53 protein-coding genes and 2 riboswitches (1 of these 55 running past the window's edge) are annotated in these 55,709 nt (G+C 69.2%); of the genes, 25 read left to right on the top strand and 28 right to left on the bottom strand.

What is annotated here, in order from left to right; genetic code table 11:
* Positions 1-52, bottom strand: partial view of a helix-turn-helix domain-containing protein gene (locus tag DK459_RS31135; protein WP_006386832.1) — the 5' end (the start) only. It extends 200 nt beyond the left edge of the window; only the first 52 of its 252 coding nucleotides appear in the window; its start codon is at positions 50-52; the stop codon falls past the left edge of the window.
* A 118-nt stretch (positions 53-170) separates the two neighbouring features.
* Here DK459_RS31135 and DK459_RS15510 point away from each other — a divergent pair, with 118 nt between their 5' ends.
* Positions 171-1,070, top strand: coding sequence for an AEC family transporter (locus DK459_RS15510; protein WP_006386833.1), 900 nt, complete (start codon positions 171-173; stop codon positions 1,068-1,070).
* 21 nt (positions 1,071-1,091) lie between these two features.
* Here DK459_RS15510 and DK459_RS15505 read toward each other — a convergent pair whose 3' ends face one another.
* From DK459_RS15505 to DK459_RS15480, 6 genes are all read right to left on the bottom strand, one after another.
* Positions 1,092-1,700: an SUKH-4 family immunity protein gene (locus DK459_RS15505; protein ID WP_054499536.1), complete on the bottom strand. Its 609-nt coding sequence runs from the start codon at positions 1,698-1,700 to the stop codon at positions 1,092-1,094.
* Between the two features lie 75 nt (positions 1,701-1,775).
* Entirely contained in the window at positions 1,776-2,783 is a 1,008-nt protein-coding gene (locus DK459_RS15500; RefSeq protein ID WP_006386835.1) for an Ldh family oxidoreductase, read from the bottom strand.
* Positions 2,784-2,813: 30 nt separating this feature from the next.
* On the bottom strand, positions 2,814-3,749 hold the full coding sequence (locus DK459_RS15495) for a hydroxyacid dehydrogenase (protein WP_054499537.1): 936 nt from the start codon (positions 3,747-3,749) through the stop codon (positions 2,814-2,816).
* A gap of 13 nt (positions 3,750-3,762) precedes the next feature.
* A complete protein-coding gene (locus DK459_RS15490) occupies positions 3,763-4,776 on the bottom strand; it encodes a tripartite tricarboxylate transporter substrate binding protein (protein WP_024067585.1) in 1,014 nt (337 codons plus the stop codon).
* Between the two features lie 249 nt (positions 4,777-5,025).
* Entirely contained in the window at positions 5,026-6,201 is a 1,176-nt protein-coding gene (locus DK459_RS15485) for a UxaA family hydrolase (protein WP_006386837.1), read from the bottom strand.
* Positions 6,202-6,231: 30 nt separating this feature from the next.
* Positions 6,232-6,513 (bottom strand): UxaA family hydrolase, encoded by a 282-nt coding sequence (locus DK459_RS15480; protein WP_006386838.1) that lies wholly within the window; start codon positions 6,511-6,513, stop codon positions 6,232-6,234.
* 182 nt (positions 6,514-6,695) lie between these two features.
* Here DK459_RS15480 and DK459_RS15475 point away from each other — a divergent pair, with 182 nt between their 5' ends.
* The 4 genes from DK459_RS15475 to DK459_RS15460 all read left to right on the top strand — a co-directional run bounded on the left by DK459_RS15475 (position 6,696) and on the right by DK459_RS15460 (position 10,912).
* Positions 6,696-7,451, top strand: a complete 756-nt coding sequence (locus tag DK459_RS15475; protein WP_024067586.1) for a GntR family transcriptional regulator — start codon at positions 6,696-6,698, stop codon at positions 7,449-7,451.
* A 157-nt stretch (positions 7,452-7,608) separates the two neighbouring features.
* Positions 7,609-7,690: riboswitch (SAM riboswitch) on the top strand.
* Complete coding sequence (locus DK459_RS15470; RefSeq protein WP_020925391.1) at positions 7,680-8,951, top strand: homoserine O-acetyltransferase; 1,272 nt, start codon at positions 7,680-7,682, stop codon at positions 8,949-8,951. It overlaps the preceding riboswitch by 11 nt.
* Positions 8,948-9,562 (top strand): methionine biosynthesis protein MetW, encoded by a 615-nt coding sequence (gene metW, locus DK459_RS15465; protein WP_006386841.1) that lies wholly within the window; start codon positions 8,948-8,950, stop codon positions 9,560-9,562. The genes DK459_RS15470 and metW overlap by 4 nt, the downstream gene beginning before the upstream one ends.
* A 102-nt stretch (positions 9,563-9,664) precedes the next feature.
* A complete protein-coding gene (locus tag DK459_RS15460) occupies positions 9,665-10,912 on the top strand; it encodes a muropeptide transporter (RefSeq protein ID WP_047993099.1) in 1,248 nt (415 codons plus the stop codon).
* Positions 10,913-10,949: 37 nt separating this feature from the next.
* Here the strand turns inward: DK459_RS15460 and DK459_RS15455 are convergent, their stop codons facing one another.
* On the bottom strand, positions 10,950-11,819 hold the full coding sequence (locus DK459_RS15455; protein ID WP_006386843.1) for a universal stress protein: 870 nt from the start codon (positions 11,817-11,819) through the stop codon (positions 10,950-10,952).
* Between the two features lie 259 nt (positions 11,820-12,078).
* On the opposite strand from DK459_RS15455, the gene DK459_RS15450 reads away from it, so the two are divergent.
* Together DK459_RS15450 and DK459_RS15445 are read left to right on the top strand one after the other, a co-directional pair.
* Entirely contained in the window at positions 12,079-12,717 is a 639-nt protein-coding gene (locus DK459_RS15450; protein WP_054448547.1) for a trimeric intracellular cation channel family protein, read from the top strand.
* A 110-nt stretch (positions 12,718-12,827) separates the two neighbouring features.
* A complete protein-coding gene (locus tag DK459_RS15445; RefSeq protein WP_024067588.1) occupies positions 12,828-13,529 on the top strand; it encodes a GntR family transcriptional regulator in 702 nt (233 codons plus the stop codon).
* An 88-nt stretch (positions 13,530-13,617) separates the two neighbouring features.
* Here the strand turns inward: DK459_RS15445 and DK459_RS15440 are convergent, their stop codons facing one another.
* The 4 genes from DK459_RS15440 to DK459_RS15425 are packed head-to-tail and all read right to left on the bottom strand — an operon-like array spanning position 13,618 to position 16,632.
* Complete coding sequence (locus tag DK459_RS15440) at positions 13,618-14,388, bottom strand: LamB/YcsF family protein (protein WP_110134853.1); 771 nt, start codon at positions 14,386-14,388, stop codon at positions 13,618-13,620.
* Positions 14,389-14,443: 55 nt separating this feature from the next.
* Positions 14,444-15,445 carry a biotin-dependent carboxyltransferase family protein gene (locus tag DK459_RS15435; RefSeq protein WP_110134852.1) on the bottom strand — a complete coding sequence of 334 codons (1,002 nt, stop codon included), beginning with the start codon at positions 15,443-15,445 and terminating at the stop codon, positions 14,444-14,446.
* A complete protein-coding gene (gene pxpB / locus DK459_RS15430; protein WP_070541060.1) occupies positions 15,442-16,176 on the bottom strand; it encodes a 5-oxoprolinase subunit PxpB in 735 nt (244 codons plus the stop codon). Before pxpB ends, DK459_RS15435 begins: the two co-directional genes overlap by 4 nt.
* Positions 16,177-16,200: 24 nt before the next feature.
* A complete protein-coding gene (locus DK459_RS15425) occupies positions 16,201-16,632 on the bottom strand; it encodes a VOC family protein (RefSeq protein WP_006386852.1) in 432 nt (143 codons plus the stop codon).
* Positions 16,633-16,773: 141 nt separating this feature from the next.
* Between DK459_RS15425 and DK459_RS15420 the strand changes: the two genes are divergently transcribed.
* A complete protein-coding gene (locus DK459_RS15420; RefSeq protein WP_006386853.1) occupies positions 16,774-17,649 on the top strand; it encodes a LysR substrate-binding domain-containing protein in 876 nt (291 codons plus the stop codon).
* Positions 17,650-17,721: 72 nt separating this feature from the next.
* A complete protein-coding gene (locus DK459_RS15415; RefSeq protein WP_049053062.1) occupies positions 17,722-18,306 on the top strand; it encodes an HD family hydrolase in 585 nt (194 codons plus the stop codon).
* Between the two features lie 123 nt (positions 18,307-18,429).
* Here DK459_RS15415 and serA read toward each other — a convergent pair whose 3' ends face one another.
* The 9 genes from serA to phoB form a co-directional block, all read right to left on the bottom strand.
* Entirely contained in the window at positions 18,430-19,629 is a 1,200-nt protein-coding gene (gene serA, locus DK459_RS15410) for a phosphoglycerate dehydrogenase (protein ID WP_006386855.1), read from the bottom strand.
* Positions 19,630-19,775: 146 nt separating this feature from the next.
* Positions 19,776-20,252: a DUF411 domain-containing protein gene (locus DK459_RS15405; protein ID WP_006386856.1), complete on the bottom strand. Its 477-nt coding sequence runs from the start codon at positions 20,250-20,252 to the stop codon at positions 19,776-19,778.
* A gap of 18 nt (positions 20,253-20,270) precedes the next feature.
* Complete coding sequence (locus tag DK459_RS15400) at positions 20,271-21,284, bottom strand: copper resistance protein B (RefSeq protein WP_082370889.1); 1,014 nt, start codon at positions 21,282-21,284, stop codon at positions 20,271-20,273.
* A gap of 18 nt (positions 21,285-21,302) precedes the next feature.
* Entirely contained in the window at positions 21,303-23,096 is a 1,794-nt protein-coding gene (locus tag DK459_RS15395; RefSeq protein ID WP_038502731.1) for a copper resistance system multicopper oxidase, read from the bottom strand.
* Between the two features lie 18 nt (positions 23,097-23,114).
* Positions 23,115-23,609, bottom strand: a complete 495-nt coding sequence (locus tag DK459_RS15390; protein ID WP_020925380.1) for a plastocyanin/azurin family copper-binding protein — start codon at positions 23,607-23,609, stop codon at positions 23,115-23,117.
* 74 nt (positions 23,610-23,683) lie between these two features.
* A complete protein-coding gene (locus DK459_RS15385; RefSeq protein ID WP_024067597.1) occupies positions 23,684-25,084 on the bottom strand; it encodes a heavy metal sensor histidine kinase in 1,401 nt (466 codons plus the stop codon).
* Entirely contained in the window at positions 25,081-25,767 is a 687-nt protein-coding gene (locus DK459_RS15380) for a heavy metal response regulator transcription factor (protein ID WP_006386860.1), read from the bottom strand. The genes DK459_RS15385 and DK459_RS15380 overlap by 4 nt, the downstream gene beginning before the upstream one ends.
* A gap of 64 nt (positions 25,768-25,831) precedes the next feature.
* Positions 25,832-27,139, bottom strand: coding sequence for a phosphate regulon sensor histidine kinase PhoR (phoR, locus tag DK459_RS15375; RefSeq protein ID WP_006386861.1), 1,308 nt, complete (start codon positions 27,137-27,139; stop codon positions 25,832-25,834).
* 12 nt (positions 27,140-27,151) lie between these two features.
* Positions 27,152-27,850, bottom strand: a complete 699-nt coding sequence (gene phoB, locus DK459_RS15370; protein ID WP_006386862.1) for a phosphate regulon transcriptional regulator PhoB — start codon at positions 27,848-27,850, stop codon at positions 27,152-27,154.
* 161 nt (positions 27,851-28,011) lie between these two features.
* Here phoB and ubiE point away from each other — a divergent pair, with 161 nt between their 5' ends.
* The 6 genes from ubiE to DK459_RS15340 all read left to right on the top strand — a co-directional run bounded on the left by ubiE (position 28,012) and on the right by DK459_RS15340 (position 33,992).
* Positions 28,012-28,788, top strand: a complete 777-nt coding sequence (gene ubiE, locus DK459_RS15365; RefSeq protein ID WP_006386863.1) for a bifunctional demethylmenaquinone methyltransferase/2-methoxy-6-polyprenyl-1,4-benzoquinol methylase UbiE — start codon at positions 28,012-28,014, stop codon at positions 28,786-28,788.
* 177 nt (positions 28,789-28,965) lie between these two features.
* Complete coding sequence (locus tag DK459_RS15360) at positions 28,966-29,964, top strand: Tim44 domain-containing protein (protein WP_110134851.1); 999 nt, start codon at positions 28,966-28,968, stop codon at positions 29,962-29,964.
* 194 nt (positions 29,965-30,158) lie between these two features.
* A complete protein-coding gene (locus tag DK459_RS15355) occupies positions 30,159-30,797 on the top strand; it encodes an SCP2 domain-containing protein (protein ID WP_024067599.1) in 639 nt (212 codons plus the stop codon).
* 3 nt (positions 30,798-30,800) lie between these two features.
* Complete coding sequence (ubiB, locus tag DK459_RS15350) at positions 30,801-32,354, top strand: ubiquinone biosynthesis regulatory protein kinase UbiB (RefSeq protein ID WP_006386866.1); 1,554 nt, start codon at positions 30,801-30,803, stop codon at positions 32,352-32,354.
* A 181-nt stretch (positions 32,355-32,535) separates the two neighbouring features.
* Positions 32,536-33,414, top strand: a complete 879-nt coding sequence (locus DK459_RS15345; protein WP_006386867.1) for a ferritin — start codon at positions 32,536-32,538, stop codon at positions 33,412-33,414.
* A gap of 89 nt (positions 33,415-33,503) precedes the next feature.
* Positions 33,504-33,992 (top strand): adenylyltransferase/cytidyltransferase family protein, encoded by a 489-nt coding sequence (locus DK459_RS15340; protein ID WP_006386868.1) that lies wholly within the window; start codon positions 33,504-33,506, stop codon positions 33,990-33,992.
* A gap of 12 nt (positions 33,993-34,004) precedes the next feature.
* Here the strand turns inward: DK459_RS15340 and DK459_RS15335 are convergent, their stop codons facing one another.
* The 6 genes from DK459_RS15335 to DK459_RS15310 form a co-directional block, all read right to left on the bottom strand.
* Entirely contained in the window at positions 34,005-35,336 is a 1,332-nt protein-coding gene (locus DK459_RS15335; RefSeq protein WP_110134850.1) for a TolC family outer membrane protein, read from the bottom strand.
* Between the two features lie 99 nt (positions 35,337-35,435).
* A complete protein-coding gene (locus DK459_RS15330) occupies positions 35,436-36,116 on the bottom strand; it encodes a protein-L-isoaspartate O-methyltransferase (RefSeq protein ID WP_006386870.1) in 681 nt (226 codons plus the stop codon).
* Positions 36,117-36,257: 141 nt separating this feature from the next.
* On the bottom strand, positions 36,258-37,100 hold the full coding sequence (gene thiD, locus DK459_RS15325) for a bifunctional hydroxymethylpyrimidine kinase/phosphomethylpyrimidine kinase (RefSeq protein WP_020925371.1): 843 nt from the start codon (positions 37,098-37,100) through the stop codon (positions 36,258-36,260).
* Positions 37,097-37,906 (bottom strand): thiazole synthase, encoded by an 810-nt coding sequence (locus tag DK459_RS15320; protein ID WP_006386872.1) that lies wholly within the window; start codon positions 37,904-37,906, stop codon positions 37,097-37,099. The genes thiD and DK459_RS15320 overlap by 4 nt, the downstream gene beginning before the upstream one ends.
* Before the next feature lie 247 nt (positions 37,907-38,153).
* Positions 38,154-39,062, bottom strand: coding sequence for a cobalamin-binding protein (locus tag DK459_RS15315; protein WP_053501223.1), 909 nt, complete (start codon positions 39,060-39,062; stop codon positions 38,154-38,156).
* A 54-nt stretch (positions 39,063-39,116) separates the two neighbouring features.
* Entirely contained in the window at positions 39,117-41,153 is a 2,037-nt protein-coding gene (locus DK459_RS15310; RefSeq protein ID WP_110134849.1) for a TonB-dependent receptor, read from the bottom strand.
* A gap of 99 nt (positions 41,154-41,252) precedes the next feature.
* Positions 41,253-41,431, bottom strand: a riboswitch (cobalamin riboswitch).
* A gap of 171 nt (positions 41,432-41,602) precedes the next feature.
* Between DK459_RS15310 and metH the strand changes: the two genes are divergently transcribed.
* The 10 genes from metH to DK459_RS15260 all read left to right on the top strand — a co-directional run bounded on the left by metH (position 41,603) and on the right by DK459_RS15260 (position 54,258).
* Positions 41,603-45,376 (top strand): methionine synthase, encoded by a 3,774-nt coding sequence (metH, locus tag DK459_RS15305; protein WP_110134898.1) that lies wholly within the window; start codon positions 41,603-41,605, stop codon positions 45,374-45,376.
* A gap of 178 nt (positions 45,377-45,554) precedes the next feature.
* Complete coding sequence (locus DK459_RS15300; protein WP_020925365.1) at positions 45,555-46,283, top strand: FadR/GntR family transcriptional regulator; 729 nt, start codon at positions 45,555-45,557, stop codon at positions 46,281-46,283.
* A gap of 94 nt (positions 46,284-46,377) precedes the next feature.
* On the top strand, positions 46,378-47,244 hold the full coding sequence (locus DK459_RS15295) for an ABC transporter substrate-binding protein (protein ID WP_054439313.1): 867 nt from the start codon (positions 46,378-46,380) through the stop codon (positions 47,242-47,244).
* Positions 47,245-47,374: 130 nt separating this feature from the next.
* Positions 47,375-48,208 (top strand): ABC transporter substrate-binding protein, encoded by an 834-nt coding sequence (locus DK459_RS15290; protein ID WP_024067608.1) that lies wholly within the window; start codon positions 47,375-47,377, stop codon positions 48,206-48,208.
* A gap of 12 nt (positions 48,209-48,220) precedes the next feature.
* The gene (locus DK459_RS15285) at positions 48,221-49,258 is read left to right on the top strand and encodes an L-idonate 5-dehydrogenase (protein WP_006386878.1); all 1,038 of its coding nucleotides are present in this window, start codon (positions 48,221-48,223) and stop codon (positions 49,256-49,258) included.
* Positions 49,259-49,289: 31 nt separating this feature from the next.
* Complete coding sequence (locus tag DK459_RS15280) at positions 49,290-49,955, top strand: amino acid ABC transporter permease (RefSeq protein ID WP_006392647.1); 666 nt, start codon at positions 49,290-49,292, stop codon at positions 49,953-49,955.
* Positions 49,952-50,611 carry an amino acid ABC transporter permease gene (locus tag DK459_RS15275; protein ID WP_006392648.1) on the top strand — a complete coding sequence of 220 codons (660 nt, stop codon included), beginning with the start codon at positions 49,952-49,954 and terminating at the stop codon, positions 50,609-50,611. Before DK459_RS15280 ends, DK459_RS15275 begins: the two co-directional genes overlap by 4 nt.
* 125 nt (positions 50,612-50,736) lie before the next feature.
* Positions 50,737-51,468: an amino acid ABC transporter ATP-binding protein gene (locus DK459_RS15270; protein ID WP_035182674.1), complete on the top strand. Its 732-nt coding sequence runs from the start codon at positions 50,737-50,739 to the stop codon at positions 51,466-51,468.
* Positions 51,469-51,496: 28 nt separating this feature from the next.
* Complete coding sequence (gene manD, locus DK459_RS15265) at positions 51,497-52,708, top strand: D-mannonate dehydratase ManD (protein ID WP_006386881.1); 1,212 nt, start codon at positions 51,497-51,499, stop codon at positions 52,706-52,708.
* On the top strand, positions 52,696-54,258 hold the full coding sequence (locus tag DK459_RS15260) for a mannitol dehydrogenase family protein (protein WP_110134848.1): 1,563 nt from the start codon (positions 52,696-52,698) through the stop codon (positions 54,256-54,258). The genes manD and DK459_RS15260 overlap by 13 nt, the downstream gene beginning before the upstream one ends.
* Positions 54,259-54,289: 31 nt before the next feature.
* Here DK459_RS15260 and iaaH read toward each other — a convergent pair whose 3' ends face one another.
* Positions 54,290-55,699 carry an indoleacetamide hydrolase gene (gene iaaH / locus DK459_RS15255; protein WP_020925359.1) on the bottom strand — a complete coding sequence of 470 codons (1,410 nt, stop codon included), beginning with the start codon at positions 55,697-55,699 and terminating at the stop codon, positions 54,290-54,292.
* Between the last annotated feature and the right edge of the window lie 10 nt (positions 55,700-55,709).

Here is a 55,709-nt window from a genome sequence, read left to right as displayed (position 1 = left end):
GCCGGACGGGGGCGGGCGCCCGCGGGATGGCGGAAGCGGGTTTGGCGGACATGACGGATAGGGCGCTGATAGCCTGGAAAAAGACAACCCATGCTCCGACCCCCGATGGCCACCGGACAAGCGGCGATGCCGCCACGTATCTCACTTTGAATCTCTGACGGAATAAACGCATGCTGGCCATCGCGCAGTTCTATTTGTCGGCCATCGTGCTGATGTTGCCCCTGTTGTCGTGCGTGGGCATCGGCATCTTCTGGGGCAAGCGCGACCTGCCGTTCGGCGGCGCCTTCATCACCACCCTGGTCACCTCGGTGACCACCCCCGCGCTGGTGTTCCACACCTTCGTCACCACCCGCCTGGACGATCGGGCGCTGGCCGACGTGGCCGCCGCCACGCTGCTGGCGCTGCTGCTGTGCGCGCTGGCCTGCGCCTTGCTGCTCAAGCTGGGCCGGCTGCCGGTGCGCACGCTGCTGCCGACCGCCTTCCTGCCCAACGCCGGCAACCTCGGCCTGCCGATTTCGCAGCTGGCCTTCGGCGATGCCGGGCTGTCGGTGGCGGTGGCGTTCTTCGCCGTCAATTCCTTTGTCATGCACACCATCGCGGTGCGGCTGCTGCCGGGCGTCAACACCCGGGGCAGCTGGAAAAGCCCCATCCTGCTGGCTTCGGTGCTGGCCGTCGCGATGCGGCTGCTGAACGTTCCGGTGCCGGCCTGGCTGATCGAGACCACCCGCATGCTGGGCGCCGTGACGGTGCCGCTGATGCTGCTGAGCCTGGGCCACGCGCTGGCGCTGATCCCGGCCAACGGCCTGCGCGATGGCGCCAAGGTGGCGGCGATGCGCCTGGCGACCGGCCTGGCCGCGGGCCTGGCGATCGTCTGGGCGCTCGACCTGGAGCCGGTGCTGGCCGGCGCGCTGACATTGCAGATGGCCATGCCCTGCGCGGTGGTCAGCTACATGTATGCCAAGCGCTATACCGACATGGGCGATACCGCCGCCGGCGCGGTGCTGGTGTCGACCGTGGTGTTCCTGCTGCTGGCGCCGTTGATGCTGTGGTTCAGCCACGCGGGGACGTAGCGGGCGGGCCGGCGTCCGGCGTTACAGCAGCCCGTCGCGCAGTTGTTCGCGGATCCGGCACCACCAGCCGCCGCGCCGCAGCGCCTTGGCATCGTGCTGCTGCCAGGTCAGATCGAGCTGGCGCAGCGCGGCGGGGCGATCGAACGATGGCGGCTCGGATCCCGCCGCAGGCTGATGCCGTCGCACGAATTCACCGCGTCGCAGGGCGTCGAGCCGGGCCTGCATTTCGGACTGGCTGTAGACGCGCGGGCCGGCATGGTGGCGGCTCGCCTCGGCCTGGAACCGTTGCAGGGCCGCGAGGAAATGCAGGAAGTGTTCGACTCGCGTGTTGACGAACAGCGGGGCCGCATCCTCGCCAGCCGTCACCACCCGGCCATCGGCCGCGATTGCAAGCCATAGCGCATCGGCCCAGGGTTCGCGCGCGAACACCAGCATCGCGCCGCCCGGCGAGCGGTGTATGGCCGGCGGCACGAACTCGACCAATGCCGCGGCGGGGTCGGGACGCATCGGCAGACCGGGGTCGAGCAGCCAGGCGCAGGCGTGGGCGTCCAGCCCGGCGCCGGCCAATGTGTCGGGCGCCAGGCGGGTGGCGCCGCCGGCATAGAGGCCGGCCAGCTCGTCGTGGTTCATGTGATCGGGGCGCGCGCCCGTCGTCGGGGCGGGCGCGGTGGGTTTCGGTGGTTGAGCGGGCAAGGCGCGGCGGATTCAGGCCACGCCCGACATGGCGCGCAACTGCGCCATCAGCGCCTCGGGGATCTCCACGCCGTGCTTGAGCGCTTCGTCGCGCAGTTTGCGGCGGCGGTCGCCGGGCAGGCGCACGCCGTCGTCTTCCAGCATGGCCTCCACCAGCGTTTCGACGCGCTCCAGGTAGGCCTCGTTGCCCGCCAGCGCGCCCGGGTCTATCGCCATGAAGGCCTGGCCCAGGCGCGCCGGGCCGCCCTCGTCGACGAAGAACGATTCGGTCTCGAAGCCGAAGTGCGAGCCGGTCAGGGCGCAGGCCAGCAGTTCGATGATCAGCGCCAGCATCGCGCCCTTGACGCCGCCTGCCGGCAGCATGCTGCCGGCCAGGCCGGCCTTGGGATCGGTAGTGGGCTGGCCGTCGGCATCCAGCGCCCAGCCCAGCGGGATCGGCTGGTTGTCGCGCGCGGCGATCATGAGCTTGCCGCGCGCCACCTGCGACAAGGACAGGTCGATGACGATGCGGCCGCCGCCGCGGCGCGGGAACACGGCGGCGATGGGGTTGGTGCCGAACAAGGGGCGCTTGCCGCCCCACGCCGGCATGGCGGCCGGCGAGTTGCTCAGCGCCAGGGCCACCAGGCCGGCGTCGGCCAGGGCTTCCAGGTGATAGCCGGCCTCGCCGAAGTGGTGGCTGTTGGCCACGCCGATGAAGGCTACGCCATGTTCACGGGCGCGGCGGGTGGCTTCCTCGACCGCCAGCGCGCAGGCGGGAAATGCCAGGCCCGAACCGGCATCGATCAGCGCCGCGCCGCCGCGCTCGTGCAGGATGCGCGGCACGGCGGCGCCGAGGGCGCGGCCGGTGCGCAGGTGGCCGGCGTAGAACGGCACGCGCGACAGGCCGTGGGAACTGAGCCCCTGGCTTTCGGCGAAGACCAGCGCGCGGGCGGTGCTGTCGGCCATGGCCGGGTTGGCGCCCGCGGCGGCCAGGCTGGCCGCGGCCAGGTGTTGGAGTTCGTCCAGATAGATGTGAGCCATATCCTTCCTGTCAGGGAGGCGCGCCGCGCTTCATCGGGCACCGCCGGTAAGCGCTATTGTCACACCGGCGGCCACCATGTCGGAAACGCGGGTGTTGGCTTCCCGCGTCAGGCCGGCGATGTGCGGGGTCAGGATCAGGTTAGGCGCGCCGGCCAGCGGGCCGCCGGCGGGCAGCGGTTCCTGTTCGAACACGTCCAGCGCCGCGCCGCCCAGGTGGCCGCCACGCAACGCCACCGCCAACGCGGTTTCGTCGACGATGCCGCCGCGCGACGTGTTGATCAGCACCGCGCCCGGCCGCATGCGGGCGATGCGGGCGGCGTCCAGCAGGTGGCGGGTACCGGAGGTCAGCGGCACATGCAGGGTGACGGCGTCGGCCTGGGCCAGCAGGTCGTCCAGGTCCAGCCGCGTGGCGCCGGTTTCGGCCCAGGCGGGATGATCTGCCGGCAAGGCGGCGTCGCAGGCGACGATGCGCATGCCCAGCCCGGCCGCGAGCCGCGCGGTCAACTGGCCGATGCCGCCGAACCCCACCACGCCCAGGGTGCGGCCGTGCGCCTCCAGGCCTTGCGACAAGGCCGCGCGCGGCCACTGTCCGCCCGCCACCTCGGCGCTGGCGGCATAGGCGCCGCGCAGCAGCGCCAGCAGCGTGCCGATGACGTATTCGGCCACCGCGCGCGCATTGGCACCGGTGGCCGGCACCACCTGGATGCCGCGCGCCGCGCAGCCGGGCAGGTCGATGTTGTCCAGCCCTACGCCCAGCCGGCCGACCGCCCGCAGCCGCGGCGCGGCCGCCAGCAGCGCCGCATCCACCTGGCTGCGGTTGCGCACGATGAGGGCGTCGGCCTGGCCGGCCGCCTGCAGCAGGGCGTCGCGCTGCTCCACCAGGTCGGGGGCGTAGCGCACGTCGAAGCGCTGGCGCAGCGCGTCGACCGCGGGCGCGTCCATGAATTCCGAGATAAGCACGTGCATGGCGGCTCCGGCGTCAGGCGATCTGGATGTTGGCGTCGCGGATGATCCTGGCCCAGCGGTCGACCTCGGATCGCAGATAGCTGCCGAATTCCGCCGGCCCGCGCGGCTGCGGCACGAAGCCCAGTTGTTGCAGGGCCTGCTGCATGGCGGGCTGCGAAATCTGCTTGACGATGGCATCGCCGATGCGCTGCACCAGCGCCGGCGGCGTGTTGGCGGGCGCCATGACGCCGGTGAAATTCTCCACGATCAGGTCCGGCAGGCCGGCCTGCGCCACGGTGGGCACGTCGGGCAGGTCCCGGCTGCGATCCCGGGTCGTGATGGCCAGCGCCCGCAGCGAGCCGTTCTTCACGTGCGACAGCGACTCGGGATAGTTCGAGAACACCACGTCCAGGTGGCCGCCGATGAGGTCGGTCAGCGACGGCGCGCCGCCCTTGTAGGGCACGTGCATCAGCGGCGTGCCGGTCAGCTTCTGGTACAGCGCCAGCGTCAGGTGCGGCGGTGTGCCGTTGCCGCTGGAGCCGGCCGCCAGCGGCTTGGCGGCGGCCGCGCGGGCCAGGTCGGCCATGCTCTTGATGGGGCTCTTGGCATTGACCACCACCATGATGGGCGAGGACGCCAGGCCGGCCACTGGCGCCAGGTCGCGGGTCAGGTCGTAGCCGGCCTTGCCGGCGAACAAGGTGGCGTTGGCGGCATGCGACAGGGTGATGGCCAGCCACGTGTAGCCATCCGGCGCGGCGTGCGAAACATGCGCCGCGCCGATGTTGGCGCTGCCGCCGGGCTTGTTTTCCACGACCACGTTCCAGCGTTCGGCGTCGCCAAGCGCCTTGCCCACCTGGCGGGCGGCCACGTCGGTCAGGCCGCCGGGCGGGAAGGGCACGACGTAGTTGATGGGGCGATCGGGCCAGTTGCCCTTCTGCGCCAGCGCCTGCTGCCACGGCGCCAGCGCACAGAGGCCTGCGGCGCCCAGCGCGCCGAGCACGCGCCGGCGTTGCGCGTCGTCGATGGGGGGGTGTTGCTCGCGGTTCATCGGTCTTCCTCCTTGGGGGTTGGCGCCCGGGTAGGAATGCTTGCGCCTGTGCTGCCGTGGCGGCTTGCGCCCGGGTCTGCATGCATTTTTTGCGTGTGCTGCGAGGGACTGCGGGTGCTGCGCGAGAGCGAGGTGTTGCAAGGACTGCGGTTTGCGGTGGGGCGGCGACGCGGCGGCGACAGGGCCGCCGCCGCGTCGCTCCCGCCCGCGCGATGGCGCGGACGGCCGGCGCGCCGCATCGGGGCGCCGTCAGGCGCTTTCGAAGATACGGGTCAGGACGAACTCGCGGTGGCCCAGGGCCTCGGCCGCGGTCCAGCGGCCGTTGGCGGTGGCCAGCATGCACTCGAGCAGCTTGTCGCCGGCCTGGTTCAGGTCGATCTCGCGCTGCAGCAGGCCGCTGGTGTCGACGTCGATGTGCTCCGACATGGTGCGCACCGTGCGCGGGTTGGCGCAGATCTTGATGACCGGCAGGATCGGGTTGCCGATGACGTTGCCCTGGCCGGTGGGAAAGAAATGCACCGCGTAGCCCGAGGCCGCGCACAGCGTCACCATCTCTGCCGCGGCCGAGGACGAGTCCATGAACCACAGGCCCGGGCCATCGGGAATCTCGGCCTTGTCGATCACGCCGTCGACGCGGCACTGCTTGCCGATCTTCTGGATGTTGCCCAGCGCCTTTTCCTCGATGGTGGTCAGGCCGCCGGCGATGTTGCCCTTGGTGGGTTGCGATTCGGACAGGTCGCTGGTCTTCCAGCGGTCGATCATGGCCTGGTAGCGGTCGAACATGAACATGAAGCGTTCGCGCACGGCGTCGTTGGCGCAGCGCTCGGCCACGATGTGCTCGCCGCCGGTCAGTTCCGAGGTCTCGCCGAACACCAGCGTCGAGCCCAGCGCGTAGAGCTTGTCGAAGGCGTTGCCCACGGTGGGGTTGGCGCCACAGCCCGAGGTGGTGTCGGACTCGCCGCACTTGGTCGAGACCCACAGATCGGAGATGGGACACGTGCTGCGGGTGAGCGCGGTGGCGTAATGCACGAATTCCTTGGCGCAGCGCGAGGCCCGCATGATGGTGTCGTGGTCGCCATGCAGTTCGATGCTGAAGCCCATGACCGGCTTGCCGGTGGCGGCGATGCCGTCGACCACGCGCTTGGTCCAGCCTTCCTCGATGCCGATCACCACCACCGCCGCCACGTTCGGGTTGCAGCCGGTGCCGATGAGGGTGCGGAAGTGCAGTTCCAGGTCTTCGCCGAATTGCAGGCGGCCGTAGGGGTGGGGCAGGGCCAGCGTGCCCTTGATGTTGTTGGCGACGGCCTCGGCCGCCGCATTGGAGATGTCGTCCACGGGCAGCACGATGACGTGGTTGCGCACGCCGACCCGGCCGTTGTCGCGGCGGTAGCCCTGGAAGGTGGTCTGAGCATTGATGACGGACATGATGGTTTCCTGTGTGGGCGAAGGATCGGCTTACCAGCGCTTGGTCTTGATGTTGTGCACGTGGGCGTGCTGGCCGGCCTGGATCGGCGCGACCACGCGGCCGATGTCCACGCCGTACTTGTAGACCGTGTCGCCCACGGCCATGTCCTTCATCGCGACCTTGTGGCCGATGGGAATGTCCTGCGCGGCCCGCACATGGATGATCTTGTCCTCGTCCATGATCCAGGCATTGAGTTCCGTTCCGGCGGTCAGGCCTTCCACCACGGCGACCGCCACCGTGTCCTTGGCATCGTGCAATACGGCGTGAATCATCGTCTTTCCCTCCTGGGTGAGCGCCACGGCGGAGTGCCGCGGGCGCTTCGGATCACAACGTCCGGCAAATCTTATGGCTCGTTTTTCAGCATGTCAACTAAATCATATATATGAATTGTATGACTTGAGGAGAGGCGCCTCGCGCCGCTACACTGGAGCCCCGGATTTATTGCGATGCACCCATGAACACCAGCCTGTCATCGACTGTGCCTTTGGGCAGTCCCTTGTACGAGCAGGTCAAGCAGGCCGTGCTTGCCGCGCTGGCCCAAGGCGAATGGAAGCAGGGCGAGGCGATTCCGCCGGAAAAGAACCTGGCCGAGCGCTTCGGCGTGTCGATCGGCACCTTGCGCAAGGCGATCGACGAACTGGCGGCCGAAAACATCCTGGTGCGCCACCAGGGCCGCGGCACCTACGTCGCGGTGCACACCCGCAACCACCACTTCTTCAAGTTCTTCCGCATCCTGCGCCAGGACGGCCACAAGTCGTATCCGGCCACCGAGCTGCTGCGCTTTCGCCGCGTCAAGGCCTCGGCCGAGGCGCGCGAGAAGCTGGGGCTGGCGGCCGGCGCCTACGTGTTCGAGTTCCTCAACATGCTGTCGCTGAACGGCGACGTGGTCATGGTCGATGACATCTGTCTGCCGGAATCGCGCTTTCCGGGCATGACCGAGGCGCACCTGCGCGAGCGCGCCAGCACGCTGTATGCGCTGTACCAGGACGTGTTCGGCGTCAACGTCATCGCCACCGACGAACGCCTGCGCACCTGCCTGGCGGACCGCGCCCATGCGCGCTGGCTGGGCGTGGCCGAGGGCGCGGCGCTGCTGGAGATCCGGCGCGTGGCCTATTCGTACAACCGCCAGCCGGTGGAATGGCGCATCTCGCGCGTCAATACCGAACGCTACGAATACCTGGGGCACGAGCCCTGGGAGGCGGGGGCCTGAGGCGCCTGCCGCCTCGGAGCGGGAGGATGCGGCCGGCGGGGAAGGGGGCTGGCATTCCGATGCGGGCCTTCCCGCGATCACGGCGCTGACGGCCATGGCCGTTCCCGGCCGCTTGCCGTCCCCGCCACCAGCAGTGCTAGAATTCCTGCCGCACTATCCAATTTTCGGCGCCGATTTGCCTGATCCGCTTGCGGGCGCCTTCCAATAAATCCAGCTAAAGAGGTCCGTATGACCACTCCTGCCCAGAATTTGGCCGGTGATTCGGCCAGTGCCGCGCTCGCGACCCTGCCCGCCGCCACCCTCACGCAGTCCGATGCCGCTGATCCCGGTTCCGTCGGACTGGTTGCTCCCGTTTTCCTGCGTTTCGACGAGCCGCTGCCGTTGCTCAGCGGCCAGTCGCTGGCCAGCTACGAGCTGGCGGTCGAGACCTATGGCACGCTCAACGCCACGCGCAGCAATGCGGTGCTGATCTGCCACGCCCTGAACGCCTCGCACCACGTGGCGGGCCAGGCCGCGGACAGCCCCAGCGACGTCGGCTGGTGGGACAACATGGTGGGCCCCGGCAAGCCGGTCGACACCAACGTGTTCTTCGTCATTGGCGTCAACAACCTGGGCTCGTGCTTCGGTTCGACCGGCCCGGCCAGCATCAACCCCGAGACCGGCAAGCCCTGGGGCGCCGCCTTCCCGGTGCTGACGGTGGAGGACTGGGTGCAGGCGCAGGCGCGGGTCGCGGACCACTTCGGCATCGAGCGCTTCGCCGCCGTGATGGGCGGTTCGCTGGGCGGCATGCAGGCCCTGAGCTGGGCCATCACGCTGCCCGAGCGCGTGGCCCACTGCGTGGTCATCGCCAGCACGCCGCGCCTGTCGGCGCAGAACATCGGCTTCAACGAAGTGGCGCGGCGCGCCATCATCACCGATCCGGATTTCCATGGCGGCGACTACTACGCGCAGGAAACCGTGCCGCGCCGCGGCCTGTCGGTGGCGCGCATGATCGGCCACATCACCTACCTGTCCGACGACGACATGGCCGAGAAATTCGGCCGCGCCCAGCGCGAACCGGCCGCCAACGGCGCCTACCGCTACGGCTACGACGTCGAGTTCGAGGTCGAGTCGTACCTGCGTTACCAGGGCGAGAAGTTCACCCGCTATTTCGACGCCAATACCTACCTGCTGATCACGCGCGCGCTGGATTATTTCGATCCGGCGCGCAAGACCGGCGGCGACCTGGCGCGCGCGCTGGCGCCGGCCCAGGCGGATTTCCTGCTGGTGTCGTTCACCACCGACTGGCGCTTCCCGCCGGAACGCTCGCGCGAGATCGTGCGGGCCCTGCTCAAGAATTCCAGCCCCGTCACCTACGCCGAGATCGACGCGCCGCACGGGCACGATGCCTTCCTGCTGGACGACGCGCGCTACCATGCCGTGGTTCGCGGCTATTACGAGCGCATCGCCCGCGAATTGGGACTGACCGACGCCGCTCAGACCGAAGGACGCTCCGCATGAATCCCGTGACTCCCCGTCCCGCCGTCAATACGCTGCGCCCCGACCTGGCGCGCATCGCCAGCTGGATCGAACCCGGCAGCCGGGTGCTGGACCTGGGTTGCGGCGACGGCGCGCTGCTGGCGCACCTGCGCGATCACCGCCAGGTGCGCGGCGCGGGCGTCGAGCTGGACGACACCTGCGTCATCGCCTGCGTGCGGCGCGGGGTCGAGGTGATCCAGCAGAACCTGGAAGACGGCCTGGCCCTGTTCGACGACAAGCAGTTCGACACCGTGGTGCTGTCGCAGACGCTGCAGTCCATGCACCGCACCGAGCACATCCTGCGCGAGATGGCGCGGGTGGCGCGCCACGGCGTGGTGTCGTTTCCCAACTTCGGCTACTGGCCGCACGGCTGGGCCATCCTGCGCGGGCGCATGCCGGTGACGGGCCAGATGCCCTACCAGTGGTACAACACGCCCAACATCCACCTGTGCACGCTGCGCGACTTCGAACAGCTGGCCGGCGAGCTGGGCCTGCGCATCCTGGAGCGCGCCACTTTCAACGAAGGGCGCGAGATCAAGACCTTCCCCAGCTGGCGCAGCACCCTGGCGGTGTACCGCTTCGCCTCGCCCTGACATTCTGAAACGCCGGCTGACGGCCCGGGCGCCAGCGCCTAAAATGCCGCAAGCCCGCCGCGCCCGTCCGTGCGCCCGGCCGGCCCGTTTCAGGAGACCGTCATTACCGCTGTATCCAACGTCTACACCAGTCCCCGCGTCGCGCCCCTGCTGGTCCTGGGGTTCGCCAGCGGATTGCCGCTGGCCCTGACCAGCGGCACCCTGCAGGCGTGGGCCACGGTGGCCGGCGTGCCCTTGCAGCAGATCGGTTTCCTGACCCTGGTGGGCACCGCCTACACGCTCAAGTTCCTGTGGGCGCCACTGGTGGACCGCTATGCGCCGCCGCTGCTGGGCCGGCGCCGCGGCTGGATGCTGGTGACGCAGGTGCTGCTGGGGCTGGCGATCATGGTCATGGGCACGCTGTCGCCGTCGTCGGCCTTGCAGGCGCTGGCCCTGCTGGCGGTGCTGGTGGCCTTCCTGTCGGCCACCCAGGACATCGCCTTCGATGCCTATTGCACCGACGTGCTGCGCAAGGAAGAGCGCGGCGCGGGCGCGGCCATCAAGGTCATGGGCTACCGGGTGGCGATGATCGTCTCGGGCGGGCTGGCGCTGATCCTGGCCGACCAGTGGATCGGCTGGGGCAATACCTATGTGGTGATGGGCGGCCTGATGCTGCTGTGCGCGCTGGCGACACTGTGGGCGCCCGAGCCGGAGCACGTGGCCAAGCCGCCGCGCAGCCTGGGCGAGGCCGTGTCGGCGCCCCTGCAGGAATTCTTCACCCGGCGCGGCGCGTTGGCGGTGCTGTTGCTGATCGTGCTGTACAAGCTGGGCGACGCCTTTGCCGGCGCGCTTTCGACCACGTTCCTGATCCGCGGCGCGGGCTATACCCCTACCGAGGTGGGCGCGGTCAACAAGGTCATGGGCATGGCCGCGACCGTCGTCGGCGCCCTTGCCGGCGGCCTCGTCATGTCGCGCTGGACGCTGTACCGGTCGCTGATGGTGTTCGGGCTGCTGCAGGCGGTGTCCAACCTGGGCTACTGGGTGATCGCGGTCAGCCCCAAGAGCATCTGGCTCATGGGCGCCGCGGTCGGGCTGGAAAACCTGTGCGGCGGCCTGGGCACGGCGGCGTTCGTCGGGCTCTTGATGGCCCTGTGCCGCCAGCGCTTCTCGGCCACGCAGTTCGCGCTGCTGTCCGCGCTGTCGGCGGTGGGTCGCACCTACCTGGCCGGACCCTTGACGCCGCCGCTGGTCGAGCACCTGGGGTGGCCCGGGTTCTTCCTGGTGACGGTGGTGATCGCGCTGCCGGGCCTGGTGCTGCTGCACCTGCTGCGCGGCCGCATCGAAGCCATGATGCAGGACGGCGACGCCTGACGCCGGGGCCCGGGGGCCCCGGCGTCAGCGCGGCGCGTCACTCCTCGCCGGCCAGGCGCACGATCAGCACGTCGCTGGGCAGCGCTTCGAGCAGCCGTTCGGCAACGCTGCCGATGGCCGTGCGCAACAGGCCGGTGCGGCCATGGGTGCCGGTGACGACCAGGTCGGAACGATGGTTGAAGGAATATTCCGACAGCACCGTTTCCGGCTGGCCGCATTCCATCACGACCTTGGGCGGCGCCACGTTGGCCAGTTCCGGCGTTTCGGCGATGAACTCGCGCGAACTCTGCTCGGCCGCGTGGTAGAAGCTGCGGGTCACGGCGTCGTCCGGCACGTTCTTGCCCTGGAACGGCACGTCATAGGCATGGAACAGCGTCAGGTCGGCGTTGGGCACCAGTTGCAGCGCGGCGCGCAGCGCCTGGCGCGAACCGGCCGAGAAGTCGGTGGCGACCAGCACGTCGCGGTACGGCTTGCGCGGACGGTTCTTGACCACCAGCACCGGCTGGCGCGCCTGGCGCACCAGTTTTTCCACCGTGGTGCCCAGCAGCAGGCGGCCCAGCGTCTCGTCGCGCGCGATGCCGGCGATGATCAGCGAGCAGCCGAAGCTGTCGGCGGTTTCCATGATGCGGACCAGGGGATCGCCCGTGACCACTACCACTTCGGTGGCCACGCCGGCGTTGGCCAGGTCCTCGGCCAGTTCGCGCTCGGCCACCGCCTTGTGGTCGGCGGCCAGCCGGCGCCAGACCGGCGTGGTCAGGCGCGCCGACACGCCGTGGTTTTCCATGACGTGCAGCACGACCAGCTTGGTATCGAGTTCCTTGGCCAGTTGCAGCGCGCGATCCAGGGCGCGATCACCCCGCGCGCTGAGATCCGTGGCCAGTAGGATGGGGCCAGGTTGTTGCGACATACGTTTCTCCCGAGATGGGGCCGGGCCGGTGGCTCCCGCTAGCCCGCCGGCCGGCCGATATCGCCCTTGCGGGCACACCTCCATTGTCCCGCCAGGGCGCGGACAGGGGCTTGACCGATATCAACGCACTTCCAGCGTAAGGGAGGATGGGGGGCGGCGGCAATGGCGGGGGGCGATGCCGTGTCAATACAATGGGGCCTGTCGCCCGTGCCGGGAAGCCGTCGCGCCCGCGGGTTTCGTCCCCATCCCTTGCCGTTCCATGTTCTACGACCTTTCGCCCGCCCTGCTGCACACGCTCTACCTGGTCGCCATCGTGGCCGAAGCCATGACCGCGGCGCTGTCGGCCGGCCGGCGCGACATGGACTGGATGGGCGTCTGCATCATCGCCTGCGTCACCGCGCTGGGCGGCGGCTCGCTGCGCGACGTGCTGCTGGGGCACTATCCGCTGACCTGGGTGGTCCATCCCGAATACCTGTGGATGACGGCGGGCGCGGCGCTGCTGACCGCCCTGATCGCGCCGGTCATGCGGCGCCTGCGCAGCGTCTTCCTGCTGGCGGACGCGCTCGGCCTGGTGGCGTTCACGGTCATCGGCTGCCAGGTCGCGCAACTGATGCAACTGCCGATCACGGTGGTGCTGATCAGCGGCATGATCACCGGCTGCGCCGGCGGGGTGCTGCGCGACGTGCTCTGCAACGAGGTGCCGCTGCTGTTCCGCAAGGAGCTGTACGCCAGCGTGTCGGTGGTGACCGGGGCGCTGTACCTGGGCGCGCAGGCCCTGGGCCTGCCGGCCAACGCTGCCGTGCCCATCGCGCTGGCGGTCGGCTTGACGCTGCGCCTGCTGGCCCTGCGCTTCAATTGGCAGATGCCGAAGTTCGTGTACCGCGACGACTGGCATTGAGGTTCGCGCCGGACCTCATTCCTGCAACAATTTTCCTATTTGTGTTTCAATAAATTTCTAGTATCTTGTCGCTGTCGCAATACTTGCATCAGCAGTACAAGGGGAGCCGATTGGACGTCAAAGCGCCCGCCACGATTCCGTACTTCCTACAGGAACAGATTCGTGAGTTGATAGTGGATGGCACTATCAGGCCCGGGCAGCCATTGCGGGAACAGGAACTGGAGCAGCGTTTCGGCACCAGCCGCAGTCCCATCCGGGAAGCGCTGCGTCTGCTGGAACTGAGCGGCCTGGTGACGCATGTCCAGCGCAAAGGCTTCCGGGTCACCCTGTATTCCGAAACCCAGATCCGCCACCTGTACAAGCTGCGCGCGGAGCTGGAAGCCTATTGCATCCGCCAGGTCGCCGAGATCGACGACATTTCGCCGCTGGTGGCCGAACTGCGCGCCTATGACGAGGCGATCGCCGCCGCCATGGCCAAGCGCGACGTGCGCGCCTATATCGCGGCGCTGCGCGAGTTCTACCTGGCCGGCGCCCGCTTCACCGGCAACGCCCCGCTGGCCGAGGTGCTGACCAAGCTGTACGAACAGGTCGAGCCGCTGCGCTACCTGCTGGCGCGGCAGACCATGGAATCGAACAGGCTGCAGACCTATACGCAGGGCATCACGCAGGCGCTCGCCAGCCGCGATTTCGACCGCGCCGCGGAACTGACCCGCGGCTACGTGCTGGATGTGCTGCCGGGTATCCTGCGGGCCTACCATGAGGCCTCGCTGCAGGACGCCGAGGAACCCGCGCCGCGCTACGGCCGCGCGTAACCGCGGGACCGCGTCCGGCGCCCGAGGCGCCGGCGCGTCCTTGCTGCGTCATCGAAACAGTGCCGCCCGTCGCCCGCGAATGGCGGCGTCAGGCGCGCGCGGACGGCGTGCGCACGGCGATGCCGGCCCGTTCCAGCGCCTCGCGGATGGCGCGCGCGAACACCAGCGCGTTGGGCTGGTCGCCGTGGATACAGAGCGTGTCGGCCTGCACCGGCACGTCCTTGCCGTCGACCGAGCGCACCTTGCCCTCCCGGACCATGCGCACCACCTGCGCCACGGCCTGGTCGACGTCCTCGATCATGGCGCCGGCGCGGGTGCGTGGCGTGAGCGAGCCGTCGTCCTGGTAGGAGCGGTCGGCGAAGACCTCGTTGGCCGCGGCCAGCCCGATGGCGCGCGCGGCGTCGATCAACTTGCTGCCCGCCAGCCCGTAAAGCAGCAGCGTGGCATCCACATCCTTGACCGCCTGGCAGATGGCGCGCGCCAGGCCTTCGTCCTTGGCGGCCATGTTGTAGAGCGCGCCGTGCGCCTTGACGTGGTGCAGCCGCGCGCCTTGCGAGGCGGCCACGCCGGCCAGCGCGCCGATCTGGTAGACCGTGATGTCGTAGGCTTCGTCCGGCGTGATCGGGATCGCGCGGCGGCCGAAGCCCACCAGGTCCTGCAGGCTGGGATGCGCGCCCAGCGCCACGCCCTGCTTGAGGGCGGCGGCCACGGTCTTGCGCATGATGGCGGGATCGCCGCCGTGGAAACCGCAGGCGATGTTGGCCGAGCTGACGAAAGCCAGCACCGCGGCGTCGTTGCCCATGCTCCAGGCGCCGTAGCTTTCGCCCATGTCGCAGTTCAGGTCGATGCTTGTGCTCATGATGGGGTTCCTGTGGAGGTTCGGGCGGTTATTCGGGGGCGCTTGCGAGCTGGCCTCAAGGGTGGCCAGGCCCCAGCAGCGCGCGCAGCGGCGCCAGCGCGTCCAGCAACTGGGCGAAGGCGCGTTCGCGCTCGCCGTCCAGGCGTTGCGCCTCGTCGAGTTCGATCATGGCGAACCGCAGCGCGCGTCCCGGCGCGTACTGCGCCAGCAAGGGCAGGTCGACGCTGGCGATCTGCGCGATCTTGGGATAGCCGCCGGTGGTCTGCCGGTCGGCCATGAGGATGATGGCCTCGCCGCCCGACGGCACCTGCACGGTGCCGAAGCAGGCCGCCTCGGACAGCATCTGGCGCGGCTGGCTCATGGACAGCGCCGGACCCTGCAGGCGGTAGCCCATGCGGTCGGACTGCGGGCTGATGCGGAATTCCGAGCCGCCGAAGGCGTGGCGGCTGGCTTCGGAGAATTCCTGCCACTGCATGCCGGGCAGGAAGCGGATGGCGTCGCGCTGCTTGTGGCCGAGCGTGCCGGGCAGGTAGATGCGCAGGTCCCACAGGGCCTTTTGCAGCGCGTCCAGGCCGTGGCCATCGAGCGGCTGGCGCAAGCCGACCTGGTCGCCCTTGGCCAGCGCGCGGCCCTCGAAGCCGCCGAAGCCGCTGCGCAGGTAGGTGGTTTCGCTGCCCATCACCGGCGCCAGCGCGAAGCCGCCGTGCACCGCCAGGTAGCCGCGCACGCCGTTGGCGGGCCGCGCGCCGAAGGCCAGCGTGTCGCCGGCGCGGGCCACCAGCGGCCGGTGCTGCGGGATCTCCTGGCCGTTGAGCGTGGCGCCCAGGTCGGCCCCGGCCAGCGCGAAGCAGGCCGGCGCGTCGAAGCGCAGGGTCGGGCCGGTCAGGGTCATTTCGAGCGTGGCGGGGTCGCCGCTGTTGCCGGCGAGCGCGTTGGCCAGGCGGTGGGCGCGTTCGTCCATGGCGCCGGCGGCCGGGATGCCCTGGTGCTGGTAGCCCTCGCGGCCGCGGTCCTGGAAGCTGGACAGCATGCCCGGCTTGATGATGGTGATGCTCACGGCCGGTTCCCCCGCAGGCGCGCGAATTCGTCGGCGCTGATCGGCACGAAGCGCACCGAGTCGCCCGGCTGCAGGTAGGCGGCCGGCTCGCGCGCGGGGTCGAACATGGTCAGCGGCGTGGTGCCGATGATGTGCCAGCCGCCGGGCAGGCGGTTGGGGTAGATCACCGTCTGGCGGTTGGCGATGGCCACCGCGCCGGCCGGCACGGCGGTGCGCGGCGAGGGGCGCCGCGGCAGGTTCAGTTTTTCGTCGTGCACGCCCAGGTAGGCGTGGCCGGGGGCGAAGCCCAGCATGAACACCATGCTGCGCGGTCCGCTGTGCAGGGCGATGACTTCGTCGGGCGTCAGGCCGGCGGCGCGGGCGACCTCGTCGAGGTCGGGCCCGTGCTCGCCGCCGTAGCAGACCGGTACGTCGACCTCGCGGCCGGCGGCATTGTCGGCCGCGATGCCGTCGGCCAGCAGCGCTTCGATGCGCTCGGCCAGGTCGGCGTAGGTGGGGCCCTGGCCCAGCCCGTCGGGTCGGTAATGCACGGCCACCGCCACGAACGACGGCACCACGTCGGTCACCCCCGGCAGGCCGGCGTCGCGCAGCTTGCGCGCCGCCGCCAGACAGGTGCGGCCCACGGCGGCGTCGATCCGGTCGCCGAAAGAAACGATGAGGCAGCGGTCACCCTGGGGCTGGATGCGCCAGGTGGCTTCGGCCGAAGAAGATGGGTCTGGTGTTGCGTTCAACGGCACGAAACCTGTAGAGACGGATTACTTGGCGAACAACGAATCCAGGTTCTTGAACGCCTTGAATTCCAGCGCGTTGCCCGACGGATCCAGGAAGAACATGGTGGCCTGTTCGCCGACTTCGCCCTTGAAGCGGATGTAGGGCTCGATGACGAACTCGGTGCCGGCATCGGTCAGGCGCTTGGCCATGGCTTCCCATTGTTCCATGGAAAGCACCGCGCCGAAATGGCGCACGGGCACATTGTGCGAATCGACCGCGCTGGTGGCCTTGTGGCCGCACTCGCTGGGGGCCAGGTGGGCGACGATCTGGTGGCCGTAGAAGTTGAAGTCGATCCATTCGGGCGAGCTGCGGCCCTCCGGACAGCCCAGCTTTTCGCCGTAGAAGGCGCGGGCTTCGGCCAGGTCGCGGACCGGGAAGGCCAGGTGGAACGGCGGCAGGTTGGTTTGAGCGGTCATGAAAAGCTCCGGATGAGGCGGAAAAGGTAATTCAGAATGCGGACGATCGCTATCGGGTCGTGTCCTGAGCTGCTAGTTTATGAATTGTTTTTTTGATTGAAAAACGATATTTTTTGTGTCTTAGCATCGAAAATATTGATTGTGATCAAAGAATTCAAGACCTTCATCGCCGTGGCGCGCGACGGCACCTTCACCGGGGCGGGCGCCCAGCTGGGCCTGACCCAGTCGGCCGTCAGCGCGCAGATCAAGCGCCTGGAAGACTATCTGGGCGTGGCGCTGTTCGACCGCAGCGCGCGCGCCGCCGTGCTCAACGACCATGGCCGCGAGATGCTGCCGCAGGCCGAGGAACTGGTGGCCATGGCCGAGCGCATGGCGTCCACGGCCGGCGCCGGCCACGTCAGCGGATCGCTGCGCATCGGCGCCATCGCCTCGGTGCAGCAGGACCTGCTGGTGCGGGCGCTGGGCGAGTTCCGCGCCGGCTACCCCGACGTGCGGGTGCGGATCGTGCCGGGGGTGTCGCTGTCGCTGCTGGGGCAGGTGGACGCCGGCGAGGTCGACATGGCGCTGCTGATCCGGCCGCCGTTCGCGCTGCCGCCGGAATTGGGCTGGCAGCCGTTGCTGCGCGAGGAAGTGGTGCTGGCCATGCCGGCCGCGATGGCGTTGGCGCCGTGGCGCGAGGTGCTGGCGGCGCAGCCCTTCATCCGCTACGACCGCGCGTCGTTCGGCGGGCGCGTGGTGGACCTGTTCCTGAAGAAGCAGCGCATCACGGTGCACGAGGCCGTGGAGTTGGACGAGATCGAGGCCATCGCCAACATGGTGCGCCACGGACTGGGCGTGGCGCTGCTGCCGCGCTTGCGCGGCCTGGATACGGACGGCCTGCGGCTGGTGTCGCTGGGCGATGCGGCGTTTCATCGCGAGATCGGCCTCATCGGGCGGTTGCCGTTCGACGCCGGCAGCGTCCGCGGCAAGATGGCCGAGTGCCTGGCGCGGGCGGCGGGGGCCGCGTTGGCGCCCTGAGCCAGCCAGGGCGGTACAGTGTCGGGGATGCGATCGGCATTCGCGCCAAGACCGCCACCCACGCAGGACACCATGGCATCGACCTCACTGGAAAAACAGCTGCAATTCCTCCGCGAAATCGACCGGCTCAAGACCGTCGTCCGGCAATCGCCGCTGCTGGACCGCAGCCGCAAGGAGAATTCCGCCGAGCATTCCTGGCACCTGGCGCTGTACGCGCTGGTGCTGAGCGAATACGCCAGCGGTCCGGTGGATACCCAGCGGGTCATGCGGATGCTGCTGCTGCACGACGTGGTCGAGATCGACGTCGGCGATTTCCCGATCCACGGCGGATCGTCGGCGGCCTGGCAGGCCGAGCACGAGGACAAGGCGGCGCAGCGGCTGTTCGGCTTGCTGCCCTCGCCGCAGGGCGATGAGTTCCTGGCGCTGTGGCGGGAATTCGAGCAGGCCGAGAGCGAGGACGCGCGCTTCGCCAAGGCGCTGGACCGCTTCCAGCCGCTGCTGATCAACGTGTTCACGGGTGGCGGCACCTGGACCGAGAACGGCGTGTCGCGCGAGCAGGTGCTGGCCCGCTACGGGCCGGTGATCCAGCGCGGGGCGCCGAAATTGTGGGACGTCTGTGAGCGCTGGGTGGCGGCGCATTTCGCGGGCCGGGCATGATGTGATCCGCGTCTGGGGGCTCACGTTCCCGTCCAGCCGCGGCCGTCCTGCGTCCGCATCCGCCCGTGCCACGCGCATGGAAAAGGCCCGCTCGCGCGGGCCTTTCTCTTGAGCGCCTTTCCTTTACAGCCGGTCGCAGCGCACCGTGATCGGATGATCGCGCAGCGTCGTCATGACCAAATCATCGACCTCGCCATCGACGTCGGTGATCACGTAGCCGATCTGGCCCTTGGTCTGCAGGGTCTGGCTGACGATGTTCAGGCCGTGCTGCGCCATCAGGTTGTCCAGCGTGCCCAGCGCGCCGGGGGCGTTGCGGTGCACGTGCAGGATGCGGGTGGCGCCGGCCTGTTCCAGGTAGGGCAGTTCGGGGAAGTTGACCGCGCCCTTGGTGGTGCCGGCCTGCAGGAAGCGCACCAGCTTCTCGGCCACTTCGCGGCCGATGTTCTCTTGCGATTCCTGCGTGCTGCCGCCGATGTGCGGGGTGAGGATGACGTTGGGCAGGCCGATCAGCGGGCTGGCCAGCGGTTCGTCGGCGCCCTTGGGTTCGGTGGGGAACACGTCGAGCGCGGCGCCCGCCAGATGGCCGGACTTGAGCGCGGCGTGCAGGGCGTCGATGTCGACCACGGTGCCGCGCGAGGCGTTGATGAGGATGGCGCCGCGGCGCATGCGGGCAATGGTCTCCGCATTCATGATGTTCTCGGTGGACTTGCCGCCGGGCACGTGCAGGGTGACCACGTCGGCCTGCTCCAGCAGGTCGTTGAGCGAGCCGGCCGGGCGGGCGTTGCCCAGCGGCAGCTTGGCTTCGACGTCGTGGTAGATGACGCGCATGCCGAGGCCTTCGGCCAGGGTGCTGATCTGCGAGCCGATGTTGCCGTAGCCGACGATGCCGAGCGTCTTGCCACGGGTCTCGAAGGCGCCGGCGGCGCTCTTGTCCCAGTGGCCGAGATGGACGCGGGCGTTCTTTTCGGGGATGCGGCGCAACAGCAGGATGGCTTCGCCCAGCACCAGCTCGGCGACCGAGCGGGTGTTGGAGAAGGGCGCATTGAACACCGGGATGCCGCGCTGCATGGCGGTGTCGAGGTCGACCTGGTTGGTGCCGATGCAGAAGCAGCCGACCACGCGCAGGTCGGGGTTGCCGGACAGCAGGGCGGCATCCAGGTGGGTACGAGAACGGATGCCCGCGACCTGGGCGCCGCGCAGGGCGTCCTGCAGCTGCGCCGGCGGCAGGGCCGCGGCGTGCGTGACGATGTCGGTGTAGCCGGCGGCTTCGAAGACGGCGCGGGCGCTCGGGTGGATGTTCTCGAACAGGACGATGTGTGCCATGACTGCCAGGGGTCGGGTGAGAAATGCGTTTTATTTATTGTGGCGCATTTTTGCTGCGGTGCAAGAGGTACCCATTGCCCGGGTGGGGATGAATTGTTTCAGAACGGCCGCCCGCCGCCCGGCCGGGAGCATCCCCGGGGCATCTCCTAACGATACGCCTGGAACACCTTGGCGCCGCCGCGCTTGTCCACCAGCAGGACATCATGTGGCGTCTTGCGGCCCCCGTATTCGGGGCCGTCCATGCCGGGCGAACCCAGCGGCATGCCAGGCGCGGCAAGGCCGGCGGCATCGGGCTTTTCGAGCAGCAGGCGGCGCACGTCGCTGGCCGGCACGTGGCCTTCGATGGCATAGCCGTCCACCACGGCCGTATGGCACGAGCCATAGTCGGCCATGCCGGCGTTGCGGCGCACCGGGCCGGTGTCCTGGACGTCGTGGGTGGTGACCTCGAAGCCGTTGTCGCGCATGTGCTTGACCCAGTCCTCGCAGCAGCCGCAGGTGGGCGTCTTCCACACCTGGACCTTGGGGGCGGATTGGGCCTGCGCGAGGATCGGCGCGGCGTACAGGGGCAGGGACAGCGCGGCCGCCAGCAGCAGGCGACGGGCGGGGATGAGAGGTGTTTTCATGGGTCTCCGCGAGAAAGATCAGAACCAGAAGCTCACGCCGGCCAGCACGGCGGCCTGCGAGCGACCTTGGCCGGCGGCGGACGCATAGTCCGCGGTGCGGCCGAACTTACGTTCGAAGGATACCCCGACGTAGGGCGCGAACTGGCGCGTGATCTCGTAGCGCAGGCGCAGCGACAGCGAAGCGTCGGACAGGCCCGAGCCGATGCCGCGCTCCGGGTCGTTGCGGCCGTAGGCGCTGGCCTCGATCTCCGGCGTGAAAATCAGACGCTGGGTAAGCAGCAGATCGTACTCGGCCTTCAGGGCCAGCGCGGTGCGGCCCGATGGGCCGGCGTAGGCGGTGGTCTCGAACTCGATGTTGTAGGGCAGCACGCCCTCGAGGCCGAGCGCGGCCCAGTTGCGCTTGGGACCGGTGCCGAAGTCGCGCCGCGCGCCCAGTTGCAGGTCCCAGAAAGGCGAGATGGCGTGACTCCAGAGGGCCTCGACCTTGGCGCCGGAACCGCCGCCGCTTTCGCGTTCGCCTTCGCTCTTGATCACCAGCCGGTCGGTGGCGGTGCCCCACCAGAAGCGGCCGTCCCATTCCAGCGCGTTCTGGCCGTCGCGGTTGCGCGACCAGCCGAACTTGTCGAACAGCAGCCGCGACGAGGCGTCCCTGTCCATCATGTGCGGGTGCAGGCCGTAGCTGTCATAGCCACGCTCGCCGGCGCCGTCGCTGGACGGCAGGCTGCCGACGGGCGGCGCGGCGGCCGGCGCGCCGTGGTTCATGCCGGGCATGGAGGAATGATCCATGGCGGGCGGCATCGCGGGCTTTGGCTTGGCGCTGCCGTGGTCCATGCCGGGCATGGAGGAATGGTCCATGACGGGCGGCATCGCGGGCTGTGGCTTGGCGGCGCCGTGGTTCATGTCCGGCATCGAACCATGATCCATGCCGGAATGGTCGTTCATGGCCTGGCCGAGGGCCGGCTGGCCGGCCAGGGCCGCCAGCAGGGCGGCGGCCAGCGCGGCGTGGCGGAACGGGGGAAAGGAAGTGCGCATATTCCGGTTTCTCATCGCCTACTCCACCACGACCGCCCTGAACATGCCGGCCTCCATGTGGTACAGCAGGTGGCAGTGGTAGGCCCAGTTGCCGCGGGCATCGGCGCTGACGCGGTAGCTCAGGCGCTGCGCCGGATTGAGCGACAGGGTGTGCTTGCGGACCTGGAAGGCGCCGTCGGGCGATTCCAGGTCGCTCCACAGGCCGTGCAGGTGGATGGGGTGGGTCATCATGGTGTCGTTGACCAGCACGAAGCGCACGCGCTCGCCGTAGCGCAGCACGATGGGCTTGGCGTCGGAGAACTTCACGCCGTTGAACGACCACATGTAGCGTTCCATGTTGCCGGTCAGGTGCAGCTCGATCTCGCGGGTTGGCGCGCGGTTGTCGTCGGGTTCGCGGATCGAGCGCAGGTCGGCGTAGGTCAGCACGCGGCGGCCGTTGTCGCGCAGGCCGATGCCGGGGTCGTCCAGGCGGGTGGAGACCACGTCGGGCAGCATTGAATTGCCCGGGCCGCGTTCCTCGGGATAGGGGTGCCTGACCTCGACGATGCCGCCCTGGTCCGCGCCGCCGCCGTGGGAGCTGCCGTGGTCCATGCCGGGCATGGCGCCATGGTTCATGCCGGCCATCGCGCCGGCGGTCGCCTCGGGCGCGGCGCCATGATCCATGCCGCCCATGTCGTGCTTCATGCCCATGTCCATCATGCCGAGCAGCTGCACCCGGTCGATCGCGGGCACCTCGGCCTGCATGCCGGGGCGCGGCGCCAGGGTGGCGCGGGCGTAGCCGGAACGGTCCATGGCCTGCGAGAAGATGGTGTAGGCGCGGTCTTCGGCGGGCTCGACGATCACGTCGTAGGTCTCGGCCACGGCGATGCGGAATTCCTCCACGTCGACCGGCCGGACGTCCTGGCCGTCGGCCGCCACCACCGTCATCTTCAGGCCGGGGATGCGCACGTCGAAGTACGTCATGGCCGAGCCGTTGATGAAGCGCAGCCGCACGCGTTCGCCCGGCTTGAACAGGCCGGTCCAGTTGCCGGCCGGCGTCGCGCCGTTGGTCAGGAAGGTGTACGTGGCGCCGGAGACGTCCGCCAGGTCGGACGGGTTCATGCGCATCTGTTCCCACATCAGGCGCTCGGACAGCGCCGCCCGCCATCCCTTCTCGCCGGCCTCGCGGATCAGGCTCTCGACGCTGGGCTGGTTGCGGTTGTAGTAGTCGGGCATGGCCTTGAGCTTGTCGAAGACCCGCATCGGGTCTTCGTCCGTCCAGTCCGACAGCAGCACGGTGTAGTCACGGTCCGCGGCGATGGGATCGGGCCGCTTCGGGTCGATGACGATGGCGCCGTACAGGCCGGTCTGCTCCTGGAACCCCGAGTGGCTGTGATACCAGTAGGTGCCGCTCTGGCGCACGTCGAAGCGGTAGGTGAAGGTCTGGCCCGGATCGATGCCCGGGAAACTCAGGCCCGGCACGCCGTCCATTTCCGTGGGCAGCAGGATACCGTGCCAGTGGATCGAGGTCTGTTCGCGCAGGCGGTTGGTCACGTGCAGCGTGACCGTGTCGCCCTCGCGCCAGCGCAGCAGCGGGGCCGGCACCTGGCCATTGACGGTGGTGGCGATGCGGGCGGCGCCGGTGTAGTTGACCGGCGTTTCGCCGATCTCCAGGTGGAATTCGGTGCCGCGCAGTTCGGCGGGCGCGGCCGCGGCCTGCGCCGCGCGCGGGCCCGCGCTGGCGGCGCGCCAGCCGCCCAGCGCCGCCAACGCGCCGCCGGCGGCCAGTCCCTGCACGAAGCGGCGGCGGGTGGGAATAGGGAAGGTTTTCATGAGGGATCCGCGGCGGCGTTATTGCACCGACACCGCGCCCTTCATGCCGGCGGTGTAGTGGCCGGGTTCCAGGCAGCCGAAAGAAACGGTGCCGGCGCGGTCGAACTTCCAGACGATCTGGCCGCTCTTGCCCCCCTCCAGCGAGATCGCGTTGGCCTCTTCGTGGCGCATGCCGGGGTCCTTCATCATCATGGCGTAGTGGGCCTGCAGGTCGGCGTCGGTGCCCAGCACCATTTCATGGCGGATGCGGCCCGAGTTGCGCACGTTGAAGCGCACGGTCTCGCCGGCCTTGACCTGCACCTGCGCCGGCGTGAAGCGCATGGCGTCGGTCATGTCGATGTCGATGCTGCGGGTGACGCGGGCGGCGTCGCCGGGCGTGCCGATGGGGGCGGAGGCCGCCGGCATGGCGTGGCCGGCGTGTTCGCCATGGGCGCCGGCCGCGAAGGCGGTGCCGGTGCCGAGCAGCGCGGCCAGGGCCGTGATCTGGGTGATGCGGAGCAAAGTGCCTTTCATGCTGTTCCCTTGATGGGGGTTGACCATGGGAGGCACTTTAGGAAAACCGGGGTGACCCGGTTCTGTCGCGAAGATTACTTCTTTGTAATGTGGCCGCCGGCGGTGTCCGGGCCCGACCCGCGCAGGGTGATGCCGACCACCGTGCCCTCGGCGCCGGAGGCCGCGTCGACCTCGCCGCCATGCATGCGGGCGATGGCGCGCACGATCGCCAGGCCCAGGCCGTGGCCCTCGCTGCGCGGCGCGCGCGCCTGGCCGGAGCGGAAGAAGCGGTCGAAGATGCGCGGCAGGTCGGCCGCCGGGATCGGCGCGCCGGGGTTGCGCACTTCGACCCGCGCGCCGGCCGGGCGAGGCTGGCAGGCCAGCACGATCTCGCCGCCGCGCGGCGTGGCCTTGATGGCGTTGGAAATCAGGTTCGCCAGCGCGCGGCGCACCAGTCCGGGGTTGGCGGCGACGATGGCGTCGCCGTCGCAGCGCAGCGTGACGCCGCGGTCTTCCAGCGCCGCCTCGTAGAAGTCGGCGACGCGCCGGGCCTCGGCGGCCAGCGACACCGGCGCCAGGTCGGCGGCGCGCTCGCCGCGGTCGGCGCGGGCCAGGAACAGCATGTCGTTGACCAGCGTCTTCAGGTCTTCCAGCGTTTCCAGGTTGGATTCGAGCGCGTCGCGCAACTCGGCCGCGTCGCGGCCGCTGGACAGGGTCACCTGGGTGCCGTTGATCAGCGTGGCCAGCGGCGTGCGCAGTTCGTGCGCCACGTCGGCGTTGAATCCTTCCATCTGCTGGTAGGCGGCCTGCAGCCGTTCCAGCGTGCGGTTGAACGACAGCACCAGCTCATGCAGCTCGCGGTCGGTGTCGCGCAGCGGCAGGCGCACGGCCAGGTTGTCGGGCTGGATGCGGGCCGCCTGTTCCGACAGCCGCCGCGTGGGCGCCATGCTGCGGCGCACGGCCCAGGCCGCCAGCACCACGGTGGCGCCCACCCACAGCGCGCAGATCAGCGCCAGCGCGGTGCCGTAGGCGTAAAGGAACTGCGAACTGGTGCGGGTGCTGACCGCCACCGTCAACTGCGCGCCTGGCAGGATGCGGTCGTCGACCGCGACGCGCAGGCCGCGCAGGCGGCTGCCGTCGGCCTGCTGCAACAGCACCTGCCGGTCCGGCAGGACCTGCAGGGTTTCGGGGATGGCGCCGCCATAGACTGGATGGCCCTGCGCGTCGACGATCCAGATGCCGAGCTGGCTCTGGCCGGCGCGCATGTCGTCGAAGGTGGCGGCCAGGTCGTGCAGGCCGCGCGCGTTGTTCTGCATGTCGATCAGGTGGTTGATCAGTTCCAGCTTGCCGCTGACCTCGGTGATCTCCTGGCGTTCGACTTCGCGCTTGAGGGCCCAGAACAGGGTGGCGCCGGCCAGGCTGGAAACCAGCAGCGCGATCGCGCCCAGCAGCAGGGTCAGGCGCGCCTGCATCGAGCGCACGCGCGGCGGCTTCATCCGCGCGCGGGCTCCGGCCGCGATTCGAGCACGTAGCCCATGCCGCGCACGGTGTGCAGCAGCTTGGCCTCGAACGGGTCGTCCAGCTTGCTGCGCAGGCGCCGCACGGCCACGTCGATGACGTTGGTGTCGCTGTCGAAATTCATGTCCCAGACCTGTTCGGCCAGGGTGGTGCGCGACAGCACCTGGCCCTGGCGCCGCAGCAGCAGGGCCAGCAGGTTGAATTCCTTGGCGGTCAGGTCCAGGCGGCGGCCGCCGCGCGCGACCTTGCGCCGCGCCAGGTCGAGTTCCAGGTCGGCCAGGCGGAACACGGTGGGTTCCTGCGAGCGGCCGCGCCGCAGCAGCGCCTGCACGCGGGCCAGCAGCTCGGAGAAGGCGAAGGGCTTGATCAGGTAATCGTCGGCGCCGCCTTCCAGCCCGCGCACGCGGTCCTCGACGGCGTCGCGCGCGGTCAGCATCAGGATCGGCGTGTCCTTGTTGGCGCGCACCGCGGCCAGGATGCCGAAGCCATCCACGCCGGGCAGCATCACGTCCAGCACGATCAGGTCGTAGGCGCCTTCCAGCGCCAGGTGCAGGCCGTTGACGCCGTCGCGCGCCAGGTCGACCACATGGCTCTGCTCCGACAGGCCTTTCTTGAGGTAGTCGGCCAGCTTGGGTTCGTCTTCGATGACCAGGATGCGCATGGCCGGGAATTTACCATCCGCGCCGCGGTTGCGGCGCGGATCATGCGCGTGGCGCGCCGGCGTGTCAGGCGGATGGGTCGACCGCGATGCGATCCGGCGGGAAGCGCAGCGCGAACAGGCTGCCCTTGCCAGGCTCGCTGCTGATGAGCAGCTCGGCATCGTGGCGCATGGCGATGTGCTTGGTGATGGCCAGGCCCAGGCCGGTGCCGCCGACCGCGCGCGAGCGGCCGCGGTCGACGCGGTAGAAGCGTTCGGTCAGGCGCGGGATGTGGCGCGCGGGGATGCCGATGCCGGTGTCCTGCACGCTGTAGCGCCCGCCGCCGTCGGCCTCGCGTTCCCAGCGCACGGTGATGGTGCCGCCGTCGGGCGTGTAGCGTACGGCGTTGGTCAGCAGGTTCGACAGGGCCGAGGTCAGTTCGGTCTCGGCGCCGAGCACGTCGACGGTTTCGTCGATGTGCCATTCGATCACATGGCGTCCGCCCGACAGCGCCTCGATCTGCTGGCGCGCCTTTTGCAGCAGCGCGCCCATGTTGACCGCGCGCGGGTCGCTGCCCGGCGACGATTCCAGCGTCGACAGCGTCAGCAGGTCCTCGACGATGGCCTGCATGCGCTGGGCCTGCTCGTGCATCATGTCCAGGTACTGCGCCCGCTGCTCGGGGGGCAGGGCGTCGGCGGGCATGTCGCGCAGCGTTTCCAGGAAACCCGCCAGCACCGTCAGCGGCGTGCGCAGCTCGTGCGAGACGTTGGCGACGAAATCGCGGCGCGTGGTTTCCAGGCGCTCGATCTGGGTCACGTCGCGGGTGATGAGCAGGCGCTGGTTGCTGGCGTAGGCCGTCAGCTGCATCATCATCAGCCGCTCCTGGCCGTTCTGGCCCAGGCGCACCAGGATGGGATCGGGCCAGGAGGCGCGGTGCGCGTATTCGACGAATTCCGGCGCGCGCAGCAGGTTCAGCAGGTTGTGGCCGCGGTCGGCCGGCAGGCGCAGGCCCAGGTGCTGGCGCGCCATGCGGTTGCACCAGTCGATCTGGAAGTCTTCATTGAGCGTGACCGCGCCGTCGGGCAGGGCCTGGGCCGCCGCCAGCATGCCCTGCATGGTGTCGCGGGTTTCGGCCAGCTCGCGGGCCCGGGCGCGGGTGTAGCGGTAGAGGGGGGCGAGGATATCGTCCCAGGGGCCGACCGAGGCGGGCGGCGAGGTGTCGGGATGCCTGGCCCAGTGGGAAACCAGGTGCAGGCGCCAGCTGCGCCACAGCAGCATGACGACCAGGGCGGCGCTGAACAGCACCCAGCCGGCGGGATCTCCAATGAGCCATTGCGCCAATAGCGCGATCGCCGCCCACAGGGCGACCAGGATAAGGGTGCGCAGCCAGATCATCGTGCGGGAGTTTTACCGCGCCGGGACCTGTGCCGTAAACCGGTAGCCGCTGCCGCGCACCGTTTCCACGTGCGCATCGTGGCCGCTGGGCTCCAGGGCCTTGCGCAGGCGGCGGATGTGCACGTCGACGGTGCGTTCCTCGACGAAGACGTGATCGCCCCAGACCTGGTCCAGCAGTTGCGAACGCGAGAACACGCGTTCCGGATGGGTCATGAAGAAATGCAGCAGGCGGAATTCGGTGGGGCCGATCTGCAGCGACTGGCTGTTGCCCGACAGGCGGTGCGTCACCGGATCGAGCTTGAGGCCGCCGACGTCGATCACGTCGTCGGTCAGTTGCGGCGCGCGGCGGCGCAGCACGGCCTTGATGCGGGCCATCAGCTCCTTGGGCGAGAAGGGCTTGGTGATGTAGTCGTCGGCCCCGGCTTCGAGGCCATCGACCTTGTCCTGCTCGGAACCCTTGGCGGTCAGCATGATGACCGGGACGGCGCGGGTGCGCTCGTCGTTGCGCAGCTTGCGCGCCATGGCCAGGCCGGAGGTGCCGGGCAGCATCCAGTCCAGCAGGATCAGGTCGGGCAGTTCGGCGCGGATCAGGGTCTGGGCCTGGTCGGCGTCGAAGGCGCGCAGCACCTTGTGGCCGGCGAAGGACAGGTTGACGGCGATCAGTTCCTGGATTGCGGGTTCGTCTTCGACGACGAGGATGGTGCTGGACATGGCGAATAGGGCACGCTTCGGAGCGCCGGCGCGGCGCGAACATTGCGATAGTATGGCCGCAATATTTCAGGTATGTGACCGCACGGCGCCTTCCCGCGCCCGCGGGCGGCATCCGGCGGGCCCCGATAGGCTACCATTGGACGATATATCGGGAATTCACCATGCAAAACCCCTCCGAATCGCAACATTCCGCGGATTCCGCGTCCCAATCGACGCATTTCGGCTTCCAATCGGTGCCGGAAAGCGAAAAAGCCCGCAAGGTCGCCGAAGTCTTCCACTCGGTGGCGCAGCGCTACGACATCATGAACGATTTCATGTCGGCCGGCCTGCACCGCGTCTGGAAGGCCTTCACCATCGGTCGCGCCGCCATCCGCCCCGGCATGAAGGTGCTGGACATCGCGGGCGGCACCGGCGACCTGGCCAAGGCTTTCGCCAAGCGCGCGGGCCCCACCGGCGAGGTCTGGCTGACCGATATCAACGATTCCATGCTGCGCGTCGGCCGCGACCGCCTGGCCGACGCCGGCCAGCTGGTGCCCACCGCCGTCTGTGACGCCGAGCGCCTGCCGTTCCCGACGGGCTATTTCGACCGCGTCAGCGTGGCTTTTGGGCTGCGCAACATGACCCACAAGGATCGCGCCCTGGCCGAGATGACCCGCGTGCTCAAGCCGGGCGGCAAGCTGCTGGTGCTGGAGTTCTCCCGCATCGCCAAGCCGCTGGCGCCGGCCTACGACTGGTATTCCTTCAACGTGCTGCCCTGGCTGGGCAAGACGGTGGCCAAGGACGAGGCCAGCTACCGCTACCTGGCCGAATCCATCCGCATGCATCCCGACCAGGAAACCCTGGCCGACATGCTGCGCACCGCCGGCCTGGAGCGGGTGCAGTACTTCAACCTGACGGCCGGCATCGCGGCCCTGCACGAGGGCGTGCGCCTGGCCTGATTGCGCTGGGTCCGATTCGGCTTGCCGTTGCCCCGGGGGAACTTGTGGGGCGGCGGCTTGTCCGTTATTCTTACGTCATTCAGATTACTGTAAGGAAGTCGCGCTGAAGGACCGCACGATCCGTGCGGCCTTCCGCTGCTCGGGGGCAGCGGGGCGCGGGTACGAGGGAGCACATCCATGACCAAATTCTGTTTCTCGCGGTTTGTCGCCGCGGCGCTCATCGCCATTTCCGGCGCCGCGCTGGTAACGGCGTCGTTCGACGCCGAAGCCCGCCGCGCCGGCGGCGGCAGCAGCGTCGGCCGCCAATCCTCCAATGTGACCCAGCAGCGCCAGGCCACCACGCCGCCGACCGCCGCCAGCAACACCGCGGGCGCCACCGCGGCGCCGGCGGCCGCCGGCGCGGCCACGGCCGGTGCCGCGAGCGCCGCCGCCAAGAGCGGCGCATCGCGCTGGCTGGGCCCCATCGCCGGCATCGCCGCCGGCCTGGGCATCGCCGCCTTGCTGTCGAGCATGGGCCTGTCGGGCGCTTTCGCCGAATTCCTGTCGTCCGCGCTGCTGATCGCCCTGGTCGTGTTTGCCGTGATGTTCATCATCCGCCGCCTGCGCGGCGCCGCGCCGCGTCCGGCCACCCAGGGTGCCTTCGGTGGCGCCAACAACGCGCCCGGCCAGCCGCAGCAACAGCCCATGTGGCGTGAAGCGCTGAAGCCGACCGCCCCGGCCGCGGCGCCGGCCGCTGCCGCCGCGGCGCCGGCCGCCGTGCTGCCCAAGGCAGGCGACGACAACAACTGGTTCGTGCCCGGCGACTTCGATACGCCCAACTTCCTGAAGCAGGCCAAGGAACAGTTCGTGCGCATCCAGGCCGTGTGGGACAGCGGCAGCACCGATCGCCTGCGCGACTACCTGACCGACGACCTGATCACCGAGCTCAAGCCGCAGTTGGCCGAGCGCGGCGCCGCGCCCAACAAGACCGAAGTGGTGCTGCTGAACGCCGAGCTGCTGGGCATCGAAACGGTGTCCGACGGCCACCTGGCCAGCGTGCGCTTCTCGGGCATGCTGCGCGAGACCCCGGGCGCCGAAGCCTTCCGCTTCGAGGAAGTCTGGAACCTGTTCAAGCCCGCCAACGGCGGCTGGCTGCTGGCCGGCATCCAGCAGATCCCGGTCGAATACGCCAGCTGATCGCGGCGGCGTCTCTCTTCCGATAGCGGGGCGGCCAGGCGGCCGTCCGCCACAACCGGCCCTTCAGGGCCGGTTTTTCCATGCGTCGGCGCAAACGGCGCCCGGACTTCCCGTAACAGACCCCCATCCAACCCGGTACACTCCCGATTTACCCATCAACTTCGTCACCCCCGCCCGCGGGGCCGCGGACCGTCATGTCGCCTTTTTCGTTTCTGCCTACTCCTGCACGGCTGGCCGTCGGCGCGCTCAACGCCCTGTTGAAGCGCGAAGACTGGGCGCGCGAACGCCTGGCCCGCCATGCCGGCAAGACGGTGCGTTTCGCGCTGGGCGGATTCACCCTGGGCCTGACCATCGACAGCGAGGGCCTGGCGGCCCAGGCCGACGCGGCGGTGGTGCCCGACGTGACCCTGACGGTGGCGCCCGAGAGGCTGCCGCTGCCGCGCCTGGGCGCGGGGGGCGAAACGCCCGATTTCGCCGAGGCCACGCACATCTCCGGTGACGCGGCCCTGGCGCAGGTGGTGGCGGACCTGTCCAAGCAGTTGCGCTGGGACCCCGAGGACAGCCTGGCCCGCCTGGTCGGCGACATTCCGGCGTTGCGCATCGTCGGCGGCCTGCGCGCGGCGACCGGCGGCGCGCGCCAGGCCGGCCAGCGCCTGGCCGAGAATGTGTCCGAATACCTGGCCGAGGAAAACGGCATGTTGCTGGGCCGGCCGGCGCTGGAGCAATGGCGCCTGGACCTGGCCGAGCTGAACGCCCGCGCCGACGCGCTGGCGCGCTCGGCCGCCGCCCTGCAATCGCGGTTGGCCACGGCCGCCGGCAAGCGGGGCGCCTGACCCATGTTCCCGTTGCTGCGCCTGTTCCGCATCATCCTGGTTTCGCTGCGCTATGGCCTGGACGAGCTGGTGCTCTCCAGCCTGAACCATCCGCTGGCCACCTGCCTGCTGCGCGTCATCCGCCTGGGCACCCGGCCGCGCAAGCCGCGCGGCCTGCGGCTGCGCCTGGCGCTGGAATCGCTGGGGCCGATCTTCGTGAAGTTCGGCCAGGTGCTGTCGACCCGCCGCGACCTGATCCCGGCCGACATCGCCAACGAGCTGGCGCTGCTGCAGGACCGCGTGCCGCCGTTCCCGTCGGCCCAGGCCGCCGCCTGCATCGAGGCCGCGCTGGGCGCGCCGCCCGAAAAGCTGTTCGCGCAGTTCCAGGTCGACCCGGTGGCGTCGGCCTCCATCGCCCAGGTGCACTTCGCGGTGCTGCACGACGGCCGCGAGGTGGCGGTCAAGGTGCTGCGCCCGGGCATGCTCAGCATCATCGAGAAAGACCTGTCGCTGCTCAAGATCGTGGCCCGCATCATCGAGCGCCTGGGCGCCGATGGCCGCCGGCTCAAGCCGCGCGAGGTGGTGGCCGAGTTCGACAAGTACCTGCACGATGAACTCGACCTGGTGCGCGAGGCCTCCAATTGCAGCCAGTTGCGCCGCAATTTCGGCCCGGAATCCGGCCGCGGCGACATGCTGATGGTGCCCGAGGTGATCTGGGAATACACCGCGTCCACCGTGTTCACCATGCAGCGCATGTACGGCGTGCCGGTGGGCCAGGTCGAGCGCATGCGCGCCGCCGGCATCGACATCCCGACCCTGGCGCGCACCGGCGTCGAGATCTTCTTTACCCAGGTGTTCACCGACGGCTTCTTCCACGCCGACATGCACCCGGGCAACATCTACGTGTCCGACCGGCCCGAGACGCTGGGCAGCTACATCGCCCTGGACTTCGGCATCGTCGGCTCGCTGTCGGAATTCGACAAGAACTACCTGGCGCAGAACTTCCTGGCCTTCTTCCACCGCGACTACCGCCGCGTGGCGCAATTGCACATCGAGTCCGGCTGGGTGCCGCCCGATACGCGCGAGGAAGAACTGGAGGGCGCGGTGCGCGCCGTCTGCGAACCCTATTTTGACCGGCCGTTGTCCGAGATTTCGCTGGGCCAGGTGCTGTTGCGCCTGTTCCAGACCTCGCGCCGGTTCAATGTGGAGATCCAGCCGCAGCTGGTGCTGCTGCAGAAGACGTTGCTGAACGTCGAAGGCCTGGGGCGGCAGCTCGACCCCAACCTGGATCTCTGGAAGACCGCCAAGCCCTACCTGGAACGCTGGATGCGCCAGCGTGTCGGAATCAAGGGCTTGCGGCAGAGCCTGGAGAAAGAAGCCGCGCAGTGGTCGCAGATGCTGCCCGCGCTTCCCAGGCTGGTCCACGACCACCTGAACCGCCCGAATCTCTCGCCGGCCCTGCTGGCCGAGATGGCGCAGTTGCGGCGGGCCCAGGAGCAGAGCAACCGGCTGGTCGCGGCGCTGGTTGGCGTGCTGGCCCTGGGGATCGGGGTGGCGTTGTGGGCATTGACCCGATAGGCGGCGCGATGGTGTAAGTGCGATCCCCTGTCATGTTTCATTCATGAAACGGTCATCATAGCTTCGCGGGAGACGGCGAAAAATAGCGCTGGGCAGACTTGTGCAGCGTCACGCCGGCAAGTGCGTGCGCCATTCATCAATTTCTATAGCCCCACTGGCGGGACGAAAACAAGGGCAGAACATGCTTTATCCTGAACTCTTCAAGACCATGGAAGCGGTGCGCTGGAACATGGCGCACGATATTCCCTGGGGCGACTTCGATCGCAGCAAGCTCTCGGACGAGCAGGCGCACACGATCAAGATGAACGCCATCACCGAATGGGCCGCGCTGCCGGCCACCGAGATGTTCCTGCGCGACAATCGCGGCGACAGCGATTTCTGCGCCTTCATGTCGGTGTGGTTCTTCGAAGAGCAGAAGCATTCCCTGGTGCTGATCGAATACCTGCGCCGCTTCCGTCCCGATCTGGTGCCCACGGAAGAAGAACTGCACAACGTGCGCTTCGAATTCGACGTCGCGCCCGAGCTGGAAACGCTGATGCTGCACTTCTGCGGCGAGGTGCGCCTGAACCACTGGTACCGCCGCGCCGCCGAATGGCACACCGAGCCGGTCATCAAGGCCATCTACAAGACCGTGGCGCAGGACGAGGCCCGTCACGCCGGCGCCTACCTGCAGTACATGCGCCGCGCGCTGCACAACCGCGGCGAGGACACCAGCGTCCAGGCGCGCCTGGCGTTCTCCAAGATCGGCGTGCTGATGGCCTCGGCCGGCCGCACCCAGCAGGCGCTGCATCCGACCAACCTGCACGTCAACAAGGACCTGTTCCCCAACGACACGGTGCAGTCGCGCCTGCCCGAGCCGGGCTGGCTGGAGCATTGGCTGGACAGCCAGATCCGCTTCGACGGCATCTGGGAACAGAAGGTCGCCACCCGTATCCTGCACATCCTGTCCAAGCTGATGGACCGCAGCTTCGAGACGGTCAAGGACCTGAACCGCTACCGCAAGGAAATGACGGCGCTGGTGGTGCCCAAGGAAAAGGAAATCGTGCTGGCCGGCGCCTGATCGGGCGCCACGGCGGCGCGCGCCTGCCCCGGCCGGGCGCGTTCGATGACCGATGACGGCGGCCGCGGCCGCCGTCGTACAATCGCGCCATGCCAGCCGCCCGTTTCGAATCCAAAGTCCTGTCCCGCGACGACTGCGTCGCCGCCGTTGCCGCCGGCCGCCTGCCGCGGCCGCTGGTGTTCACCAATGGCGTCTTCGACATCCTGCATCGGGGCCACGCCACCTACCTGGACCAGGCCGCCCAGCTGGGCGCGACGCTGGTCGTGGCGGTCAATACCGATGAGTCGGTGCGCCGCCTGGGCAAGGGCGCCGAGCGCCCGCTGAACCGCATGGAAGACCGCGCCGCGCTGCTGGCGGCGCTGGGCTTCGTCACCGTAGTGACCTCGTTCCACGAGGACACGCCCGAGGCCCTGATCGGCCAGCTCAAGCCGGACCTGATCGTCAAGGGCGGCGACTACGACATGGAAAAGCTGCCCGAGACCGCCCTGGTCAAGTCCTGGGGCGGCCGCGCGGTGGCCATTCCGTTCGAGTTCGAGCGGTCCACCACGGCGCTGGTCAGGAAGATCCAGGGCAGCTGACCGCGCCCGCGCTCAGCGCGGCTCGCGCAGCAGGCGGTTGATGGCGTCCAGGTCGGACTCGGCCAGGATGCCGCTGGTGGCCTTCAGGCGCAGCCCCGACAGCACCGTGCTGTAGCGCGCCAGCGCCAGGTCGCGCTGGGTGGCGTAGAGCTGCTGCTGGGCGTTGAGCACGTCCAGGTTGATGCGCACGCCCACTTCGTAGCCCGTGCGGTTGGCTTCGACCGCGGCGCGGCTGGATTTCTCGCCCGCCTCCAGCGCCTGGATGCGCGCCAGGCCGCTGGTGACGCCGGTGTAGTACTGGCGCGCGGCCTGCACCGCCTGGCGCCGCGCCGCCTCGAAATCGTGGCGCGCCTTCTGTTCCAGCTGCACTTTTTCCGTGACCTGCGAGGACACGCCACCCCCCGAATACAGCGGAATCGACAGCACCACGCCGATGGTGCTGTCGATCGGCTTGCCCGGCGCGGCGTTGCGCATCACCGCATCGCTGGCGCTGCCGCTGGTGGCGCGCAGGTTCAGGGTGGGGTAGTGGCCGCTCCTGGCGATCTGGATTTCGCGTCCGGCGATGCGGGTCATCAGTTGCGCCCGCAGCACCTCCAGACTGGAGGATTCGGCCTGGTTGCTCCAGTCCGCCACGCGAGCCGGCTGCGGCGCGGGCAATTGCACCCCGGGCGGCAGTTCGGCCAGCGCGCCAGGGGCCGTGCCGATGATCTTGGCCAGTTCCTCGCGGCGCACGTCCAGGTCGTTCTGCAGGCGCAGTTCCTGCGCCACCACCAGGTCGTAGCGCGCCTGCGCTTCGTAGGTGTCGGTGATGGTGGCGTTGCCCAGCTCGAAATTGCGCTTGGCCGACTCCAGCTGGCCGGCCACGGCGGCCTTCTCGGCCTCGGTCGCGGTCAGGGCGTCCTGGGCGTACAGCACGTTGAAATAGGCGTCGGCCACGCGCAGCAGCAGGTCCTGGTAGGCCTGCTGCAATTGCACTTCGACGTCGGCGACGATGAGCTTGGACTGCTCGTAGTTCTGCCAGCGGCCCCAGTCGAACAGCGGCTGGGTCAGCGCCAGGTCCCAGACGCCGCGGCCGCCGCTGTAGGCCATGCTCAGGCCGCGGGTGCTGCGGGTTTCCTGGTAGGCGCCGCCGACGCCGGCCGAGACCTCGGGCAGCAGCAGGGCGCGCGCCTGCGGCTCTTTTTCGAGGCCGGCGCGGTAGCTGGCGCGCGCCGCGGCGTAGATCGGGTCATTGCCCAGGGCGGATTGCCATACCTGCAGCAGGTTCTGCGCGCACGCGGCAGACGGGCCGACACTTGCGGCGGAGGTAAAAACCAGTAAAGCCGTAAGCAGTCGGACGCGCATGATCTGTCAGGGGGAGGGGTGCTGCTCCAGGGAATCCAGGGCGGGAGCCCGTGGCCGGGCGGGCCGGCGTGGCGGGGCCGAAGGGCCCCGCCTGGGAACTCAGAACTTGAACTGCGACACCGTGGCGCCGCGCAGGGGCTTGATGACCGTTTCGAACAGATTGACGGTCTCGAAGCTGGCGGCGGTGGTGCGGGTGATGCGACAGGCCGTCATGACGGGGGCCTGGCCGACGACGACGACCAGGCGGCCGCCCACGCGCAGCTGGTACTTGAGCGCGTCCGGCACGACCGGCACGGAACCCGTCACCAGGATCGCGTCGTATTCGGTGGAGCCCCAGCCGTTGCGGCCGTCGCCGGTTTCGACCTTGACGTTGGTGACGTTGTTCATCTGCAGGTTCTGCTGCGCGAACGTGACCAGGCGGCTGTCGATCTCGACCGAGGTGACCTGCTGCGCCAGGTAGCCCAGCAGCGCGGCCTGGTAGCCGGAGCCGGTGCCGATTTCCAGCACGCAGTCGGATTTGCTCAGTTGCAGTTCCTGGGCCAGGCGGGCTTCGACCTTGGGCGCGAGCATGGTCTGGCGGGTGTTGACCGCGTTGATTTCCAGCGGCAGTTCCAGGTCGGAAAACGCCAGGGCGCGCAGGGCCGGCGGAACGAACTGTTCGCGGCGCACATCGAACAGCGCCTGCAGCACGTTGGCGTCCAGGACGTCCCAGGGGCGGATCTGCTGTTCCACCATGTTGAAGCGGGCTTGTTCTACGTCGGGCAGGGTCGAAGCGTTCATGACGGTCAGAAAAAACAGAGGAATCAACTGACCATTGTACCGATTCGTAGCGTCCTGTGACGCCGCCGGGGCCGCGGCCTGGTTACAGACCGGGGAAACCGTCAGCCAGGGCGGCGCTTTCGGACGCAATGACGGCCGGTATCACCACCAGGCGTGGAAGTGGTGCACCGGGCCATGGCCGGAACCGACCGACAGGCGTTCGGCGTGGCGGATGGCTTCGGTCAGGTAGGCCTTGGCGCGGCGCGCGGCCTCGGGCACGTCCTCGACCTGGGGCAGCAGCGCGGCCAGGGCGGCCGACAGGGTGCAGCCGGTGCCATGGGTGTTGGCGGTCTCGATGCGGTGGCCGGGCAGCTCGATCATGCGGTCGCCGTCGTGCAGCAGGTCGATGGTGTCGTTGCCGGGCAGGTGGCCGCCCTTGACCATGACCCAGCGCTGGCCCGAATGCGCCAGCTTGTTGCGCAGGCGTTCGGCCACCCGTCGCATTTCCTTGACCGTTTCCACCGGACGTTCTTCCAGCAGCACGCCGGCCTCGGGCAGGTTGGGGGTGAGCAGCGTGGCCTGCGGCAGCAGCGCTTCGCGCATGGCGCCGACGGCGTCGCGTTCCAGCAGCAGGTCGCCGCTCTTGGCCACCATGACCGGGTCCAGCACCACGTGGGCCGGGGTCCACTTGGCCAGCTTCTCGGCCACCACCTGGATCACCGGCTGCTGGCCCAGCATGCCGATCTTGACCGCGTCGATGCGCACGTCGGCGAACAGGGTGTCGATCTGCTGGCCGACGAAGGCCGGCGGCACCGGCGAGATGCCGCTGACGCCCTGGGTGTTCTGCGCGGTGAGCGCGGCGATGACGGCGCAGCCATAGGCGCCCAGGGCGCTCATGGCCTTGACGTCGGCCAGGATGCCGGCGCCGCCGGACGGGTCGACGCCGGCGATGGTCAGCGCGTTGGGGATCGGGCGGCCGTTGGCGGCCGGCTGGCGGCTGCTCATTTGGCGGCGCCGGGCGCGGCGGTGATCAAGCCCTCGGTGGGCGAGCTGGGCGCGCCGCTGTAGAGCTTTTTCGGCATGCGGCCGGCCAGGAAGGCCTCGCGGCCGGACTCGACGCCCTTCTTCATGGCGCTGGCCATCAGCACCGGGTCGCGCGCGGCGGCGATGGCGGTGTTCATCAGCACGGCGTCGCAACCCAGTTCCATGGCGATGGCGGCGTCCGAGGCGGTGCCCACGCCGGCGTCCACCACCACCGGCACGCGCGCCTGGTCGATGATCAGGCGCAGGTTCCAGGGATTCAGGATGCCCATGCCGGAGCCGATCAGCGAGGCCAGCGGCATCACGGCCACGGCGCCCATGTCTTCGAGCATGCGGCACTGGATGGGATCGTCGGTGCAATAGACCATGACCTGAAAGCCCTCGTCGACCAGGGTCTTGGTGGCCTTCAGGGTCTCGGGCATGTTGGGGAACAGCGTGTGCGGGTCGCCCAGCACTTCCAGCTTGACCAGGGCGTGGCCGTCCAGCAGTTCGCGCGCCAGGCGCAGCGTGCGCACGGCGTCGTCGGCCGAGTAGCAGCCGGCGGTGTTGGGCAGCAGCGTGAACTTGGACATCGGCACGTAGTCGAGCAGGTTGGGCTCGCCCGGGTTCTGGCCGATGTTGGTGCGGCGGATGGCGACCGTGACGATCTCGGTGCCGCTGGCGTCCAGCGCCGCGCGGGTCTGTTCGAAATCCTTGTACTTGCCGGTGCCGACGAGCAGGCGCGACGAATAGGCGCGGCCGGCGATGGTGAGAGTGTCTTGAGTGGTCATGGCGGTGCTTCAAAGAGCGGGCGCGCGCAGCGGGACCCGCGGGGGCTGGCTGATCATCGGGGATCAACGGGTTGATCACGGTTAGGTGAATCATAAAGCACGGCGCGGCGCGGCTGCGACCAAGGCCACGCTGGCGCGTTCCACAAATCGCGCTTGCCGCGCACGACGGACGGGCGCGAATGACCGGGTCGCGGACAGGGGTATGCCGCCGGCCCCGCGCCGGGCGGGGGCTTTCGCGCCGCCGGCCCTAGCGCGCCCGCAGGCCGTCCAGGTCCGCGCACAACTGCTCGGCCGCGTCGATCAGGCGCGGGCCGGGGCGGTACAGCGCGTCGGCGTCGATGCCGTAGACGTGGCCGGCCAGCGCCGCCGGCAGGCCCATGGCGCGCCAGGCCGCCAGGTTGCGGGCGGTGTCCGCGGGCGTGGTGACGCCGGCCAGCACCGCGTCGGGCCGCGCCGCCAACACGCTTTCCAGGCCGACCTGCGGGGCCACGACCGGCGCCTGCTCGAAGACGTTGACGCCACCGCACAGGCGCAGCGCGTCGCTGACGATGCTGGCGTGGTTCAGGGTGTAGATCGGGTCCAGGCCCGCCTGCACGAAGACGCGCACCGGCGCGCGGCCGGCGTAGCGCGCGGCCAGCGCGTCGAGCCGCGCGCGCAGGGCCTGGGCGGCGGGCGCCGCCTGGGCCTCGGTGCCGAACAGCACGCCCAGGCGTTCGACCGCGTCGGGGATGGCCGCCAGCGTCTGCGGGTCGCTGTAGTAGAGCGGCACGCCCAGCTTGTCCATCACGCGCGCCAGCGGCGCGGCGGCCGATGGTTGCCAGGCGATGACCAGGTCGGGACGGGCGGCGGCCACGCGCTCGGGATCGGGCTGGGTGCCGTCGCCGATGACCGGCAGGGCGCGGGCCGCGGGCGGATAGTCGCTGCCCCGGATAGTGGCGACCAGGTAGGCGCCGGCGCCGGCCGCGTAGACCAGCTCGGTGGCGTGCGGCGCGAGGGTCACCGCGCGCCGCGCCGGGGCCGCCAGGGTCAGGTCGCGGCCGCGATCGTCGCGCGCGTGGATCGCCGCAGGGGGGCCGGCAGGGGTGTCGGCCGCCGCCGGACCGGGGCCGGACAGCAGCCCCAGGACGGCGAACGGAAGGGCGCGGACGAAGGTCATGCGAGGCATCGATACGGTCGGCGTGGAACAACGCCGACTATATCGGATCGCCGCTCAGTAGCGCAGCGTGAGGGAAGCGTAGAAGTTGCGGCCGGGCGCGGGGTACAGGTTGTACGGACCCGTTTCGCCCATGCTGCCGCTGCGGATGCCGTAGGTGGCGTACTTGCGGTCCAGGATGTTGTTCACGCCCACCGCGCCTTCGATATTGCGGGTGAATTTGTACGCGACCTTGGTGTTGAACAGCACGTAGGCGTCCAGCTGTTTGTCGAACTCGTTGGCCTGGTCGTTGTCCAGGCGCGACTTGCCGACGTATTGCGCGGCCACGTTCCACAGGAACGCATCGGTGGGACGCCAGGTCACGCCGGCATTGGCCAGCCACTTCGGCGCCATCGGCACGGTCTTGCCGGCCAGGTCGACGCCGTTGTAGGTGCCCGAGCGGAATTGCGCCTCCATCCAGGTCACGTTGGCGTCCAGCGTCACGCCGCGGACGATTTCGTGATGGCCTTCCAGTTCGATGCCCTGGCGCCGGGTCGGGTCCAGGTTGACGTTGGCGCCGAACATGTCGGCCAGCGGGTTGTACTGGATTTCGTTGGTCAGGTCATAGCGGAACCACGACAGGCGGGCGCTGCTGCGCTCCGATTGCCAGGTCACACCCAGTTCCTTGTCGGTGGAGGTCTGCGGCGCCAGCGGGTTCTGCACCCACAGCAATTCGTCGCTGTTGGCCAGGCGGAAGCTGCGGCCGACCTTGCCGTACACGCCGAAGCCGTTGCTCAGATCCTGGCGCACGCCCAACTGCCAGGCAGTCAGGTGGTGGCCGCTGTCCGAGGGGTTGCCGCCCGAGCCGGCCAGGATTTCCAGCTTGTCCGAGGCATACTGGCGCCGCACGCCCATGGTGACGTTGGTGCTCTCGGTGGCGCGGATCTGGCCTTCGGCGAACAGTCCGTACTGATGCTGGCGCGACTGCATCCTGGATTGGATCGGGTCGTAGTACGCGTCCTGCGTGACCGTGGTCCGGGACTCCAGCGCGTCGGCGCCGAAGACGACGCTGTGGCCGCCGCTGATCGGCAGGCGGTAGCGCAGGCTGGCGCTGTTTTCCACCAGCTTCTGGTCGCGCAGCGTGTCGCCGCCGCTGTCGAACATGCTCGGCGAGGCATAGGTCAGGCCGTGCAGCTTTTTGTTGCGGCTGGCCAGGTCGGCGTAGAGCGTGCCGACGCCCAGCGCCTGTTCGAGTTGCAGACCGATGGTGGTGGACGTGGACTTGATGAAGTCGGCGTCGTTCTTGGAGCCGCGGCGGTCGTCCTGGTACTGGTTCAGGCCGGTGAGCGGATTGATCTGGCGCGGGCCGGGCAGTTCCAGGCGCTGCGTGGTGGTGTTGCCGTACAGGCGGATCGAACCGTCGGCATGGCGGAAGGTGATGCCGCCGCCGCCGCCCTCGCGGGTTTCGGCGTTGTTGTCGCGGTAGCCATCGCTGTGCAGCGACTGCATGTAGGCGTCGACGCCGACCTTCTGGTTGTTCAGGGCCACGGCGGCGTCGTACTGGCGCAGGCCGTAGCTGCCGAAGGTGGCGGTGGCGCGGGCCGTGACCGGCTCCTTGGCGAAGTCCTTGCGGGTGATGATGTTGATCACGCCGCCGGTGGTGCCGCCGCCGTATTGCACCGAACCGCTGCCGCGCACGATCTCGACGCGCTCGACCTGGTCCAGCGGCACCACGCCCAGGTTGGGGGCGGACAGGTCGTTGGGGTTCTGCTTGACGCCGTCGATCATGATCAGCGTGTTGCTGGCGCCGGTCACGCCGAAGCCGCGCAGGTCGACCATGGCGCCGTCCGCCGAGCCGGAGCTGTTGATCAGGTGGATGCCGGCCTGCGTCGACAGCAGGTCCTGCATGGTGCGGGCGCTGCTGGCGGCGATGTCTTCGGCGGTGATGACCGAGATCGACACCGGCAAGGTGCGGCCGTCGCTGGGCACGCGCTGGGCGGTGACGGTGACGGTGTCGAGTTCGGGAGCGGGGGTGGCGGCTTGCTGGGCGGCCGACAGGGCCGGGGCGGAGCAGAGCAGGGCGCCGGCGTAGCGCCGGATGGAGCGGGATTTCATCTACAAGACCTCGATGCGACCCGCGACCCCGCAGGTCAATCACGATGGGGAGGATGCCCGGGGCCACGCCGCGTCCCTGGGGAGCGGGCGCCGGACGGGTGTCCTGGCGATCGAACTGGCCGGTATCGGGCTGCCATGGGCGCATCGCGCGCATGGGGACCGTTGCGGGGGCAGCACAGGCTGGATGCCCCGGCCGGCCAGCCTCGTGGGCGGCGCGGTGGGCGTCTTCCTGTTTCCCGTTTACCTTTCGCACGCGGACCGGCAAGTGTTGCGTTCTTGCCTGTCCCGATGCGCCGAAAGCACCGGTTCGGGGCCGAAACTGTATCACCGGAGGGCGAGACAGGGCCCGTTTTGTTACGATCAGGGGTTGATTTTTAGGCCTTTATCGCTTTTTAGCGACATTTGCCCGGCCGCCTTCGTTGCCCAACCTCCTCCTTTCGGACCTGAACGTGTCGTATCCCCGCCTGCCTTACCCGCCCGAGAGCTTCACCCGCGGCGGCGAATTCGCCCGCCAGCTGGGTCAGCGCATCCTGATCCTGGACGGCGCCATGGGCACGATGATCCAGCGCTACAAGCTGGGCGAGGCCGATTTCCGCGGCGAGCGCTTCGCCGGCCATGGCAAGGACCTCAAGGGCGACAACGAGCTGCTGTCGCTGGTGCGGCCGGACGTGATCTCCGAGATCCACCGCCAGTACCTGGAGGCCGGCGCCGACGTCATCGAGACCAACACCTTCGGCGCCACCTCGATCGCGCAGGGCGACTACGACCTGCCGGAACTGGCCTACGAACTGAACCTGGTGTCCGCGCAACTGGCGCGCGAGGCCTGTGACCAGTACAGCACGCCGGACAAACCGCGCTTCGTGGCCGGCGCGCTCGGCCCGCAGCCCAAGACGGCGTCGATCTCGCCCGACGTGAACGACCCGGGCGCGCGCAACGTCACCTTCGACGAGCTGCGCGTGGCCTACGTTGAACAGCTCAACGGCCTGCTGGACGGCGGCATCGACATCGTCCTGATCGAGACCATCTTCGACACGCTCAACGCCAAGGCGGCGATCTTCGCCACCGAGGAAGTGTTCGAGCAGCGCGGCATCCGCCTGCCGGTGATGATCTCGGGCACCGTCACCGACGCCTCCGGCCGCATCCTGTCGGGCCAGACCGTCGAGGCCTTCTGGAACTCGGTGCGCCACGCGCGCCCGGTCACCATCGGCCTGAACTGCGCGCTGGGCGCGGCGCTGATGCGCCCGTACGTGGCCGAGCTGTCCAAGATCTGCGACACCTACGTCTGCGTCTATCCCAACGCCGGCCTGCCCAACCCGATGGCCGAGACCGGCTTCGACGAGACCCCGGCCGACACTTCCGCGCTGCTGGAGGAATTCGCCCGCGCCGGGCTGGTGAACATGTCGGGCGGCTGCTGCGGCACCACGCCCGACCACATCCGCGCCATCGCCGACAAGGTCGCGGCGCTGACGCCGCGGGTGGTGCCGGAGATCCCGGTCAAGACCCGCCTGTCGGGCCTGGAGCCGCTCAACATCGACGAGGACACGCTGTTCGTGAACGTGGGCGAACGCACCAACGTCACCGGCAGCAAGATGTTCGCGCGCCTGATCCGCGAAGAGAAATACGACGAGGCGCTGGCGGTGGCCCGCCAGCAGGTCGAGAACGGCGCGCAGATCATCGACATCAACATGGACGAGGCCATGCTGGATTCGGTGGCGTGCATGCACCGCTTCCTGAACCTGATCGCCTCCGAGCCCGACATCGCGCGCGTGCCGGTGATGATCGACAGCTCCAAGTGGGACGTGATCGAGACCGGCCTGAAGTGCGTGCAGGGTAAGCCGGTGGTCAACTCGATCTCCATGAAGGAAGGCCTGGAGCCGTTCCGCCACCACGCCCGCCTGTGCCGCCGCTACGGCGCGGCGGTGGTGGTGATGGCGTTCGACGAGCAGGGCCAGGCCGACACGCTGGAGCGCCGCAAGGAAATCTGCGGCCGCGCCTACAAGATCCTGGTCGAGGAAGAGGGCTTCCCGCCGGAAGACATCATTTTCGATCCCAACGTGTTCGCGGTCGCCACCGGCATCGACGAGCACAACCACTATGCCGTCGATTTCATCGAAGGCACGCGCTGGATCCGCGAGAACCTGCCGCACGCCCGCATCTCGGGCGGGGTGTCGAACGTGAGCTTCTCGTTCCGCGGCAACGAGCCGATGCGCGAGGCCATCCACACCGTGTTCCTGTATTACGCGGTCAAGGAAGGCATGACGATGGGCATCGTCAACGCCGGCCAGTTGGGCGTGTATGCCGACCTGGATCCCAAGCTGCGCGACCTGGTCGAGGACGTGGTGCTGGATCGCGCCGAGCCGGTCGGCAAGACCGACCCGGCCGACGAACGCACGCCGACCGAGCGCCTGGTGCAGTTCGCCGACAGCGTGAAAGGCTCGGGCGCCAAGAAGGAAGAAGACCTGGCCTGGCGCAATGCCGAAGTCGAGGCGCGCCTGTCGCACGCGCTGGTGCACGGTATCACCGCCTTCATCGTCGAGGACACCGAAGAGGTGCGCCAGAAGATCGCCGCGCGCGGCGGCCGCCCGATCGAGGTGATCGAAGGCCCGCTGATGGACGGCATGAACGTGGTCGGCGACCTGTTCGGCGCCGGCAAGATGTTCCTGCCGCAGGTGGTGAAGTCGGCGCGCGTGATGAAGCAGGCCGTGGCCCACCTGATCCCCTTCATCGAAGAGGAAAAGCGCCAGATCGCGGCCGCCGGCGGCGACGTGCGCGCCAAGGGCAAGATCGTCATCGCCACCGTCAAGGGCGACGTGCACGACATCGGCAAGAACATCGTGTCGGTGGTCCTGCAGTGCAACAACTTCGAAGTGGTGAACATGGGCGTGATGGTGCCCTGCGCCCAGATCCTGGAGAAAGCCAAGGAAGAGAACGCCGACATCGTCGGCCTGTCCGGCCTGATCACGCCCAGCCTGGAAGAGATGGCCTACGTCGCCTCGGAAATGCAGCGCGACGAGTATTTCCGCAGCCGCAAGGTGCCGCTGATGATCGGCGGCGCCACCACCAGCCGCGTGCATACCGCCGTGAAGATCGCGCCCAACTACGAAGGCCCGGTGATCTACGTGCCGGACGCCAGCCGTTCGGTGGGCGTGGCCACCAGCCTGATGTCCGACCAGGCGGACGCCTACCTGGCGGAGCTGGCCGAGGAATACGAGGACGTGCGCCGCCGCCACGCCAACCGCAAGGCCACGCCGATCCTGCCGCTGGCCGAGGCGCGGGCCTCGCGCCCGCGGATCGACTGGGACAGCTACACGCCGCCGCGCCCCAAGTTCATCGGCCGCCGCACCTTCAAGAGCTACGACCTGGCCGAGATCGCGAAGTACGTGGACTGGGGCCCGTTCTTCCAGACCTGGAGCCTGTTCGGCCCGTATCCGGCCATCCTGGAGGACAAGGTGGTGGGCGAACAGGCGCGCAAGGTCTACGCTGACGGCCAGGCCATGATGAAGCGCATCGTCGAGGGCCGCTGGCTGACCGCGAACGGCGTGGTCGGTTTCTACCCGGCCAACAGCGTCAACGACGAGGACATCGAGGTCTACAAGGACGAGAGCCGCAGCGAGGTGCTGTTCACCTACCGCAACCTGCGCCAGCAGGGCGCCAAGCGCGAGGGCGTCAGCAACAAGTCGCTGTCGGACTTCATCGCGCCCAAATCCAGCGGCAAGCTGGACTACATCGGCATGTTCGCGGTGACGGCGGGCCTGGGCATCGAGAAAAAGGAAGCCGAGTTCGAGAAGGCGCTGGACGACTATTCCGGCATCATGCTCAAGTCGCTGGCCGACCGCCTGGCCGAGGCCTTCGCCGAATGCCTGCACGCCCGCGTGCGCCAGGACCTGTGGGGCTACGCGCCGGACGAGGCGCTGTCCAACGACGACATGATCGCCGAGAAGTACGTCGGCATCCGCCCGGCGCCGGGCTATCCGGCCTGCCCGGAACACGTGGTCAAGACCGACATGTTCCGCGTGCTGGACGGCGCCGACATCGGCATGATGCTGACCGACAGCTACGCCATGTTCCCGGCCTCGAGCGTGTCGGGCTTCTACTTCAGCCATCCGCAGTCGCAGTACTTCAACGTCGGCATCATCGGCGAAGACCAGTTGCAGGACTACGCCGCGCGCAGCGGCCGCAGCATCGAGGATCTGAAGCGCACGCTGGCGCCGAACCTGGGCTGAGGCGGTTTCCGCCGCCGCGCCGGGCCCGCCCGGCATCCCAGCGCCACCCTAGCGCCGCCCCGGCTCGTCCGGCGCGGCGCTTTGTTTTATTCGGACGGTTTACCAAATGGATAGTGGTAAACCATGATGTGCCAAATTGGTAAACCACATAATATTTGGTCCAACCACTTTCAATGCCATGACACTACAACTGATCCCCAAGCCCGAGGAACCCGCCAGCAAGCCGGTGGCCGACCGCGCCTACCTGCGGCTGGCCGCGCAGATCCAGGCCCTGGTCGCGCAGGGCGAGTTCGCGGTGGGCAAGCGCCTGCCGGCCGAGCGCGCGCTGGCCGAGCGCTTCGACGTCAGCCGCACTTCGCTGCGCGAGGCCATCATCGCGCTGGAGCTGCAGGGCGTGGTGGAAGTGCGCGGCGGCTCGGGCATCTATGTCTGTGAACCGCGTCCGGGCGTGGCGCGGCTGCCGGCCGCGCAGGAGCCGGGCGCGGGGCCGTTCGAACTGCTGCGCGCGCGCTGCCTGGTCGAATCGGAAATCGCCGCGCTAGCGGCCAGCACCCGCAACGATGCCGACCTGGATCGCATCTTCGAGGCGCTGACCACCATGCGCGAGCAGATGATGCACAAGGAAGAAAACCAGGAGGCCGACCGCCGTTTCCACCTGTACATCGCGCAGTCCACCGGCAACAGCGTGCTGCTGGGCACGGTGACGGCGATGTGGGACCAGGCGCAAGGCCCCATCTGGGAAAAGATCGAGCAGCATTTCCATACGCAGGAATTGCGCCAGGCCTCGCAGGAAGATCACCAGCGCATCTTCAGCGCGCTGGTGGCGCGCGATGCGGATGGGGCGCGGCAGGCGATGCGCAATCACCTCGAACGCGTGATCGGCGAGTTCGCGCAGGGGTGGCGGTGAACAGGCTTTAAGGCAGGACCGGCAGGCGGCCCCCGGCTGAGCGCGGAAGATACCGCGCCCCGGAACCGGGCGACACACATCAGGAGACAACAGGATGCAGCAAAGGAACAAGGGGAGCCGCGCCTGGCACAGGGCGGCGGCGATGCTGTCGGCGTGCGCGCTGGCGGCCTATGCGCTGGCGGCGCCGGCGATGGCGCAGGAAGCGCCCGCGGCGGGCCAGAGCGCGCGTATCGATGCCATCCGCAAGGCCGGCGAGCTGCGCGTCGGCGTGCTGCAGAACGCACCCTGGCTGCTGCAGGACGTATCCGGCAAGGGCGGCGAGGGCTGGAGCGGCCCGGCCTGGCTGCTGGCCAAGGAATACGCCCGCCTGCTGGGGGTGAAGCTGACGCCGGTGCAGGTCTCGCATGAAACCAAGGTGCCGGTGCTGGCGGCCAACCAGGTCGACATGACCATCAGCCCGCTGGCCGAAACGCCGGAACGCTTGAAGGTGGTGGACTTCGTGCTGTATTCCTCCACCAGCGTCTGCATGTTCGGCCTGGCGTCCAATCCCAAACTGGCCGCGGCCAGGTCGGTCGATGACCTGAACCGGCCCGGCGTCACCATCGCATACTTCACTGGCGGCGCCGAGGAAGCCTGGGTCAAGCAGCGCTTTCCCAACGCCACGCTGCGCGCCGTGGCCAACTCGGGCGCCACCGCGCCGATCGAGGAAATCATGGCCAAGCGCGCCGACGCGGCGCCGATCAATCGCGTGCCGTGGGTCGGCCTGAACCGCAAGGTGCGCGGCCTGGCCGTGCTGCCGGCCGAGGCCAACTGCCAGCAGAGCACCGAAAAGGCCTCGCCGGTGGGCCTGGCGATCGACAAGAACCAACCCGAATACCTGGCCTGGCTGCGGCAGGTGGCCGCCGGCATGAAGACGCGCCTGGACGCCGACGAAATGCGCATCATCGAACAGACCCCGTAGGCCGCTCCGGCCTTTCCCCACCCCACTGGATTCACCGACCCGCGCAAGGCGCGCGGCCCGGGCGACTGCCCGCGGCCTCGCGCGCCCGCATCCGGCGTCCGCCGCCGGGCTTGCCTCCAAGGAGACCGCAATGCAACCGTCCTTCCTCACCCGTTTCGCCGCCACCGCTCTGCTGCTGGCCGGCGCCGCCACCGCCCAGGCGCAGACGCCGCCCGCGCCCGGCGAGAGCCCGCGCATCGACGCCATCCGCAAGGCCGGCGTGCTGCGCGTGGGCGTGGTCAACAACCCGCCGTGGCTGGTGCAGAACACCACCGGCTCGGGCGAGCCCTGGATGGGCTCGTCATGGCTGCTGGGCAAGGAATTCGCGCGCCTGCTGGACGTGAAGATCGTGCCGGTGCAGGTCAGCCACGAGACCAAGGTGCCGGCGCTGATCGCCAACCAGATGGACATCATGATCGGGCCGCTGAACCAGAACGCCGAGCGCGCCAAGATCATCGACTTCGTCACGTTCTCGAACACCAGCGTCTGCATGTTCGGCCTGGCGTCCAACCCCAAGTTCACCAGCGCCACCAAGGTCGAGGACTTCAACCAGCCCGGCATCACCATGGCCTACTTCTCGGGCGCCGGCGAAGAGCCGCTGGTGCTGGAGAACTTCCCCAAGGCCAAGCTGCGCGGCGTGACCAACTCGGGTTCGGTGGCGCCGATAGAGGAAGTGCTGGCGGGCCGCTCCGACGTGGCGCCGCTGAACCGCATGCTGTGGCCGAACATCAGCAGGAAGGTCAAGGGCCTGGCCGTGTTCCCCAAGGAAAACGACTGCCAGGACAGCAAGATCTTCGCGATCGACGCGGGCATGGGCGTGGCCAAGAACCAGCCGGTGTACCTGGAGTGGCTGCGCAAGGTGGAAGCGCGCATGCATCCCGAACTGGTGGCCGAAGAGCGCCGCATGACGCAGAACCTGAAGTAAGGCGGACACACCATGCTCAATTGCGCGATTCATGGGGCCGAGGACCTGCGGCTGGTGGAACAGGCGCCCGAGCCGCTGGGCCCGACGCAGGTGCGCGTCGGCGTCAAGGCGGTCGGCATCTGCGGTTCGGACCTGCACTACTACCGCCACGGCCGGGTCGGCGATTTCGTCATCCGCGAACCGCTGACGCCGGGCCACGAGGCCTCGGGCCAGGTGCTGGAGGTCGGTTCGGCCGTCACCGCCGTCAAGCCCGGCGACCGCGTGGCGCTGGATCCGGCGCGCACCTGCGGCGTGTGCCGCTATTGCCGCCAGGGCGATTCCAACCACTGCGAGGCGGTGTTCTTCTTCGGCAGCGCCAGCCGTTATCCGCACATGCAGGGCGCGATGCGCGAGCAGGTGGTGGTGCAGGAAAAGCAGTGCGTGCCTGTGCCGGACAGCCTGTCGTTCGAGCTGGCCGCCTTTGGCGAGCCGCTGGCGGTGGCGCTGCACGCGGTGCGCAGCGCCGGCACGCTGCTGGGCAAGACGGTGATGGTGGTGGGCGCCGGGCCGATCGGCGCGTTGGTGCTGATGGCGGCGCGCCTGGCCGGCGCCAGCCAGGTCATCGTGGTCGACATCGTGGACCAGACCCTGGCGACCTGCGCCAAGGTCGGCGCCACGCGCACCATCAACGCCGCCGCCGAGCCGGGCGCGCTGGACGAGCTGGCGGCGGGCAAGGGCACGGTCGATGTGTGCTTCGAGGCCTCCGGCAACTACGCCGGGCTGGCCAACTGCATCCGCGCCACGCGGCCGCGCGGCACCATCGTCACGGTGGGCACGCTCAATGGCAGCAGCGAGCAGTGCCCGTTCAACCAGATCATGGTCAAGAGCCTGAACGTCATCGGCAGCTTCCGCTTCGTCGATGAATACGCCTGGGCGGTCGACTACCTGGGCCGCGGCCTGGTGGACGTGGCGCCGCTGCTGACGGCCGCCGTGCCGGCGCGCCAGGCGCACGAGGCCTTCGCGCTGGCGGCGGACCGGCGCCAGGCCATGAAAGTGATGGTGACGTTCTGAGCCCGGCGCTCGCGAATCGCACGGAGATTGCATGGACTTCGATTTTTCCCCCATCGTCGATAACTGGCGCTTCTTCGCCAGCGGCCTGGGCATCACGGTGGCGCTGAGCGCCGTCACGGCTGTCTCCAGCATCCTGCTGGGCCTGGTGATCGCGCTGCTGCGCCTGTACGGGCCGCGCTGGCTGCGGGTGCTGCTGGTGTTCTACATCGACAGCATGCGCGCCATCCCGGTGCTGGTGGTGCTGGTGTGGATCTACTTCGCCTTTCCGCTGCTGGCCGGGGTGACCTTCGCGCCGTTCTGGGCGGCGCTGGTGGCGTTGACGCTGCACATCGCGGCCTACTCGGCCGAGGTGATCCGCGCCGGCATCGAGTCGGTGCGCCCGGGGCAGATGCGCGCCGGCCTGGCGCTCGGCATGTCGCGGGCCCAGGCGCTGCGCAAGATCATCCTGCCGCAGGCCACCATCCGCATGCTGCCGGCCTTCGGCTCGGTGCTGACGGTGGCGATCAAGGACACCGCCATCGCCACGGTGATCGCGGTGCCCGAACTGATGCACAAGGCCGAGACCATCGCCGGGCAGAGCTACCGGCCGATCGAGGTGTTCACCGCGGTGATCGTGGCGTATTTCGTGATCCTGTTTCCGGTGACGCGCGGCGTGGACCGGCTGTACCAACGCTACGCACATCTGGGGCGCTCATGAATCTGGACTGGGGAATTATCTGGGACTCGCGCCAGGTGCTGCTGCAGGGCGCGGCCATGACTGTGATGCTGACGGTGGTGACGATGGCGCTGGCGGTGCCGGGCGGCATGGTGCTGGCGCTGATGCGGCTGTCCTCGAACCGCGTGGCCAACGGCGTGGCGGTGGCGATCGTCGAGTTCTTCCGCAACCTGCCGCTGATCCTGGTGATCTATTGGGCGTTCTACGTCATGCCGATGGCGCTGGACGTGCAGTTCTCGGCGGTGACCACGGCGCTGGTGGCGCTGGTGCTGAACGTGTCGGCTTACAACTCCGAGACCTTCCGCGCCGGCATCAATTCGATCCGCAAGGGCCAGATGGAGGCGGCGCTGGCGATGGGCATGTCGCGCCGCCAGGCCATGTTCAAGGTGCTGGTGCCGCAGGCGGCGCGGCGCATCCTGCCGGTGCTGGCCAGCACCTGGATCTCGCTGTTCAAGGACACCTCGCTGGTGTCGGTGATCGCCGTCAGCGAGCTGGCCTATGCCTCGATGCAGGTGCGCGCGCAGAGCTTCCGCGTGCTGGAAATGCTGACCGCGATGGCGGTGATCTATTGGCTGATGGGCTATCCGCAGGCCAAGCTGGTCGACTGGATCCACCGCAAATACGGAGTCAAGGAGTGAACGAGATGATCCTGGAACAAACGGCCGACACGGCCGGCGCGGCGGTGGCCGCCGCAGCAACGCCTGCCGCAGCGACGGCTGCCGCGGCATCGGCCGCCACCCGCAAGGGCGCCGACCAGCCGCCGGTGCTGGTGTACGAGCACGTGCGCAAGGTCTTTGGCGACTTCGTGGCGTTGAACGACGTTTCGCTGCAGGTCAACAAGGGCGAGGTGATGTGCCTGATCGGCCCGTCAGGCTCGGGCAAGTCCACGCTCTTGCGCTGCACCAACGCATTGGAGAAGATCGACGGCGGCCGCGTGCTGCTGGACGGCGTGGCGGTGCCGGAGGCCGAGTCCGAGGTGCGCAAGGTGCGCCAGCGCATGGGCATGGTGTTCCAGAGCTTCGAGCTGTTCCCGCACAAGTCGGCGCTGGACAACGTCGCCATGGGGCCGATCACCGTGCTCGGCATGGCGCCGGAGCAGGCGCGGGCCCGAGCCATGGCGCTGCTGGAGAAGGTGGGCCTGGCCAACAAGGCCGGCAACTTCCCCGCCAACCTGTCCGGCGGCCAGCAGCAGCGCGTGGCGATCGCCCGCGCCCTGGCGATGGAGCCGGAAGTGATGCTGTTCGACGAGCCGACCTCGGCGCTCGACCCCGAGACCGTGGGCGAGGTGCTGAACGTCATGAAGAAGCTGGCGCAGGAAGGCATGACCATGATCGTGGTCACGCATGAAATGAGTTTCGCCCGGCGCGTGGCCAACTGGGTGGTGGTGTTCGAGAACGGCGCCATCCTGGAACAGGGTCCGCCCGCGCAGATTTTCGACAACCCGCAGGTCGCCCGTACCCGCGACTTCCTCAGCCACCTCGGCTGGGAAGGCTGAACACCCTCCCGTTTTCACGGAATCCATGATGAAAATTACGAACGCACGCGTCATTGTTTGTTCGCCGGGCCGCAATTTCGTGACCCTGAAGATCGAGACCGACCAGGGCCTGACCGGCATCGGCGACGCCACCCTGAACGGGCGCGAGCTGGCCGTGGCGGCCTACCTGACCGAACACGTGGTGCCTTGCCTGATCGGCCGCGACGCGCACCAGATCGAGGACATCTGGCAATACCTGTACAAGGGCGCCTACTGGCGCCGGGGCCCGGTCACCATGACCGCCATCGCCGCGGTCGACACCGCGCTGTGGGACCTGAAGGCCAAGGCCGCCGGCCTGCCGCTGTACCAGCTGCTGGGCGGCAAGAGCCGCACCGGGGTGATGGTCTACGGCCACGCCAACGGCAGCGACATCGAGCACACCGTCGACGAGGTGCTGCGCTATGCCGACATGGGCTACCGCGCGATCCGCGCGCAGAGCGGCGTGCCGGGGCTGGACAAGGTCTACGGCGTGGGCCGCGGCAACCTGTTCTACGAACCCGCCGACGCCGATCTGCCCAGCGAGCACGACTGGTCCACCGAGAAGTACCTGCGACATGCGCCCAAGCTGTTCGAGCGCATCCGCGAAAAGCTCGGCTTCGAGCACCACCTGCTGCACGACGTGCACCACCGCCTGACGCCGATCGAGGCCGGCCGCCTGGGCAAGTCGCTGGAGCCGTACAACCTGTTCTGGATGGAGGACGCCACGCCGGCCGAGAACCAGGAGGCCTTCCGCCTGATCCGCCAGCACACCACCACGCCGCTGGCGGTGGGCGAGATCTTCAACTCGATCTGGGACTGCAAGGACCTGGTGCAGAACCAGCTGATCGACTACATCCGGACCACCGTGGTGCACGCCGGCGGCATCACCCACCTGCGCCGCATCGCCGACCTGGCCTCGCTGTACCAGGTGCGCACCGGCTGCCATGGCGCCACCGACCTGTCGCCGGTGTGCATGGGCGCGGCGCTGCATTTCGACCTGTGGGTGCCGAACTTCGGCATCCAGGAATACATGCGCCACACCGAGGAGACGGACGCGGTGTTCCCGCACGCCTACACCTTCTCGCAGGGCATGCTGTATCCGGGCGATGTGCCGGGTCACGGCGTGGACATCGACGAGAAGCTGGCCGCCAAGTATCCGTACAAGCGCGCTTACCTGCCGGTGAACCGGCTGCAGCAGGACGGCACGTTATGGAACTGGTAGCCCCGGCGGCCGTCCGGCTGCATCCGGCGCGCCTGCAGGCGCTGCCGCCCGGCGTGGCGCGGCCGGCCTACGACCGCGGCGCCCTGCGCGCCGGCATCGTGCACCTGGGGCTGGGCGCGTTCGCGCGCGGCCACCTGGCGGCGGTGAATGAAGCGGCTCTGCATGCCAGCGGCGACCCGCGCTGGGGCATCTGCGGCGTGTCGCTGCGGCAGGCCGACACCCGCGACGCGCTGGCGCCGCAGGACGGGCTGTACACGCTGGCGCTGCGCAGCGCCGACGCCGACGGCCGGCCGCGACAGCAGTTGGCGGTGATCGGCTGCCTGCTGGAAACGCTGGTGGCGCCCGAGGATCCGCAGGCGGTGCTGGCGCGCATCGCCAGTCCGTATACGCGCATCGTCAGCCTGACCGTGACCGAAAAAGGCTATTGCCACGATCCGGCCAGCGGCGCGCTGAACCTGGCGCATCCCGACATCGTGCACGACCTGGGGCAGCCGCTGGCGCCGCGCAGCACCATCGGATTCCTGGTGTGGGGGCTGCAGCGCCGGCGCGCGGCGGGCCTGGGACCGGTGACGCTGCTGTCGCTGGACAACCTGCCCGGCAACGGTCACCTGCTGCGCGGCCTGGTGCTGGCCTTCGCCGCGCAGGTGGACGCGAGGCTGGCGGAATGGATCGACCAGGCCTGCGCCTTTCCCTGCTCGATGGTGGACCGCATCGTGCCGCGCACCACCGACGAGGACCGCGCGGCCGTGGTGCAGGCGCTGGGCATGATGGACGCCTGGCCGGTGCAGGCCGAACCGTTCCTGGAATGGGTGGTGGAAGATCGCTTTGCCGCCGGCCGGCCGGATTGGGCCGTGGGCGGCGCGCGCTTTGTCGACGAGGCGGCGCCGTTCGAGACCCTCAAGCTGCGCATGGTGAACGGCGCGCATTCGGCGCTGGCCTACCTGTCGGTGATGGCGGGGTGGGGCACGGTGGACCAGGCGGTGGCGCAGCCGGCGCTGCGGCGCTATCTGGCGGACCTGATGCGCATGGAAATCGCGCCGACCCTGCCGGTGCTGCCGGGCCTGGACCTGGCGGCTTACCAGGAGCGGCTGTTGCAACGCTACGCCAATCCGGCGCTAAGGCACCAGACGCGGCAGATCGCCATGGACGGGTCGCAGAAGATGCCGCAGCGCCTGCTGGGCACGGTGCGGGCGCGGCTGGCGGCGGACCGGCCGATCGCCGGGCTGGCGCTGGCGCTGGCCGGCTGGCTGCATTTCCTGCGCGGGGTGGATCAGGCAGGACGGCGTTATCCCATCGATGACCCGCTGGCCGAGACGCTGGCGCAGCGGTTGGCGCAGGCGGAGCAGGCGGCGCGCGAGGCGCCGCCGGGGCCGGCCGCCGCGCTGGCCTGGGCGCGCGAGATGACAGCCCTGGCCGCCGTGTTCGGCGACCTGGGCCGCGACGAGCGTTTCGTGCGCGAGGTGGCGCAGGCGGCGCAGTCGTTGCGCACGCTGGGCGTGGCCGGCGCGCTGGAGGCGACCCTGGCCGCGATGCTCGCGGGCCAGGACTGATACGCGGCCGCCGTCCGCGCCGAAAGGCGCATCAGGCTGGCGGCGGCGCCAGGCGGCCCAGCAACGGTTCCAGCGCCACGCCGACCGCGAGGATCTTGCGGTCCTCGCCCGGCAGGCCATCCACCTCCAATCCGATCGGCAGGCCGTCGTCCGACAGGCCGGCGGGCAGGCTCAGGCCGGGCAGGCCCGCGTTGCTGCCGGGGTCGACGTTGCGCGCCAGCCGCAGGAACGACTCCAGGCTGCTGGCCTCGGGCGCGGCGAGCGGCGGCGGCACCGGCACCGTGGGGAACAGCAGCCCGTGCAGCGCATGCTGCTCGAACGCGCGGCGGTAGACGTCGATGAGCGCGCCGCGATGGACCGCGATGGCGCTGTCGTACAGTGGCTGCAGCGGCAGCAGTTCGCCCGATGGCGTGGGCAGCACGCCCGGCACGACCAGGTCGTTGAAGATGGCCTTGACGTCGGGGCTGGAGATCCGCGCCACCAATTCCTCGAAGCTGACGCCGACCTCGTGGCGCGCCAGGTAGGCGGTGAGATCTGGCTTCTGTTCGTACAGGCACAGCGGCATGCCGGTCGCGGCGTTACTGGCCTCCAGGCCGGGCATGTCCAACGGCAGCAGCGTCACGCCGGCCGCGCGCAGGCGCTCAAGTGCGGCCTGGGCGACGGCTTGCACCTGCGGGTCCAGGTCCTGCCAGAAATAGCCGGGCAGTCCCAGCCGCAGGCTGGCGGCGTCCAGCGCTGGCAACGGCCTGTCGTCGCCAGTCAGCACGGCATCCAGAAGCGCGATGTCGGCCATGCCGTTGGCGATGGGCCCGGGCGTGTCGCGGGTATGCGAAATCGGCGTAATGCCCGAACCGTCATAGCGGCCCACCGAAGGCCGAAAGCCCACGGCGCCATTGAGCGCGGCAGGCAGGCGAACGGAGGCGCCCGTGTCGGTGCCGAGCGCGGCCGGCACCAGGCGCGCGCCCACCGCCGCGCCGCTGCCCGAGGACGAGCCCCCGGCGATGCGTTCGGGGTCATAGGCGTTGCGCGTACCCGCGCCCCGCGGGCCGGGATAGGCCGTGTTGTAGCCGGAAACGCCGAACGCCAGTTCATGCATGTGGGTCTTGCCGACGATGATGGCGCCGGCTTCGCGCAGGCGCCGCACGATCGGGGCGTCCTCGGCCGGGATGAAGTCACGCAGGGCCGGGGTGCCGGCGGTGTTGGGCAGCCCCGCGACGTGGATGTTGTCCTTGATCGCCACGGGCACGCCTTCCAGCGGCCGGGCGGTGTGTCCGCCGGCGCGCGCGGCATCGGCGGCCCGCGCCTGCGCCAGCGCGCCGTCCGCGTCCACCGTGATGAAGGCATTGAGGTCCTGGCGGGCCGCGATGCGGTCCAGGCAGGCCCGGGTGAGGGCTTCGCTGGTGACCAGGCCATCGCGAAAAAGCGCCGCGGCTTCGGTCACGGTCGGGCAG

It is taken from the genome of Achromobacter sp. RW408 (assembly GCF_003184165.1).
Taxonomy (GTDB): Bacteria; Pseudomonadota; Gammaproteobacteria; order Burkholderiales; family Burkholderiaceae_B; genus Achromobacter; species Achromobacter xylosoxidans.
The sequence above is the reverse complement of the archived record's forward strand: the minus strand, read 5'-3'. Positions and strand labels throughout refer to the sequence as shown.

What these genes read in the sequence shown, in the direction of transcription:
- DK459_RS15380 (WP_006386860.1), bottom strand. Translation starts at nt 25,767, where the DNA reads ATGCGCATCCTGGTCATCGAAGACGAACCCAAGCTGGCCGACTACCTC.
- ubiB (WP_006386866.1), top strand. Translation starts at nt 30,801, where the DNA reads ATGTTCCCGTTGCTGCGCCTGTTCCGCATCATCCTGGTTTCGCTGCGC.
- DK459_RS15385 (WP_024067597.1), bottom strand. Translation starts at nt 25,084, where the DNA reads ATGAAGCCGCCGCGCGTGCGCTCGATGCAGGCGCGCCTGACCCTGCTG.
- DK459_RS15455 (WP_006386843.1), bottom strand. Translation starts at nt 11,819, where the DNA reads ATGTCGCAACAACCTGGCCCCATCCTACTGGCCACGGATCTCAGCGCG.
- DK459_RS15395 (WP_038502731.1), bottom strand. Translation starts at nt 23,096, where the DNA reads ATGAAAACCTTCCCTATTCCCACCCGCCGCCGCTTCGTGCAGGGACTG.
- DK459_RS15260 (WP_110134848.1), top strand. Translation starts at nt 52,696, where the DNA reads ATGGAACTGGTAGCCCCGGCGGCCGTCCGGCTGCATCCGGCGCGCCTG.
- DK459_RS15470 (WP_020925391.1), top strand. Translation starts at nt 7,680, where the DNA reads ATGACCACTCCTGCCCAGAATTTGGCCGGTGATTCGGCCAGTGCCGCG.
- DK459_RS15450 (WP_054448547.1), top strand. Translation starts at nt 12,079, where the DNA reads ATGTTCTACGACCTTTCGCCCGCCCTGCTGCACACGCTCTACCTGGTC.
- DK459_RS15285 (WP_006386878.1), top strand. Translation starts at nt 48,221, where the DNA reads ATGCTCAATTGCGCGATTCATGGGGCCGAGGACCTGCGGCTGGTGGAA.
- DK459_RS15400 (WP_082370889.1), bottom strand. Translation starts at nt 21,284, where the DNA reads ATGCGCACTTCCTTTCCCCCGTTCCGCCACGCCGCGCTGGCCGCCGCC.
- DK459_RS15345 (WP_006386867.1), top strand. Translation starts at nt 32,536, where the DNA reads ATGCTTTATCCTGAACTCTTCAAGACCATGGAAGCGGTGCGCTGGAAC.
- DK459_RS15485 (WP_006386837.1), bottom strand. Translation starts at nt 6,201, where the DNA reads ATGTCCGTCATCAATGCTCAGACCACCTTCCAGGGCTACCGCCGCGAC.
- DK459_RS15390 (WP_020925380.1), bottom strand. Translation starts at nt 23,609, where the DNA reads ATGAAAGGCACTTTGCTCCGCATCACCCAGATCACGGCCCTGGCCGCG.
- metW (WP_006386841.1), top strand. Translation starts at nt 8,948, where the DNA reads ATGAATCCCGTGACTCCCCGTCCCGCCGTCAATACGCTGCGCCCCGAC.
- DK459_RS15330 (WP_006386870.1), bottom strand. Translation starts at nt 36,116, where the DNA reads ATGAACGCTTCGACCCTGCCCGACGTAGAACAAGCCCGCTTCAACATG.
- DK459_RS15480 (WP_006386838.1), bottom strand. Translation starts at nt 6,513, where the DNA reads ATGATTCACGCCGTATTGCACGATGCCAAGGACACGGTGGCGGTCGCC.
- DK459_RS15360 (WP_110134851.1), top strand. Translation starts at nt 28,966, where the DNA reads ATGACCAAATTCTGTTTCTCGCGGTTTGTCGCCGCGGCGCTCATCGCC.
- DK459_RS15315 (WP_053501223.1), bottom strand. Translation starts at nt 39,062, where the DNA reads ATGACCTTCGTCCGCGCCCTTCCGTTCGCCGTCCTGGGGCTGCTGTCC.
- phoB (WP_006386862.1), bottom strand. Translation starts at nt 27,850, where the DNA reads ATGTCCAGCACCATCCTCGTCGTCGAAGACGAACCCGCAATCCAGGAA.
- DK459_RS15500 (WP_006386835.1), bottom strand. Translation starts at nt 2,783, where the DNA reads ATGGCTCACATCTATCTGGACGAACTCCAACACCTGGCCGCGGCCAGC.
- DK459_RS15300 (WP_020925365.1), top strand. Translation starts at nt 45,555, where the DNA reads ATGACACTACAACTGATCCCCAAGCCCGAGGAACCCGCCAGCAAGCCG.
- phoR (WP_006386861.1), bottom strand. Translation starts at nt 27,139, where the DNA reads ATGATCTGGCTGCGCACCCTTATCCTGGTCGCCCTGTGGGCGGCGATC.
- DK459_RS15275 (WP_006392648.1), top strand. Translation starts at nt 49,952, where the DNA reads ATGAATCTGGACTGGGGAATTATCTGGGACTCGCGCCAGGTGCTGCTG.
- DK459_RS15510 (WP_006386833.1), top strand. Translation starts at nt 171, where the DNA reads ATGCTGGCCATCGCGCAGTTCTATTTGTCGGCCATCGTGCTGATGTTG.
- DK459_RS15425 (WP_006386852.1), bottom strand. Translation starts at nt 16,632, where the DNA reads ATGACCGCTCAAACCAACCTGCCGCCGTTCCACCTGGCCTTCCCGGTC.
- thiD (WP_020925371.1), bottom strand. Translation starts at nt 37,100, where the DNA reads ATGAGCAGCCGCCAGCCGGCCGCCAACGGCCGCCCGATCCCCAACGCG.
- DK459_RS15335 (WP_110134850.1), bottom strand. Translation starts at nt 35,336, where the DNA reads ATGCGCGTCCGACTGCTTACGGCTTTACTGGTTTTTACCTCCGCCGCA.
- DK459_RS15290 (WP_024067608.1), top strand. Translation starts at nt 47,375, where the DNA reads ATGCAACCGTCCTTCCTCACCCGTTTCGCCGCCACCGCTCTGCTGCTG.
- DK459_RS15320 (WP_006386872.1), bottom strand. Translation starts at nt 37,906, where the DNA reads ATGACCACTCAAGACACTCTCACCATCGCCGGCCGCGCCTATTCGTCG.
- DK459_RS15280 (WP_006392647.1), top strand. Translation starts at nt 49,290, where the DNA reads ATGGACTTCGATTTTTCCCCCATCGTCGATAACTGGCGCTTCTTCGCC.
- DK459_RS15440 (WP_110134853.1), bottom strand. Translation starts at nt 14,388, where the DNA reads ATGAGCACAAGCATCGACCTGAACTGCGACATGGGCGAAAGCTACGGC.
- DK459_RS15415 (WP_049053062.1), top strand. Translation starts at nt 17,722, where the DNA reads ATGGCATCGACCTCACTGGAAAAACAGCTGCAATTCCTCCGCGAAATC.
- DK459_RS15340 (WP_006386868.1), top strand. Translation starts at nt 33,504, where the DNA reads ATGCCAGCCGCCCGTTTCGAATCCAAAGTCCTGTCCCGCGACGACTGC.
- DK459_RS15355 (WP_024067599.1), top strand. Translation starts at nt 30,159, where the DNA reads ATGTCGCCTTTTTCGTTTCTGCCTACTCCTGCACGGCTGGCCGTCGGC.
- DK459_RS15475 (WP_024067586.1), top strand. Translation starts at nt 6,696, where the DNA reads ATGAACACCAGCCTGTCATCGACTGTGCCTTTGGGCAGTCCCTTGTAC.
- DK459_RS15495 (WP_054499537.1), bottom strand. Translation starts at nt 3,749, where the DNA reads ATGCACGTGCTTATCTCGGAATTCATGGACGCGCCCGCGGTCGACGCG.
- DK459_RS15310 (WP_110134849.1), bottom strand. Translation starts at nt 41,153, where the DNA reads ATGAAATCCCGCTCCATCCGGCGCTACGCCGGCGCCCTGCTCTGCTCC.
- DK459_RS15295 (WP_054439313.1), top strand. Translation starts at nt 46,378, where the DNA reads ATGCAGCAAAGGAACAAGGGGAGCCGCGCCTGGCACAGGGCGGCGGCG.
- ubiE (WP_006386863.1), top strand. Translation starts at nt 28,012, where the DNA reads ATGCAAAACCCCTCCGAATCGCAACATTCCGCGGATTCCGCGTCCCAA.
- DK459_RS15505 (WP_054499536.1), bottom strand. Translation starts at nt 1,700, where the DNA reads ATGAACCACGACGAGCTGGCCGGCCTCTATGCCGGCGGCGCCACCCGC.
- DK459_RS15405 (WP_006386856.1), bottom strand. Translation starts at nt 20,252, where the DNA reads ATGAAAACACCTCTCATCCCCGCCCGTCGCCTGCTGCTGGCGGCCGCG.
- manD (WP_006386881.1), top strand. Translation starts at nt 51,497, where the DNA reads ATGAAAATTACGAACGCACGCGTCATTGTTTGTTCGCCGGGCCGCAAT.
- DK459_RS15490 (WP_024067585.1), bottom strand. Translation starts at nt 4,776, where the DNA reads ATGAACCGCGAGCAACACCCCCCCATCGACGACGCGCAACGCCGGCGC.
- serA (WP_006386855.1), bottom strand. Translation starts at nt 19,629, where the DNA reads ATGGCACACATCGTCCTGTTCGAGAACATCCACCCGAGCGCCCGCGCC.